The organism is Stenotrophomonas sp. 610A2, assembly GCF_030549615.1.
Classification (GTDB): Bacteria; Pseudomonadota; Gammaproteobacteria; order Xanthomonadales; family Xanthomonadaceae; genus Stenotrophomonas; species Stenotrophomonas pigmentata.
In genome coordinates, this window is record NZ_CP130832.1 from 3,536,164 (window position 1) to 3,592,516 (window position 56,353).

The following is a 56,353-nucleotide window of genomic DNA, read 5'->3' on the forward strand; positions in this document are numbered from 1 at the left end:
CATCGGCCGGGCGCTCGCCATACCAGCGCACCAGGGCATCGAGCGCCCGCAGCACACCACGTGTTCCGCCTGCCGGCGGTACCAAGGCCTGCTGCGCCGAACCGCGCAGCGCGGCGATGCGATCACCGTCGCGCAATGCCGACCATGCTGCCACTGCGCCGGCGCGTGCCGCCTGCACCGACTTGAAGCGTACCCGCGTGCCGAAATACAAGGCAGGTGCGGTATCGGCGATCAACAAGGTGACCCGCTCGCGCTCTGTCTGGAAGGTCTTGGTATGCGTGGCGTCTGTACGTGCAGTGAGCTTCCAGTCGATATGCCGCGCATCATCGCCCGGCACATATTCACGCGACTCGGCGTATTCCATGCCGCGGCCACGCAGCATCGACGCAGCGCGCCCGCTTACCGCGTAATGCCCGCGTCGGGCCTTGCGGCCGCCATTGGCGGCACCGCGCAGCGCGATCAGTTCGGCCAACTGCGGACGGACACCGTCTTCGGCAGGCAATGCCTGCTTGAGCTCGGGGACAGTCATCGTCGATCCGATTGCGGGCGCAACCACGTCGTCATTTCAACGGCGGCGAACGTCATCGCGCACGGCCTCAAGGCAGCGGGACGCATTCAAGCAAGGCAGCGACCAGACGCTCACCGTCCCAACCTTCAGCCGCTGCTTCGTAGCTGGGCAGCACGCGATGGCGCAGTACGTCGGCGGCGACGCCACGCACGTCGTCCGGGGTCACGTAATCGCGGTTGGCCAGCCAGGCGCGGGCGCGGGCGCAGCGCTCCAGCGCGATCGAACCACGCGGGCTTGCACCCCAGGCAATGCGCTTGGCGAGCTTGGCGTCGTAGGCACTGGCATCACGCGATGCCAGCACCAGCGCAACCAGGTAGCGCTCCAGCTGCGGTGCCATATGCAGTTCCAGCACTTCACGCCGCGCCTGCTCGATTTTCTGCAGGGAGATCTTCTCGATTGCCACCTGCTGGGGCCGCATTGCGCGCAAGGCGCGCTCACGGGCCAGGCGCAGAATTTCGGTTTCGGCGCTGGCATCCGGGTAGCCGATGCGCACGTGCATCAGGAAACGGTCCAGCTGCGCCTCCGGCAGCGGGAAGGTGCCTTCCTGCTCGATCGGGTTCTGCGTCGCCATCACCAGGAACACGTCCGGCAAGGGGTAGGTATTGCGACCGACCGTCACCTGCCGCTCACCCATCGCTTCGAGCAGGGCCGACTGTACCTTGGCCGGCGCGCGGTTGATTTCATCGGCCAACAGGATGGGATGGAAGATCGGCCCGGCCTGGAATTCGAACCGGCCTTCCTGCGAGCGCCAGATATCGGTGCCGGTAAGGTCGGCCGGCAACAGGTCCGGGGTGAACTGGATGCGCGCGAAGCTGGCGTCGATGCGCGAGGCCAAGGCCCGGATGGCGGTGGTCTTGGCCAGGCCCGGTGCGCCCTCAACCAGCAGGTGACCATCGGCAAGCAGCGCGGTCAGCAAACGGTCGACCAGCAACGACTGGCCAACGATCTCGCTGGCCAGGGCGTCGCGCAACGCGGTGAATTCCTGATGCAGGCCGCTGTCGCGGACCGGCGCTTCGTCTTGATTAGGCAGCACGGGAGGAAGGTTCATAGGCGCAGTTTGACTGATCTGCGATGAAATGGTTCCAAACGCCGTCCGGCAAACGGAAAAGGGCCGCTAGCGCGGCCCTTTTCCTCAACTACAACAACTGCTTACTGGGCGGCCTTGGCCACGCGCAGGATCTTCGGGGTCACGAACACCAGCAACTCCGCCTTGTCCTTGCTGCGACCGCGCTGCTTGAACAGATTGCCGAGGAACGGAATGTCACCCAGGAACGGAACCTTGGCGACGCTTTCCTTGTCGCTGAACTCATAGACGCCACCAATGACCACGGTCTGGCCGTCGTCCACCAACACTGCAGTATTGATCTCACGGCGGTTGATGATCGGAACCACGCCGAAGTTCTCAACCGGCAGATAGCTGTCAACCTCGTCCTTCTTGACATTCATGTTCAGGAAGACGCGATTGTCCTGGGTGATGGTCGGCGTGACCTTCAGTTCCAGCAGCACTTCCTTGAACTGCACGTTCGGTGTGGCAGCAACACCACCAGTACCGCCGGTGATGGTGACGTAGCCAATTTCCTTACCCTGTTTGATCACACCTTCGCGCTGGTTGGCGGTGACGATGCGGGGATTGGAAATGACTTCACCACGAGCTTCTTCCTGCAGAGCCGAAAGCTCCAGATCAAGGTTGAAATTCGTGCCAAGCAGCGTATAGGCAAGGCTGGGGGCCGGACCCGAAGTGAACGTGCCAGCGGGCAGATTCACGTTGAGACCGCGAGTAGTGCTTCCAGCGCCGTTGGTGGTACTGCCAATGGTGGCGTTATTGTCACCACCGTTGTAGGCGTGCTTGCCGCCGATACCAAACTTGGCACCAAGGTCACGGGCAAACGTGTCGTTTGCGATGACGATGCGTCCCTCAATAAGCACCTGGTCGACCGGGCGATCAATAACCGCGATCAGCTCACGCATCTGCGCGACCTTCTTCGGGATATCACTGATCATCAAGGTGTTGGTGCGCTCATCGGCAACCAGACGACCACGCGGAGACAGGAAGCCGTTCTCGTTCTCGGTCTGACCGCCACCACCTGAACCACCAGAGTTATTCGCGTTACCGACGCCCTTGGCCTCGGTGATTGCCTTGAAGATGGCGTTTGCGCTGTGGTAATTGATCTGCACGTAATCGGTGATCAGATCCGATTTGTTCTCGATCGCGATTCGGGCGTCTTCCTTGTCCTGCTCGAACTTGGCCAGCTCCGGCTGCGGTGCAACCCAGACCACACCACCGTCGCGACGCTTGTCCAGGCCCTTGGCACGCAGCACGATGTCCAGCGCCTGGTCCCACGGCACATTGACCAGACGCAGGGTCACATTGCCCTGCACCGTGTCGGAGGCCACCACGTTGAGGTTGGACTCCTCGGCGATCAACTGCAGTACGGTGCGCACCGGCACGTCCTGGAAGTTGAAGGTCACCGGGCGACCGCTATAACCACGTGCAGCAACGGTGGCAGCTGCCTGCGCCACCGTCTTGGAGGTCACCGCGCCGGTAGCCACATCGGCCTTGCGTGGGGTGATCTCGACCACGTACTCATTGCCGGTCTGGTAGGCCAGCGAATCGAATGCGCCATTGGTGCTGAGCACCAGCTGCGAACCCTGCCCCGAGGGCTTGGCGTCGATGCGCTGCACCGGCGTGGCAAAGTCCACGACGTTGAGCGGACGCTGCAGTTCGGCCGGCAACATGGCATTGCCAACGTCGATCACGACGTTGTTGCCCTGGTTGCGCAAGTCAGGGCTGGCACCCTGTCCGTCGAACTGCATGATCAACCGCCCGGCACCATCATCGCCGCGCTTGAAGTCGATCTTGGTTACGGAAACCGCTGTCACCGCCTGCGAGGTGGCCGCGGCTGCGCCGCCGACACCCGCAACAGGCTGTGCTGCGTAAGAAGAGCCGCACACCGCTGCCAACGCCACTCCCAAGGCGCAGACGCGGACCAGTGCATGGCGCCGGATGGGACGCAGGCTCAGGGCTTTGGTAAAAGTCATCGTGCTATCCCCTAATCAATCAACGATCGTCCAGTGCGAGCGAGGCTGGGCGTTCCAGCCAGCCACCCGCACCGTCCGGCACCAGTTCAATAAGCTCAATCCCGTCTTCGCGCACGCCAGTTACACGGCCATCGCTCTGGCCCATGTACACCCCGGGACGTACACGGTAGGTGACCTTGTCCGGCCCCATCACCAGCGCTACCGCACCAGCGCCGCTGCCAATCGTGCCGACCATGTCCAGACTGTCGAGCGGGAAGCCTTCAAGCGGCTCCTTGCGACGGTTCGGATCGGGCCGCAGCTGGCTGTTGCCGTCGTCGGAGACCCATGCATCGCTGAACGGATCGCGCAGGCCCTGGGCCGAGTATTCGAACGTCTCGAACTGCTGCATGACCGGCAACGGCGGCAGCGGTTCGGCTGGACGTGCGCGCGTATCGGCGGTCCACTTTTCAAGGTTGGGCGCGTCACCAGGCGTACTGGTGATGCCGCGGGCACAACCGCCCAGCATCACCACGCAGACCACGCCCAAAGCCAGGGAAGAAACATTACGCATGATTACTTCCCTCCCTTTTTCTGCGCGTCGGCAGCGGCTTTTTCCTGCTCCGCCAACTCGGTGTCATCCAGGTAGCGATAGGTCTTGACCGTGCCGGACAGTTCCAGTGCACCACCCGCCGTAATCACGCCCTGCCCGCCCTTGGGCTGCAGATTGATGTCGTGCATGGTCAGAATGACCACGCGCGGCAGCGATGCGACGCCGCTTACGAACGCACCAAACTGGTGGTAGCTGCCTACCAGACGCAGCGCAATCGGCTTTTCGGCGTAGAACTCTTTCAATGTCTCATCGCCCGGCTTGAACAATTCATTGTTCAGGCCACTGGACAACGCGGTCTGTGAAACGTCGATGATCAGATCCGGCATCTCGGTCTTGCTGGGCAGCTGCCGCAGCATCTGCTGCAACACCTGCTCCATCTGCGCCAACTGCTGCTTCAAGGGCTCCAGGTTGACCGCGCGCTTCTGTTCTTCCTCGAAACTCTGACGCAGCGTCGCCTCTTTGTTCACCAGCTCTTCCAGCTCCCCTCTCTGGCCACTGATGACCAGCAGGTAACACAAGCCGATGATGAGCAGCGAAAGAAACGCGCAGAACACCATCTTCGCGTTGCGTGGCCAGGCACCGATATTGTTGAAATCCAGGTCTTTGGTATTGAATTTCTTGCTCACGAGCGAGCCTCCTTCTGCGCCGGTGCCGCTGCCGGTGCTGTCTCGCCCTTCGGCGTCCCAGCCCCACTGGCAGGCGCGGCTGGCACTACCGGCGGCGCAGCAGCAGGAGCAACTGGTGCAGCTGCCGCGGCGGGATCAGCAGCAACCGCTGCATCACCGGCTTCGGCCTGGCCGTCGCCCGGCGCTGGCAGTTGAACCTTCAACGTGAACACATACGGCAAGGACTTGATGTCGACCACGGGGCCGCCAGCAGCTTTCGCATCCTGCGCACGTGCCTCGATGATCGTCAGTTCCGGATTCCTCATCCAGCCCGAGGTTTCAAGGTTGCGCATGTAGGCACTGACGCGTGCATTGGACTGGGTGCGGCCTTCCAGGGTCAGCGTGTCGCCTTCCTGCTTGAGTGCCGTCAACACCACGCCATCGGGGATGGTGCGTACCAGCGAATCGAACAGATGCACCATCTGCGAACGCTTGCCCTGCAGTTCCTCGATCACCTTCTTGCGGTCAAGCAGACGCTTCTTCTGCACGTCCAGGCGATCGATTTCCTTGTTCTGCTCCTTGACCTTGGCAATCTCTGCTTCAAGGTAGGCGTTGCGCTCGTTCTGCCCGCTGATCTGCTGGCTGAAGAAGAACCACAGCAAGCCAGACAGCACCACGCCACTGAGCGCGGCAAAGCCGAGCATCCCGTAGAACTCGCGCTGACGCTGTTTGCGGCGCTCCTCGCGCCACGGCAATAGGTTGATCCGTGCCATCAGTCAAACCCCCTCATGGCCAGACCCGTCGCGATCATCAGCGCCGGCGCATCCTGGTTCAGTGCATGAGCCTGGACTTTCGGCCCCAGCGTCATCTGCGCCAAGGGATTGGCCACCGATGTCGCCACGCCCAACTGTTCTTCCACCATGGTCGGCAGACCGATCAGGGCCGCACAGCCGCCGGCCAGGACGATGTGGTCGACGCGGTTGAACTCGCTGCCAGCGTAGAAGAACTGCAACAGGCGGCTGATCTGCTGCACTGTCGCTTCCTTGAACGGTTCCAGCACTTCGACGTCGTAGCTCTCCGGCAAGCCGCCCTGGCGCTTGGCCAGACCTGCCTCCTCGTAGCTCAGGCCGTAGCGGCGCATCACTTCGTCGGTGAGCTGCTTGCCACCGAACACCTGTTCGCGGCTGTACAGGCTACGGCCGCCGCGCAACACATTGAGCGTGGTCATGGTTGCGCCGATGTCGACCAGCGCCACCACGCCATCACTGGGTACAGCCAGCTCGCTGGCGACCAATGCAAAGGCGTTCTCGATTGCGAACGCTTCCACATCCATCACCTTGGCGGTCAGCCCACCCAGCTCCAGCGCGGACTGGCGCAGCTCCACGTTCTCGGAACGCGATGCGGCCAACAGTACCTGCACCATCTCCGGATTGTTCGGCACTGGACCCAGCACTTCGAAATCGAGGTTCACTTCGTCGATTGGGTACGGGATGTAGTTCACCGCCTCCAATTCGACCTGGGCCTCCATGTCGTTCTCGTCCAGATCTGCTGGCATCGGAATCACCTTGGTGATCACCGCAGAGCCTGCAACAGCGGCAGCCGCCCCCTTGGCCTTGCTGCCTGAACGCGCAACAGCCCGACGAATCGCTTCGCCGACTGCTTCGACTTCGACAATGTTTTTCTCCACCACCGCATTCGGCGGAAGAGGTTCCACAGCGTAGTGTTCCACGCGGAAACGGTTACCGCTGCGGGAAAGCTGCAATAGCTTCACCGCAGTCGAACTGATGTCGACGCCAATGATGGGCGTCTGACTCTTTGGGATAAGCCCCACGGATTCTCCCCTGCCGACGGGCACTTGGACGCAAGTCTTGCGTCGGCGCATTAATAACGTTTTTTCAGCAAATGGCAACCATCCGGAATGCGAGACGCGATCTGCATCACGCCGCCCAGCTGTATCTCATTTGCTCTCCCCAGGACGCGGCCCCAGCCGCTCCCCTGCGTAATCTATACTCTGCGGCTACAAAAACCGCAATCGGGACTTCTGGATGCCACGTTTTCGTCGCTGGCTGCGCTGGCTGCTGGCCCTCTTCGTCGCCTTCTCTCTGGTCGGCGCCATCGCCATTGGTTCACTCTATTACGTTGTCTCGTCCAAGCTCCCGGACGTACAGGCGCTGCGCAATGTCGAGTTGCAGGAGCCAATGTATGTCTATGATAACGAAGGGAAATTGATGGCGGTGTTCGGCGAGACCCGCCGTTACCCGGTACAGATGAAGGACGTTCCGGATCGCCTGAAGCAGGCTTTTCTGGCCACCGAAGACGCCCGTTTCTACCAGCACGACGGCATCGACTACAAAGGTATCGCCCGCGCCGTATGGTTGATCGCCCGTAGCGGCTCCAAGGACGGCGTACCCGGCGGATCGACCATCACCCAGCAGGTTGCGCGGCAATTCTTCCTGAGCAGCGAGGTCAGCTACACCCGCAAGTTCGCCGAAATCCTGCTTGCCCGCAAAATCGAAAGCGAGCTGAGCAAGGACGAGATCTTCGAGCTGTACCTCAACAAGAGCTTCTTCGGCAACCGTGCCTACGGCATCGGTGCGGCCGCCGAGTACTACTACGGCAAGAAGCTGGCCGAGCTCGACCTGGACGAAATGGCCTCGCTGGCCGGCATCCCCAAGTTCCCGTCCAGCGGTAATCCGCTGAGCAACCCCGAGCGCGCGCGCCAGCGCCGCGACAACTATGTGCTGCAGCGCATGGCCGACCTCGGCTACGTCACCCAGGCCGAGGCTGACGCCGCCAAGGCGGTGGCCATGCACGCCAGCCCGCACGAGCCGCCGGTGCAGGTCTATGCGCCGTACGTGGCCGAGCTGGTCCGTCAGGAAATGATCGCAAAGTACGGCGGCGACGTGCTCAACAAGGGCTACCACGTCACCACCGCCATCAATGGCCAGCTGCAGGACGCCGCCAACACCGCGGTGCGCGACGGCCTGATCACGTACGACCATCGCCATGGCTGGCACGGCGTCGAGCAGCACTTCGACGTTGCCGCCGATGCCGACAACACCGCACTGGCCCGGCATATCGCCAGCGTCCCGACCCAATCGGGCCTGCAGCCAGCCGTGGTTTCGGCCACCCATGCCGATGGCGGCATCACCGTGGTGCTGGCCGACCGCAGCGAGCTGGTGCTGCCGGTGGCCTCCAGCCGCTGGACCAACCGCAGCCCGGCCAAGCTGGTCACCCGCGGCGACATGATCCGCGTGCGCGCCGGTGCGAAGGAAGGCGAGTGGCTGATCGACCAGATTCCGCGCGGACAGAGCGCACTGGTCTCGGTGGATGCCGAGAGCGGCGCATTGCGCGCTCTGGTCGGTGGCTTCAGCTTTGCTGGCAACAAGTTCAACCGTGCCACCCAGGCCCGCCGCCAGCCCGGCTCCAGCTTCAAGCCCTTCATCTACGCGGCCGCGTTCGACAAGGGCTTCAATCCGGCCTCGATCGTGCTGGATGCGCCGGTGGTGTTCCGCGACCGCCGCGGCAAGACCTGGCAGCCGCAGAACGATGGCGGCGGTTTCCGCGGCCCGATGCGTCTGCGCGAAGCCCTGGTGCAGTCGCGCAACCTGGTCTCGGTGCGCCTGCTGGACAGCATGGGCGTGGATTACGCGCGCAAATACATCAGCGAGTTCGGCTTCCAGGAAGCCGAGTTGCCGCCGAACCTGTCGATGTCGCTCGGCACCGCCTCGCTGACCCCGTTGTCGGTGGCACGCGGCTACGCCGTATTCGCCAATGGCGGCTCGCGCGTGGACACCTGGATCGTCGATGAGATCAAGGACCGCGACGGCAATGTGATCTTCAAGGAAAACCCGGCGATGGCCTGCCGTGGCTGCGGTGGCACCTCCACTGCGGGAGCCGCACCGGTCAGCCAGGTGGTGGACGGTTTCAACTTCGGCGCCGAGGTAGCACCCGCTCCGGTCGCCGCCAAGCCTGCGGAACCCAAGCCTGAGGCCGTTGAACCGGCGAAGCCGGTCAACCCGAACGCCCGCACCGCACCGCGCGCCATCGACGAGCGCACCGCTTACCAGCTGGTATCGATGATGCGCGACGTGGTCCAGCGCGGTACCGGCACGGCAGCCAAAGTGTTGGGCCGCGAAGACGTGGGCGGCAAGACCGGCTCCACCAATGACCACCGCGACGCCTGGTTCTCCGGCTTCGGTGGCCCGTTGGCCACTACTGTCTGGGTGGGCCGCGACGACTTCCGCTCGCTGGGCTACCGCGAATACGGCGGCAAGGCAGCACTGCCGATCTGGATCGACTACATGCGCGTCGCCCTGAAGGATGTGCCGATCGCCAAGAACGACCCGCCTTCGGGCATGGTCCAGGCGACCCTCAACGGCGCCACGGAATGGGTCAAGACCGAAGATCTGGATCGCGTCCAGGACTTCGACTTCGGCCAGCAGGACCACGCTACCGACGACGCTGCATTCGACATCTTCTGATCCATCCAGCAGGCGGCCGGGCGAAAGCCCCGCCGCCTGCCTACAATCGGGCCAGCAACCAACAGGGAAAGCCCGATGCCGTCACCGCCTACGCAATCTCCTTCGCGCAATGCCCGCGAGCGGCAATTGATTGCACAGGAAGCTGCACGCCTGATCGCCGAAAGCGGCATCCATGATCTCGAACACGCCCGCCGCAAGGCCGCCAGCAAGCTCGGCATCAGCAGCGAAGCGCTGTGGCCGAGGTTGAGCGAGATCGAGCAGGCACTACGCGAGCATCAGTTTCTATTCGCTTCCAGCAAGCGCCCCGACGCGCTGCGTGCGCATCGCGAGTCCGCGCTGCAGGCCATGCAGTTCCTGCAAGCCTTCCAGCCACGCCTGGCCGGCGCCGTGCTGAGCGGCCTTGCCACCAGCGACAGCCCGGTCATCCTGCACCTGCATTGCGATGACCCCGATGCGGTGCAGCGCTTTCTGCACGAGCAGCGCATTCCTGCCGAGGCGCGCACCTGGCCGCTGCGCCTGGCCGGGCATACGTCCAGGCAGCATTACCCGGGCTGCGAGTTCGCCGCCGACGGCATCGCCTTCGAGCTGGTAGTCCTGCCCGAGGATGCGCTGCGGCAGCCGCCGGTTTCTGCAGACGACGGCAAGCCCCTCCAGCGCGCGACACTGGCGCAGCTGAAGCAACTACTGGCGCAAGAACAGAGGTAGCGCCGAGCCATGCTCGGCAGAGGCATTCCCGGTAAGGCTTCTGCCGAGCATGGCTCGGCACTACCGGGCATACCTGCTCTTGTGGGAGCTGCGTGAGCCGCGAAGCTGGCAATGCGTGAATAGCCGAAGAGCCAACCCCTCCCCAGCCCTCCCCTTGCCTGCGGCAAAGGGAGGGAGCGTAGTGCCGAGCATGGCTCGACACTACCGGGCACCTATCGGCGCTTGCAGGAGCGGCGTGAGCCGCGAAGCTGGCAGTGCGTGAAAAGCCGCAGAAGCTACCCCTCCCCAACCCTCCCCTTGCCTGCGGCAAAAGGAGGGAGCGTAGTGCCGAGCCATGCTCGGCAGAGGCCTTACCGGTAAAGCCCCTGCCGAGCATGGCTCGGCACTACCGGGCATCCCTGCTCTTGTGGAACCGACACACAAACAAAAACCCCGCCGAAGCGGGGTTTTTGTCGTGATGGAAGCGGCGCATTGCTGCGCCGTTGCCATTACTTGTAGTCGCGCACGTCGTGGCCGGTGTAGACCTGGCGCGGACGGCCAATCTTCATTTCCGGATCAACCTGCTGTTCCAGCCAATGCGATACCCAGCCAGCGGTACGGCCCAGCGCGAACATGACGGTGAACATCTCGGTCGGGATGTTCAGTGCCTTGTAGATGATGCCGCTGTAGAAGTCGACGTTCGGGTACAGCTTGCGGGCAACGAAGTACTCGTCCTGCAGTGCAGCCTGCTCCAGCTTGACGGCAACGTCGAGCAGCGGATCCTGCACGCCGAGCTGACCCAGCACCTGCTTGGTCATCTCACCGATGACCTTGGCGCGTGGATCGAAGTTCTTGTAGACGCGGTGACCGAAGCCCATCAGGCGGAAGCCCGAGGTCTTGTCCTTGGCCTTGACCACAGCGGACTCGACATTGTCGGCCGAACCGATCTCTTCCAGCATCTTCAGCACGGCTTCGTTGGCGCCGCCATGTGCCGGGCCCCACAGCGCGGTGACGCCAGCGGCGACCGATGCATACGGGTTGGCGCCGGTGGAGCCGACCAGACGCACGGTCGAGGTCGAGGCGTTCTGCTCGTGGTCGGCATGCAGGATGAACAGCAGGTCCAGCGCCTTGACCACGTCCTTGTTCAGATCGTACTTGCCATCAGCCGACTCGAAGGTCTGCTTCAGGAAGCGGCTGACATAGTCCAGCGAGGTGTCCGGCTTGTTGGCCGGCAGGCCAGCGCCGTGACGGTAGATCAGCGCCGACAGGGTCGGAACCTTGGCGATCAGACGCACGGCTGCCTGGCGGCGCTGTTCGGCATCTTCCAGGTCCAGCGAAGCGTGGTACTTGGCCGACAACTGCGCGATCGAGGCAGTCAGGATCGCCATCGGATGCGCGTCCTTGGCGAAGCTGCCGATCAAGGTGTTGATGGAATCATCAACGCCGGCTTCAGCGGTCAGTTCGGCTTCGAAAGCCTTCAGCTGGTCGGCGCTCGGACGATCGCCATTGATCAGCAGGTAGGCCACTTCGACGAAGCTGGACTTGGCAGCCAGCTGCTCGATCGGATAGCCGCGGTACAACAGCACGCCATTGTCACCATCGATGTAGGTGATGGCCGACTTGCAGCTGGCGGTGGCGGTATAGCCCGAGTCGTAGGTGAAGAGACCGGTTTCCTTGGTCAGCTTCGAGATATCGACACAGTTATTGCCCAGTACGGGTTTGACGACAGGCAGAACGACCGACTTTTCGCCGGCGTTGAGCGTGACCTGATCAAGATCGGACACAGTGTGCGCTCCTCAAGTGGAAGGCGCCTGTCCTGACGAAAGGGGTGCGGGCAGGCGCGTGAAGGAATTCCGCAGTTTTCCACTGCGGTTCCGACGATTATCGCACAGCAGCATTTGCAGATTGCGAAGACAAAAGTCTTATAGCCGGAGTTTCCGCGCGACACAGCGTCGCACTGGCACAACCGCCCGATTCCGCAAGGGTTCAGCCATACGAAACGCAAGACAAAACAACGGCCGCGCAAGGCGCGGCCGTTGTCAGTGCAGCAACAACAGTTCGATTAGCGCGCGTAGCGCTTCTGGAACTTGTCGATGCGGCCGCTGGTATCGATAACCTTGTGCTTGCCCGTGTAGAACGGGTGCGAAGCCGAGGAAATTTCAACCTTGACGAGCGGATACTCTTCGCCGTCTTCCCACTTGACCGTTTCCTTGGAGGACATGGTCGAACGGGTCAGGAACTTGAAATCAGAGGTCACGTCGTGGAAAACGACGTTGTGGTAATCAGGATGGATATCGGCCTTCATGGGCTCGCACCGTGTGGGCTGGTGGTCAAGACGGCCATTATAAGCACGACTTGCCGTAACAGGCAAGTCGTGCCCACTACCACCCATTCCCCCGGGCCATTACTGGCCCAGCAGCGCCCCGCGCACCTGGGCCTCGAAGCGGGCCTGGTCGTAGCCGATCAGCAGCGCCGTATTGTCGGCCGCGCCGGTCTGGCGGTTCCAGTCGACGATGGTGGCACCTCGGGTACGGGTGCCGGTCAGCTCGATCGACAGCGGGCGCTGTTCAACTACCTTGCCGCCCTCCGGCTGCAGCGCCCAGGCCATCGCCAGCGCATCGGCGGCGTACCAGCGCTCGCCACGGCTGTCTTCCGACCACAGCCGGGTCTGGCGTGAGATCAGCTCGTAGAAACGCGCCTTGTCGGTATCTGCAGCTAGCCACTGTTCGACATCACGGTGCAGCAGGCCGTGGGCGATGGTGGCCTCCCAGTCAGCGACTTCGATGAACGGGAACGAGGTGAAGACGATATGCGCCGATTCCGGATCAAAGGCGATATTGAACTCGGCGGCCGGGGTGATGTTGCCGTGACCCGTGATCGCGCCGCCCATCACCACGAAGCGCTTCACGCGCTGCGGCAGGCTGGGATCCAGCTTCAGCGCGAGCGCGATATTGGTCAGCGGGCCCAGCGCGACCAGCAGCAACTCGCCTGCATACTCGTGCGACAGGCGCAGGATCGCCAACGCGGCGTGCTCGGCTTCCACCTTGCGCGCGGCCAGCGGCAGATCGACGTCGCCGAAGCCATCGCGGCCATGCACATGCGCGGCGTCTTCTGCCGGGTATACCAGCGGATCGGGGGTACCCGCGAACACCGGCACGTCTTCGCGGCCAGCCACTTCGCACAGCTTCAGCGCGTTGCGCACGGTGTATTCGAGGCCGACATTGCCCGCTGCCACTGTCAACGCGACCACATCGTGGCGCTCATCGGCAAAGGCCATCAGCAGTGCCAGCGCATCGTCCACGCCCGGATCAGTATCAATCAGCAACGGTATCTTCTTGCTCATCTTCTGCTTCACTTCTGGTTGGCCATGGAGTCTGTCACGGCCTCCATGACAGTGGAAGCACGCAATCAGGCCGATGCGTAGCGCACTGCGCCACCAATCCAGCGGTTGACGATGCGATCAGCAAGCTCCGGCGCGTCATTGAGCAGGCGTTCGGCCAGATCGTGCACAGTCGGCAGCAGGCCTGCATCACGGGCAAGGTCGGCCACGCGGAAGGCAGCCAGGCCGGTCTGGCGGGTACCCAGCAACTCGCCGGGACCGCGCAGCTCCAGGTCCTTCTCGGCAATCAGGAAGCCATCGGAGGTGAGCCGCATGGTCTCCAGCCGCTCACGCGCCATTGCCGACAGCGGCGCCTGGTACATCAATACGCAGCTCGATGCGGTGGCACCGCGCCCTACCCGCCCACGCAGCTGGTGCAGCTGGGCCAGACCAAGCCGCTCGGCGTTCTCGATGATCATCAACGAGGCATTGGGTACATCGACGCCAACCTCGATCACGGTGGTGGCAACCAGCAGATCGGTCTCGGCCTGCTTGAACGCACGCATCGCCGCCTGCTTCTCGGCGGCCTTCATCCGGCCATGCACCAGCCCGATACGCAACTCAGGCAGCTGCGCCGACAGCGTCTCGAAGGTGGTCTGCGCGGCCTGCGCATCCATGCGTGCATTGCCGGGACCAGCATCTTCTTCACTTTCCTCGATCAGCGTGCAGACCCAGTACACCTGCCTGCCCTGCTGGCAGGCGATGCGGATGCGTTCGACCAGTTCCGGCCGGCGCTCGGCGCTGATGGCGATGGTCTGCACCGGTGTGCGACCAGGTGGCAGTTCGTCGATGGCTGATACGTCCAGGTCCGAATATGCGGCCATCGCCAGGGTGCGCGGAATCGGCGTGGCCGTCATCACCAGCTGATGCGGCACCACCCCGGCAGTTGCGCCCTTGTCACGCAGGGCAAGGCGCTGGTGCACGCCGAAGCGGTGCTGCTCGTCGACGATGGCCAGCGCCAGGTCATTGAAGACCACGCTGTCCTGCATCAGCGCGTGAGTGCCGACCACGACTTGCGCATGACCACTGGCCACCTCTTCCAGCACCTTGGTGCGAGCCTTGCCGGTGACCTTGCCGGCCAGCCAGGCCACGCGCACATCCAGCGGTTCCAGCCAGCTGCGCAGATTGTTCAGGTGCTGCTCGGCCAACAGCTCGGTCGGCGCGGCCAGCGCCACCTGTTTGCCGCGCTCCACCGCCAGCATCGCGGCCAATGCGGCAACCACGGTCTTGCCGGAGCCAACGTCGCCCTGCACCAACCGCAGCATCGGGTGCGCGCGGGCCAGATCCTTGCGGATCTCATCGAATACGCGCTGCTGCGCGCCGGTGAGTTTGAACGGCAAGGATTCGCGCAGCGCTTTGACGAGGCCATCGCGACCGCGCAGCGACGGCGCGCGATGCTGCTGCAGGGCGATGCGCTGGCGACGCAGGCTGAGATGATGGGCGAGCAGCTCTTCCATCGCCAAACGCCGCTGCGCCGGATGCGTACCCGCGCCCAGAGCACCGATGTCAGCATCGGCCGGCGGCCGGTGCATGGTCAGCAAAGCGTCGCGCAGGGAAGGCAGACTCATGCCGGCAAGCAAGGTCGGGGGCAGTAATTCCAGTGCAGCAGCGTCAGGCAAGCGGTCCAGCGCCTGCCCGATCAGCTTGCGCAGGCTGGCCGGGCCGATGCCCTCCACCGCCGGATACACCGGATCCAGCACCGCACCCAGCGCGGCATCTTCGCCGTCGCCGAGCACGTGATAACTGGGATGCACGATCTCCAGCCCATTCTGACCCGCGCGTGGCGTGCCATAGGCGCGCAGGCGCCGGCCTACCGCGAACTGCGAGACCTGCGCGGCGCGGAAGTGGAAGAAGCGCAGCACCAGGGTGGCACTGGAATCATCACTGATTGCCACCCGCAGCACCGGCCGGTAGCGGAAACCGCGTTCGACCGCCTCCACCCTGCCCTCCACCTGCGCGGCCATGCCGGCCTTCAGCGCGCGGATCGGCAGCAGCGTGGTGCGGTCCTCGTAACGCAGCGGCAGGTGCAGCCACAGGTCCTGCAGGCTGGTCAGGCCGCGCGCTTCCAGCTTGGCTGCCACCCGTGGCCCGACCCCGGCCAGGCGGCTCAGTGGTTCGGTGGACAGATCGAGGGTGGCGAGGTCACGGCGTGCAGACATTGCATAAGGATGCCGTCATGCGCAGGAAACAGAAACCCCGGCGTGGTTGGACGCCGGGGTTTCCTACTCCCCAAGTGCTGATTTGCTGCTGCTTTGTCGATTGGCGCCTTGGTGCGGTAGCTGTACGTGGCGCGCAGGCCCTCACCCCCAACCCCTCTCCCGCAAGCGGGAGAGGGGAGCCCTTTGCGCAGGCGACTCTGCTAGAACTTAACGGTCATCTCCAGGCCGTAGGTGCGGGGGTCGGTGATGGTTGCGCCGACTACACCGAGCGGGTCGCGGCCGTAGGTGTTGAGGCCGCGCACGTATTGCTTGTCGAACACGTTGTTGGCGTACACCGCCCAGGTCCAGTGCTGCAGGGGCGAGGTCCAGCCGATGCGCACGTCGGTGCGCTGCTGTGCCTCGCCGATGTCCAGCACCTTGCTGATACCGCAGTCACCCTGCAGTGCCGAGCCGGCGTTGCAACGCACCGCTCCCCGATAGGACTGGCGCAGCGAGAAGCGCAGCTGGCCGTTGCCACCGAGGTCAGCCAGATACACCGCGCCAGCCGAAGCGGTGAAGCGTGGCTCGCCGGTTGCGGCACCGTCCAGATTGACACCTTCAGGTGTCACGTAGTCCTTGTACTTGGAGTCGATCCACTCGGCAGCGGCGTCCAAGGTCAGTCCGTCGGTGACTTTCCAGCGCATGTCGAAGTCCACGCCGGTGGCTTCAAGATCGCTGGTGTCGAACACATAGACCGGGATGTCGACCGGGTTGTTCGGGTCCGGGTCGATCAGCCGGATCGCCTGGCGGTTGTCGTACTGGTAGTGGAAGGCGGACAGGTTGTAGGAGAAGCGATTGAAGCTCTGCTTGATGCCGATCTCCAGGTTCCACACGTCCTCGTTCTCGAATGCCGGGCCGATCTGCAGCGCGTTGAAACCGCCTGCCTTGTAGCCCTTGGCCAGCGAGCCGAACACCATGGTGTCGTCGTTGAGGTGGTAGTCGACGACGAAGCGCGGGCTCCAGTCACTCCAGCTCTTCTTGTCGCGGACCAGCTTGCCCTTGTTGACCATCGCCGGCGGATCAATGAAGGCCATGTCGAAGGTCAGCAGATCGCGGGTGATGGGAATGCCCATGCCGGCCAATGCCTGGAAGAAGCCGAGCGCTTCCAGCGCGCCGAGCTTGGCTTCCAGCCCCGGTGCATTGCGCGGCGTGTTGAGCCAGGTGAAGTCCTTCTCGTCGCGGGTGTAGCGCAGGCCGAAGGTCAGGTTGAGGCGGTCGGTGGCCTTCCAGATCACATCGCCGAACACCGCATAGGACGTCGTGCCCAAGGTGTTGTTGAAGCGTTCGTTCCACTTCTCGCCGACCAGCGAAATCGGAATACCGTTCATCTGCGCCAGCAGCGAGGTGAAACCGAACAGGCTGCCATCAGGCGTTGGCGCGATGCCCATGTTGCGCACGATGTTGTTCACCGCCTCGGTATTGGTATTGACCTCGCTGGTCTGTTGCGCGTCCTCGTCGAAGTAGCTGGCACCGGCAACCCAGTCGAAGCGCTCATTGCTGCCGGAGAACTTGAACTCCTGGTAGAAGGTCTCGTTGCTCTCGGTGTTCTTCGAGTCCACGTACAGGTCGAAGCGGTTGGTGCCATCTTCCTCGGTGTGGTTGGTCGAGTCGTACTTGCGCCAGGAACTGGTGGAGGTGAAGTTGCCCCAGGACAGTGCATGGTCGACGATCAGACTGACACCATCGAAGGTGCGCCATTCGGCGTTGTCAGCATCGCTGTAGGTCTTGATCTTGCGCGGGTCCAGGTAGTCATCCGGATCCACCGGCACGGGCGGCCGCGCCGGATAGGCGGGCAGCGCGACGATGCCGGTGGTGACACGGCCGTTCTGGTCCAGGCTCTCGTGGTCCCAGCTCACATAGGCAGTGGTGTTGTCGCCGAAGCGGGTCTGCCAGGCAGCGCGTGTGGCCCAGACGTTCTCGCCACCCAGATCCTTGCCGGTGGCGCCATCCTGGAACCAACCGTCACTGGTATTGATAAGCGCATTGAAGCGCAGCGCCGAGTTGTCGCCGGTGGGGATGTTCCACATCGCATCGGCGTATTTCTTGCCGTAATTGCCCACCCGCACGGTGGCCCGCGCCTCGGTCTCGGCCTGCGGCCGGCGGGTTATCAGCGAGATCGCGCCGGCGGCGGTATTGCGGCCGAACAAGGTGCCCTGCGGTCCCTTCAGCACCTCGATGCGTTCCACGTCGACGAACGGCAGCAACACACCGCCGCCGCGTCCGCCGTAGACGCCATCGACGAAGATGCCCACCGCCGGATCGGTACCGATGCCGAAGTCATCGGTCTCCACGCCACGCAGTTTGAAAGAAGGTTGGGTTGGCTGCACCGCATCAATCACCAGGCCCGGCACGAAGGCATCGATGTCACCAAGGTTCTCGGCGGCAACGTCGTTGAGCAGGTTCTGGTCGACCACCTGCAAGGCAATCGGCACGTCCTGTATTTCCTGTTGCCGGCTCTGCGCGGTGACGGTGATGCGATCAAGCGTGGTGGCAGCATCCTCCGTCGCCGACTGTGCCATCGCCGGGGCAACTGCCCCCACCACCATCAGCCCGGCCATGGCCCGCTGCAGTCCGACTACCAGATTCCGTTGCTTCACTCGCATCGCGTTCTCTCCCACGCAGTGAGGTGTATGCCGGCGTCAGACCGCCGGCGGGCCCGTATTGCCAGGCTGGCCTTCGCCAGCCGTGTCGCAGTTTGTTTGCAGTGCGTTGATCCAATCCCGGATCAAGGTCACGCCTTCGCTGTGTACAACCGCGCGGCCGACCTCGGGCATCATCACCGCCGGATCATCGCTGTCCATGCGGTAGGCGATGATCGAGGCATCCGCATCCCCCGGCTGGATGTCATAGCGCCGGTTGCCGGTGCCCTTGCCGGCGGCGATCGGCTGCTTGCACATGCCCAGCTTCAGGTGATCCCGGGTGGGTGCGTCCAGCCACAGCCCCGAGGTGATGGCCGGGCCAGTGCGGCTATGGCAGTGACCGCAGTTCACGTCCAGATAGGCGCGTGCACGCGCCTCCAGCGGCGCGGCGGGATCAGTGGCATCGGCCGCGCGTGGCAGCTGTGCCGGTGCAGGCAGGTCTTTCAGGTAGCCGAGCTTGACCAGATGAGCGAGCTGGTTGTCGTGGCCGCTTAGGTAGTCGAAATCGCGATTGAGGTTGCGGGCCTTGGGGCCGATCGGCAGCAGCTTGCGCGAGCGGTTGTCGGTGATATGGCAGCCGCCGCACTGGTTCTGGTCCGGCACCTGGTACGCAAGTGCTTCGCGTGAGCCGTCCGCAGCCACCAGTTCCAGGTCAACACTGGCACCGGTACGCTGCAAGGTCGCTGCGGTCTGCTCTTGATTCCAGACATAGGGCAAGGCCACCCAGCCTTCCTTGCGGTGGACCAGCAGCCGGGTCTCGATCAAGCGGACCTTGGACAAGTCCAGGCTCTCTTCACGCAACGAGGACTGCGAAGGTGGCGTGCGTGCCACCGACTTCCCATCGGCTGCACCGCTCGCCGGCAGCGGATAGTAGAAGGTCTTGCTGAGAATGGTGCCGACCGGGAAGTCGAAGGCATGCTCCGGTTGGTAACCAGCGGCCTGCCCCTTCGGCATCCATACCGTGCGCAGCTTGTGCGCGTAATCACTGAACAGCGGAGTGTTCAGGTCATACGGCACCACGCCGTCATTGAGCGACAGTCTGCCATCGCGGATGCGCAGCACATGCCATTCATCCAGCGTCGCTGGCTGGCCCTGCTCGAAGAAATGCACCGCAGCCGGTTTGCCGCAGGCCACCAGCATCAGCAAGGCGCCGACCAACACAATCGCCCGCACCATCAGATTGCGCATGCCCTGGCCTCAACCGCGCTTCAAATCGATGGCCGGCAAGCGCGGCAGATCGCATTCAAATGGCTTGGCATCCTTGCTCGGGTTCTTGTAACCGCCAGGACCATCGGCATTGACCACACCGCTGACGTTGCGCAGGCAGATCTGTGGGCCAAGCTTGACCCCGTCCACCATCCGCTCCTTGTTGTAGTAGCCATCCCACAGCACGTCAGGGAAGCTGCCGGTCAGGCCATACATCGCCACTTTCAAGGCCTTCAGATCCAACCCGTCGGGCGAATCACCACCGCCGGACAAGGTGTTGTTGTGGATATGGATGCGCTCCGGATATGGATCGAAATTGGGCGAGGCGCTGCTGTCCTTGTAGCCGGTGGAATACACGCTGGAGACGATGATGTTGGTGGTGGCGTTGTCGCGCACCTCGTTGTCGAACACCTCGATGTCATCGTTGGAATTGATGACGATGCCCGAACCGGCCGGCACGCTGGCCACCGGCGTGCCCTTGGCACCGAAGTTCTCGTGGTTGTTGGCGATGACCTTGTTGTTGAACACGCGGATATTGCCGCCCTGCTGCGACAGACCCGGCATGTTGAACACCAGGATGCCGCCGGTATTGCCGGTGGCGACGTTGTCGTACACATCGGCATTGCGGGTGTTCTCGACCTCGATGCCGGCCACGTTCTGCTCGGCACGGCTGTTGCGCACGATCACCCCATCGGACTGGCCAACATAGATGCCGGCATCGGAGGCACCGATGGAAATGGTGTTCTCGATCAGCACGTTCTTGGTCAGCACCGGGTAGATGCCATAGGCGCCGTTCTTGGTGCTGGGGCCACCGCTCCACTGCACCTTTACCCCTCGGATGGTGATGTTCTCCGACTCGCTGATCTTCAGACCATCACCCTTGGAATCCTCGATGGTGAGGTTCTCGATGGTGAAGTTGTCGCCGTTGACCAGCAGCCCTTCGGCGCCGGCCTTCTGCCCCTTGAAGCTGAGCACAGTCTGGTCCATGCCGGCGCCACGGATGGTCACGCCATCGGCTCGCAGGCTCAGGCTGCGCTCGAACTGGTGGCGACCGGCCGGGATATCGATCACGTCACCGGGCTTGGCATCGAGCAGGCGCTCCTGCAGCGTTGCCGCGAAGGCGGCATCAGCGGCCGCCACAACGGGTGCCAGCTCGGCCTGCTTCTGGCAACCGGCCGTCAGCACGGCCAAGCCGGTGGAAACTACCCAGATGATGCTGCGCTGCATGATTCCGACTCCATACGCCGGCCGATGTTGGTCTGCAGTCTCACCTTCAGGCAGTGTTCACGCGAAGGGCAAGAACGGCATACTTGGGGGGGCAAAGCGGACAAGCTGGAGGGGCTTGAATGCATCGCAGGATCAGCGGCGGCGACCGCCTGAGCATCGCCAACGTTCCAACCAACATGCTCTGTGGCCTGTTGTTGCTGGCCGAGCAACGCGGCGTCAGTAGCGATAACTGGTTCAACGGACTGCAGCTGAGCGCGGCGCAGCTCAATGATCCCAGTGCCCGTATTTCCTACCGGCAGGCGATCGAGGTGATACGCCGCGCCCTACCGACCTTTCCCATTGATGGCGTTGGTCTGGCCATGGGTGGCAACCAGAACGGCGGCAACTTCGGCCTGCTTGGGCTGGCGATGAAAACCGCACGCACCTTTGGTGACGCGGTACGGATCGGCCTGGATTACCAGCGCAATCTTGGCCCGCTGATGAGCCTGGCCCTGGAAGACGGCGGCAGCGACAGCCTGGCCATCGTCGCCACCGCGCCGGATGAAGCCAACGACCTGCTGCAGTTCCTCTGCGAGGAAATGTTTTCCAGCATCGTGATGCTGGGCCGCGAGCTGGCTGGCAACGAGTTCAGCCCGCTGCGGCTGGAACTGGGCTACCCGGCACCGGCCTGCATCGACCAGTACCAGGCCTTGTTCCGCTGTGAGCTGCGCTTCAACCAGCCACGCCACGCCCTGATACTGGACCAGCGCTGGATGCAACTGCCGTTTGCCAGCTACAACCCCGTGACCTCGCTGCAGGCCTTGTCGATGTGCCACGCGCAACTGGCAACACTGGCTTCGCGCGGTGAGACCACCGCTGCGGTCGAGCGCCAGTTGCGGCCACGGCTGCGCGATAACCCGCAGATGAGCGAAATCGCGCTGGCCCTGCACCTGAGCGAGCGCACCCTGCGCAGGCAACTAGCCGACGAGGAAACCAGCTTCAGCGAGGTCCACGACCGCGTGCGCACCGAGCGCGCATTGGAACTGCTGCAGGACCCCGAGCTCGCCGTTGCCGCGATCGGCAACCAGCTGGGCTTCAACGACGCGCGCGAGTTCCGCCGCGCCTTCAAGCGCTGGACCGGGCAGACCCCGAGCGGAACCCGTTTGCCGCCAAACTGAAACGCAGATGCCCGGTTTCCCGGGCATCTGCTTCACCACCGAATCCGCGCAGCGGATCAGTCGATGATCATGATCGCGTCGACTTCGAACGCGGCGCCCTTCGGCAGGCCCGACACTTCGATGGTCGAACGGGCCGGGAACGGGGCCTGGAAGTACTCCTGCATGACCGCATTGACCTTGGCGAACTCGCCCAGGTCGGTCAGGTACAGGCCAAGGCGGACCATCTTGTCCAGCGAGCCACCGGCTTCCTCGGCCACGGCCTTGAGGTTGTCGAAGGCGCGACGGGCCTGCGCGGTGACGTCGCCAGCGACGATTTCACCGGTCGCCGGGTCCAGCGGAATCTGGCCAGAGAAATACACGGTGTTGCCGGCACGCACGGCCTGCGAGTACGGGCCGATGGCGGCCGGGGCCTTGGCGGTGTTGATGATCTGGCGGGACATGGACAACTCCAGTCTGGAAAAGGTGGGCCATTGTAGCGTCGCCCGCTTGGCGGGCAGCTGACCGGGCTGGGCTGGCCTTGGTCAAAAAATAACCAGAGATCCGAAAGCTTTACAGCACAAGGCCTGCAAAGGCTTATCCACAACTTGTAGGCATCACAGGGCACAAGCTGTGTGGATAGCCACATGCAGGTAGAGCCGAGCCATGCTCGGCTGGGGCCTTAGCGGCAGATTTGTGGGAGCGGCGTCAGCCGCGAAGCAGGTGATCCATCCAGCTAGCCAGCATGCCTGCTCGATTCATTGCTGCCAGCTTCGCGGCTCACGCCGCTCCTACCAGTGCCTATGCCTTATCGGCAAAGCCCCTGCCGCGCATGGTTCGGCACTACATTCGTGCCATCCACAGGTCGTGGACAAAATATCACCATGTTTTGCAGAGGTCCGCAGCGCAAGGGCTGCGCGGCCTTATCCACAGCTTGTGTATACAGCAGGACACAGTCTGTGTGGATAGCGGAATACAGGTAGAGCCGAGCCATGCTCGGCTGGGGCTCTACCGAAGAACCAGCTGTTGGGTTTGTGGGAGCGGCGTCAGCCGCGAAGCAGATGATCCATCCAGCTGGCCTGCATGCCTGCTCGATTCACTGGCACCAGCTTCGCGGCTGACGCCGCTCCCACAAGTGCGTCTAACCTATCGGTAGAGCCGTTGCCGAGCATGGCTCGGCACTACGCAGCCCGCGCGGTCGGGTTGGGCGTTGGCTCGCCGATCCGGCGCAGCGTATTGCGGTCGGTATGCGCGAACGGCGCGCTGCGGTCCGGGATGACCAGCATCGTTTCCTGTTCGTAGGACCAGCTGCCGTCGTCATTGATGGTGACCTCGATCTCGTAGCTGTCGGTACGGAACGCGTGTTCCAGGAACGGGTTGGAGCTGATGCCATTGGTCATCGAGCCACGCTCGGCGCGCAGGCGGAAGCGCTTCGCATCGGGCGCCGCCTTGCCAACCGCCATCGCGGTCTGCCCGCGCGGGATGGTCAGCGTCTGGATCACCGTGCCGGTCGCCGGCTCCCACAGCCAGTAGCCGACCTGATCGTGGAAGGTCTCCACTTCACCGGGCTTGTGGATGCGGGTGTGATAACGCAGCCCGTAGAACAACTGCGGGCCATTGGGCTGCGCGTCGATCGGCTGCAGTTCGACGTGTTCAATGAAGGCCTGCCGTTCGGGGCCATCCGCCTTGGGATGGACGTCCATGCCGCGCTCGCCGATCCAGATGCCGGCCAGCGGCGCCAGTGGCCCCAGGTTGGCCAGCGTATCGGTATCGGCGGTGGGTTCGGTATAGATGTCTTCCGGGAACGTCGTCATGAGGTACAGCCATGTGGGTATCCCGCCCATGGTACGCAGAACACGCTGCAGGCTCACCTCCACCTGTCCACAAGTGATGGACAAAATATCACCATGTTTTGCAGAGGACCGCAGCACAAGGGCTGCGCGCGGTTATCCACAACTTGTGTAGGTAGCAGGACACAAGCTGTGTGGATAGCGGGATACAGGTAGAGCCGAGCCATGCTCGGCTGGGGCTCTATCGAAAAGCCAGCTGTGGGTTTCGTGGGAGCGGCGTAAGCCGCGAAGCAGATGGTCTTTCAGATTGCGGGCAGCCCGGCTGCTCCAGCACTGCCAGCTTCGCGGCTCACACCGCTCCTACAACAATGTCGGCAAGGCCCCTGCCGAGCATGGCTCGGCACTACGGCGGCTTGCCCACAGCGCGTGGACAAAAAATCACCATGCCTTGCAGAGGGCCGTGGCACAAGGGCTGCACGGCCTTATCCACAGCTTGTGTATGCAGCAGGACACAGTCTGTGTGGATAGCGGAATACAGGTAGCGCCGAGCCATGCTCGGCTGGGGCGCTACTGGTGAACCCGACGTGGTTTTGTAGGAGCGGCGTCAGCCGCGAAGCTCATGATCGAGCGGATTACAGACACATCCGTAATCTCAACGGCGTCAGCTTCGCGGCTGACGCCGCTCCTACAACAACATCGGTAAGGCTTCTGCCGAGCATAGCTCGGCACTGCCCTTATTGGCGGCGGACGGACTGCACTACCTGCAGGCGGCGCAGGCGACGCATTACTTCGGCCAGGTGGTTGCGGTCGCGGACCTGGATGTTGAAGCACAGCACCGCGGCGTTGAAATCGCGGTCCAGGTAGTCCACGCGCTCGATGTTGGAATGGCTGTGGGCGATGGCGGCAGCCAGCTGCGCCAGCACGCCGGTGCCGTTCTCCACCTCGACCACCAACGCGGTGTCGTAGTCGCCGACCACGCTGGTATCCCAGCCAATCGGCACCCAGCGATCCGGCGTCTTGCGCAGTTCGGCCAGGTTCGGGCAATCCAGCCGATGCACGACGATGCCCTTGCCGGCCGTGTGGTAACCCATGATGTCGTCGCCCGGAATCGGCTGACAACAGTTGGCGAAGCTGACCACGCCACGCTCGCTGCCGTTGATCAGGATCTTCTCCTGGGCGCGATGAGTGACGCCACTAGCGCGCAGTTCGGCATACGACATCAGCGCCTGCGCGGCCTGGGTTGGCATCCAGTTGCCCAGCGCGACATCGGCCAGGAAGGCCTCCAGGCGCGGGTAACGGTGCTCGGTGAGGAAAGCGTCCAGGCGCCCCTTGGGCAGCCGCTCGATCGAGCTGTCCATCGCTTCCAGCGCGCGGTCCAGCATGCTGTGACCGAGCTGTACCGCATCCTCGTGCTCCAGCTGCTTGAGCTGGTGACGGATCGCGGTGCGCGCCTTGCTGCTGACCACGAACTCCAGCCACTGCGGCTTGGGCGAGGCCGAGCGCGCGGTGATGATTTCCACCGTCTGCCCGCTGACCAGGCGCGTGCGCAGCGGCACCAGCTTCTTGTCCACGCGCGATGCGACCGCGCGGTTGCCCACATCGGTGTGCACGGCATAGGCGAAATCCAGCGCGGTCGAATTGCGCGGCAGCGCCAGGATCTTGCCCTTGGGCGTGAACAGGTAGACCTCGTCCGGGAACAGGTCAACCTTGACGTTGTCGAGGAACTCCAGCGACGAACCTGCGGTGCGCTGCGAATCGATCAACTCGACGATCCAGGCATGCGCCCTGCTCTGCGCACTGTTGGGGCCGTCGCCACCGAACTTGTAGGTCCAGTGCGCGGCCACACCGCGCTCGGCGATCAGGTCCATTTCCTCGGTGCGGATCTGCACTTCGATCGGGGAGCCGTACGGCCCGAACAGCACCGTGTGCAGCGACTGGTAACCGTTGGCCTTGGGGATGGCGATGAAATCGCGGAAGCGCCCGTCCAGCGGTTTGAACGCGGCATGCACGCCGCCCAGTGCGTGGTAGCAGTTGGGTACGTTGCGCATCACCAGGCGGAAGCCGAACACATCCATGACCTGGTCGAAGCTTTTGTTCTCCTCGCGCATCTTGGTATAGATGCTCCAGGGCGTCTTGATGCGGCTGATCAGGCGATGCTCCAGCCCTTCACGCGCCAGGCGCTGCGACAGCTGTACTTCCACCTGCGCCATCGACTCACGACGCACCACCGGCTGGCTGCGGATGTGTTTCTCGATGATGGCGTGGCGCCACGGGTACAGCGCGCGGAAGCCGAGGTTCTGCAGCTCGGATTTGATCAGGTTCATGCCCAGGCGCTGGGCGATGGGCGCGTAGATATCCAGCGTTTCGGTGGCGATGCGGCGCCGCGCCTCGGCACTCTGTGCACCCAGGGTGCGCATGTTGTGCAGGCGGTCAGCCAGCTTGATCATGATCACGCGCAGGTCGCGCGACATCGCCAGCAACATCTTGCGAAAGCTCTCCGCCGCAGCTTCCTGGCGGTCGCGGAACTTGAGCTTGTCCAGCTTGGTGACGCCCTCGACCAGGTCGGCCACGGCCTGGCCGAACTCGGCGGCCAGCTCCTCGCCGGTGAGCGGTGTGTCCTCGATGGTGTCGTGCAGGATCGCCGCGATCAGGGTTTCAACATCCAGGCCGAGTTCGGCCAGGATGCGCGCCACCGCCACCGGATGGGTGATATACGGTTCGCCGGATTTGCGGGTCTGGCCGGCATGCGCAGCCGCCCCGACCTCCCAGGCACGACGCAGCAGCGGCAGCTGCTCGGTGGGGAGGTAGCTGGCTGCGCGTTCGAGTTGCAGTACGTAATCAGGTACCACCCCGCCCGCGGGCGTGGCTACCTGGGCGGAAGGGCCTGGGTTCATGGCAGAAGACTATGCCAGCAGGCGTTCCACGGCAATTCCTACAACGCAAACAGCCCGCTTTTGGCGGGCTGTTTGCAGACAACATCAATCGATGCCGAAGAGGCAATCAATCGTCGTTCTTGGACATGTCTTCGTCGGCGACCACTTCAGCGGCTGCCCATTCCAGTGCTTCACGCTCGATGCGCTCGCGCTCGGACTTCTCGACTTCCTCGATCAGCTCGTTGTCGATGCGACGGGCAGCGATTTCGCGCAGCGCCAACACCGTCGGCTTGTCCTCGCTCTCGCTGTTGTCGATCGTCGCCTGGACACCATTGGCCAGCTGACGGGCGCGCTTGGACGCCATCATGACCAGCTCAAAACGGTTGTTAACGACTTCCAGGCAATCTTCTACGGTAATGCGGGCCATGCGGGCTCCCGGCGACCTGCAACGGCCGCTCGATCGAATGAGGGAAAGGGGACGGATTGTAGGGGCAGACCGGTCCTGGAATCAAGTCAAGGCCTGAACAGCCCCTTGTGGATCAACCACTTGCTCAGTTTTCAGGGGCCAGCAACGAGGCGATCAGCTCGCCGTGGCGGCGTTGCTGGGGTTCGCAGCGCAGCCGGCTGGCGGCGAAGATCGAGCACATTTCGCCAACGGCGGTATCGAAATCCTCGTTGATGATGACGTAGTCGAACTCGTCGTAATGCAGCATTTCCTCACGCGCGGCGGCCAGGCGCTGGGCCATTACCGCCTCGCTGTCCTGGCCACGCTTGCGCATGCGCTCGTCCAGCGCCTGCCGCGACGGCGGCAGGATGAACACGCTGACCGCGCCCGGCACCTTCTCGCGCACCTGGCGTGCACCCTGCCAGTCGATCTCCAGCAGCACGTCCTTGCCGGCCGCCAGCTGCGGCTCCACCGACTGCCGGGCTGTACCCTTCCAGTCGCCATGCACCAGCGCGTGCTCGAAGAAATCACCGGCGGCGATCATCTGCTCGAACTCGGCAGCCGGGACGAAGTGGTAATGCTTGCCGTTGACCTCGCCCGGGCGCATGGCCCGCGAGGTGAAGGAAATCGACAGCGAGATGTGCGGGTCACGCGCCAGAGTGGCGTTGACGATGCTGCTTTTGCCGGCCCCGGACGGGGCAGCGACGATATAGAGGGTGCCACGCATGCGGTGGGCCAACGTCGGAATGGCCCGGCATTGTACCGGCGTGGGCCGGTCTGTGCAGGATCGGGGGTTGAAGGCCCCCAATTGCCACGGGGGCCGGCTACACCTGTAGAGCCGAGCCATGCTCGGCTGGAGCACCACCTGTAGAGCCGCTGCCGAGCATGGCTCGGCACTACCCTTTACTCGATGTTCTGGACCTGCTCGCGGATCTGGTCGATCAGCACCTTCAGCTCGACGGCGGCGTTGGAGGTGCGTGCGTCCACCGACTTGGAGCCCAGGGTATTGGCTTCGCGGTTGAACTCCTGCAGCAGGAAGTCCAGGCGGCGGCCGACCGGCTCGCGCTGGCGCAGCACGCGGCGGATTTCCGCGATATGGCTGTCCAGGCGGTCCAGCTCCTCATCCACGTCGAGCTTCTGCAGCCACATCACCAACTCCTGCTCCGCCCGGCCCGGATCAACCGGGTGCGGCAGGTCAGCCAGGCGTGCGGCCAGCTTGACCCGCTGCCCCTCGCGGATGGCCGGGATCAGCTCGCGGACTTCACCGGCAATGCGTTCGACCGAATCGACCCGCTCGCTGATTGCCGTGGCCAGCTTGTCGCCTTCGCGCTCGCGCGCCTGCACGAAACTGGTGACGGTCTCTTCCAGCAAGGCCAGTGCTTCGGCATGCAGGGCGGCACTGTCGGTCGCCTCGGCGCGCAGCACGCCGGGGTATTGCAGCAGGTCGGTGAAGCCCACCTGCATCCCGGGGAAGCGGCTGTGCAGGCGCTGCGCCAATTCAGACAGCTGATCCACCAGCACCTCGTTGACGGCCAGCGAGGTGGCGGCTTCCGGTGCCCGCAGGCGCATCACCAGGTCGAGCTTGCCGCGGCTGACCCGGGCAGCAACGCGTTCGCGCAGCTGCGGCTCCAGCGCACGCAGGTCCTCGGGCAGACGCACGCCCACTTCAAGGAACCGGTGGTTCACCGAGCGCAGTTCGCAGCCCAGGGTGCCCCACGCGGTGATGCGTTCGCCGCCGGCATAGGCGGTCATGCTCCGAATCATGTGCTTTCCGATGTGTTTCAAAGGGCGAATGGTACCCTAGCCACCTCTGGACGCTGGTGCATCCACCACCCAGACGCCCGCCAGATCAACTCGCACTAACCGGATTCCCCATGACCTTCTCCCGTCCCAGCGGCCGCCAGGCCGACCAGATGCGCACCGTCACCATCGAGCGTTCCTTCACCCGCCATGCCGAAGGCTCGGTGCTGGTGAGCTTTGGCGACACCCGCGTGCTGTGCACCGCCAGCGTCGAGAACCGGGTTCCCGGCTTCCTGCGCGGCAAGGGCGAAGGCTGGGTCACCGCCGAATACGGCATGCTGCCGCGCTCCACCCACACCCGTTCCGACCGTGAAGCCGCGCGCGGCAAGCAAGGCGGTCGCACCCTGGAAATCCAGCGCCTGATCGGCCGCACCCTGCGCGCCTGCATCGATCGCAACGCATTGGGCGAGCGCACCATCACCCTGGACTGCGACGTACTGCAGGCCGACGGTGGTACCCGCACCGCCGCCATCACCGGCGCTTATGTGGCGCTGGTGGATGCAGTGAACCTGCTGATGAAGCGCGGCGAGATCAAGCGCAACCCGTTGTTCGGTGCAGTGGCCGCCGTCTCGGTCGGCGTCTACAAGGGCCAGCCGGTGCTGGACCTGGATTACCCGGAAGACAGCGACTGCGATACCGACATGAACATCGTCATGAACGACGGTGGTGGCTTCATCGAGCTGCAGGGCACGGCCGAAGGCCACGCTTTCCGCCGCGAGGAACTGGACGCGCTGCTGGTGCTGGCTGAAAAGGGCATCCGCGAGCTGTTCGACGCCCAGCAGGCGGCGTTGGCGCAGGCATGAGCCGGCGCCTTGCCCTGGTCACCCTCGTGGTCGCCGACTACGACGAAGCCATCGCCTGGTACACCGGCAAGCTCGGCTTCCAGCTGTTGGAAGACATCGACCAGGGCCGCAAGCGCTGGGTAGTGGTCGGCCCCACCGATGGCAGCGCCGCCGCGCTGCTGTTGGCGCGTGCCAGCGATGAAGAACAGCGCAGCCGCATCGGCAACCAGACCGGTGGCCGCGTTGGCTTTTTCCTCAACACCGATGATTTCTGGCGCGACCACGCGGCAATGACCGCGCAGGGCGTCGAATTCCTCGAAGCGCCACGCGAAGAACCCTATGCCACGGTCGCGGTGTTCCGCGACCTGTACGGCAACACCTGGGACTTGTTGGAGCCCAAGCAATGAAACTGGTATTGGCCAGCGGCAACGCTGGCAAATTGAAGGAACTGCAGGCCATGTTGGCCGACCTGCCGCTGCAGATCGTGCCGCAGCGCGAACTGGGCGTGGACGATGTGCCGGAAACCGGCCTGACCTTCGTCGAGAACGCGCTGATCAAGGCCCGCCATGCCTGCGCGGTGACCGGCCTGCCAGCGCTGGCCGACGACTCCGGCCTCATCGTCGATGCATTGGACGGTGCGCCCGGCCTTTACAGCGCGCGCTACGCCGGCAGCCCTACCGACGATGCCGCCAACAACACCAAGCTGCTTGATGCGCTGCGCGATGTCCCGGCCGAACGCCGCACCGCGCGCTTCTACGCGGTGATCGTGCTGCTGCGCCATGCCAACGATCCGCAACCGCTGATCTGCGAAGGCAGCTGGGAAGGCCGCATCATCGACGAACTGCGCGGCAGCAATGGCTTCGGCTACAACCCGGTGTTCCTGGATGAAGAACTGGGCCTGACCGCTGCGCAGATGGAACCGGCGCAGAAGAACGGCCGCAGCCACCGCGCCAAGGCGCTGCAGCTGTTGTTGCAGCGCATGTCGCAACTTAGTTTCGATTGACCACGGAGATCAGGGAATGACGCCACGCCGCTATCGGACCCGGATGGGGCTTGTGCTGGCAGTTGCCATCCTCGGTGGCATCACCGGCGCCGTGGTCGGCGGCCTGCTGGCCTATGACGGCAAGTATTCCTGGCTTGCACTTCCGTTATGGACGCTAGGCGGTGTGTTCGCAGTCGAATTGATCGCTGCCCCCATCATGTGGCAGCGCGTTGTAGTGGATGAACAAGCAGGACATCTTCGCTACCACAACATCTCCACCGCGCACCGCTGGCGCCAAGTACCACTGTTCGACGTACTCGAAGTTCGCTACGACAACTTCGCAGACAAGAGCAAAGGCATGGTTTCCGGCCTGTACCTTCACATGCGTAATGGCAGCCGACCGGCACGTCATCGCCTCATGGACAATGAGATGGGCAGCTATCAAGGCCCTTCGCCGATGTTCCGTGATATCGCCGCTACCGTGCTCCGTGCACAGCCGCGCTCGCTGGTTGATTCGATCCTGATCACTCAGCGATAGCGCCCTCCTCCTTGCACTTCCAATCTTCCCTAAGCCGTCCATGCCGCACTCCCACGACCACTGCAACCACCTTCCCGGCGAATCCTGCGCGATCGATCACGGTCACGTTGCCGGCGTGCAGCTGGTACCGCCGCCACTGGCGCTATACGTGCACCTGCCGTGGTGCGTGCGCAAATGCCCTTACTGCGATTTCAACTCGCATGCCGGCAAGGGCGACCTGCCCTTCGACGCCTATATCGATGCGCTGATCCGCGACCTGGACCAGGACCTGCCGCTGGTCTGGGGCCGGGTGGTCAGCAGCGTGTTCTTCGGCGGCGGCACGCCCAGCCTGTTCCCGCCAGAGGCGATCGACCGCTTCCTGCAGGCAGCCAGCGCACGGCTGCGTTTCGCGCCGAACCTGGAGGTCACGCTGGAGACCAATCCCGGCACCGCCGAGCACGGCCGCTTCGACCGCTACCGCGCGGCCGGCGTGAACCGCATCAGCTTCGGCATCCAGACCTTCAATGATGAGGCGCTCAAGCGCCTTGGCCGTATCCACGACAGCAACGAGGCCGAGCGCGCGGTCAAGCTGGCGCAGGACGCCGGCTACAAGAACTTCAACATCGACCTGATGTACGCGCTGCCACAGCAGACGCTGGCACAGGCCGAGCACGATCTTGAGCGCGCCTTCGCACTCGACCCCACCCATATCTCGCACTACCAGCTGACGTTGGAGCCGAATACGGTGTTCTTCGCCCGGCCGCCGCAGGGCATTCCGGACGAAGACAGTGCCTGGGACATCCAGGAGCACTGCCAGGCCCTGCTCGCCGAGCGCGGCTATGGCCAGTACGAGGTCAGCGCCTACGCCCGCGACGGCTGGCAGTGCCAGCACAACCTCAACTACTGGCGCTTTGGCGACTACCTGGGCATCGGCGCCGGTGCCCACGGCAAGATCAGCTCCGGCGCCGAGCAGCACGTGCTGCGCCGCTGGAAGCACAAGCACCCGCAGACCTTCATGGACACCGCCGGCAGCCCGGCCAGCATCGGTGGCGACGACGTGATCAGCCCGGAGCGGCTGCCGTTCGAGTACATGCTCAACCTGCTGCGCCTGCACGAGGGCTTCAGCCTGCGCGATTTTGAATCGCGCACCGGATTGGCACGAAGCGTGCTTCTACCTTCCCTGGCAATGGCGGTTGAACGTGGCTGGCTGACCAGCAGCGGCGATTACTGGACCCCTACCGAGCTTGGCCGCCGTTTCACCAATGACGTGGTGGAACTCTTTTTAGCCTGATGTGCGCTGAAAGTGGCCGTTACGTCACATAAATGATAGAAAACGCCCATTCGGGGGGAAGGAATACGGGATGTCAGGCACAGCACCACGCTCATCCAGCCAAGCCATGGCACGGATTGCCGCCACGCCGGCACCTGCCCGCGTGCGTCACTTGTTGGAAAGTGCTTTCCAAGCCACCGATGAGGTCCTGCGCACGCCGCTGCAGCTGACCGCCATCGAGCTGGAACGCGCCCTGTTCAAGCGCGCGGAAATGGCCCACAACAGCCAGGTCCAGTCCGACATCTACGCCCAGCTACGGGTGCTGCGCGAGCACGCCGAACAGTTCCCTGATTTTTTTCTTGAGGCATTGGCCGCGCAGGTAGCCAGCTTCAAGGATCCGCCCAGGCCCGACCAGGAAGCACACGCGGCAACCTTCAAGTCGATGACGCTGGTGGAAGACACCGACATCGACCGCGACATCCTGTTGCACGAAATGGCGCGGCGCGAAGCGTTCCGCGCCCCCAACCCACTGTTGTTGCTGGGGCAGCGCTTTGCGGTGCTGGCTGCGCAGCCCGCATTTGACTCCGAGCGCCTGCCAGTCGGCCCCTACGCACAATGCCGGGCGCTGCGCGAAGCCGGCGAGCAGATGCAGCTCAACCTCGATGCCCAGTTGGTGCTGTTCCAGGTGTTCGAACGCATGGTCATGACCCGCCATGCCGAACTGGTCGATCGCCTGAACATCCTGCTTGAACGTGAGGGCGTGCTTCCCGGGCTGGTCTATCGCCCACATCTGCCCCGCCCTTCCGCCCCGCGCGGCCCGGGCGCTGTCAGCGGCCAGGCCGATGCCGGTGGGCCGCGCAGCGCGGGCTCGGCACCCTTGACCAGTTGGCAAGGCCAAGCCCCGGCCGCCTCCTGGGCCAGTATTTCCAGCGAACTACAGGCCGGCCCGGCAACCGCAGCCGCAGTGCACGGCGCCGCGCCGATGCAGAGCACCGGCAATGCAGCCGCCATGCCGCCTATGGAAAGCCTGCATAGCCTGCTTGATGCCGCGCGCCACGCTCTTGCGATGAGCGCAGGCAACAGCGGCGCAGGTAGTAATAGTGGCGGCGCGCCAGCAGGTCGTGGCACCGGGGCCGGCGCTGGCGCGATGCCCGACTTCTCCGCCCTGCAGGCGCAGGCACAACACGGCGCTGCCGGTGCCGCACCTTCGGTTGCTGCCGCCGCCAATACCCCGAACGTTCCAGCCGAGCCGGTTTCCACCAAGGTTGCGATGGACGTGCTGGGCAAGCTGCAGGCTGCCGCCTCGTCATCCGGTAGCCGTCATGGCATGGCTGACATCCGCAACGCCCTGATTGCCCAGGTCAAGGCCGAGCACGGCCCCGCCGCGACGCTGTCGGTGCAGGACGGCGACACCATGGACCTGCTCGGCATGCTCTATTCCGAGCTGCAGCGCGAGGTGCGCAGCGAGGGCCCGGCTGCCGATCTGCTGCGACGCCTGCAGGTGCCGTTGGCCCGCGCCGCCATCAGCGACCAGGAGTTCTTCCTGCGCGACCAGCACCCGGCGCGCGAACTGCTCAATGCGGTCGCCGAATCCGGCGCGGTCTGGCTCAGCGACGAAGACAGCGATCCGGTGCTGCTGCTGAAGCTCAAGGACGCCGTCAACAAAGTAGTCAACGACTATCAGGGCGACGAAGCCGTCTTTGTTGAAGCCAACGACATCATCCAGGGCCACTTGCGCGCAGCTGCCCGTCGCGCGGAGATGGCCGAACGCCGGCAGGTGGATGCTGCCCGCGGCAAGGAGCGCCTGGAAGCCGCCAAACAGCTGGCCAATACCAGCATCGATGATCTCTGCCAGAGGGCCGAACCACCCAAATTCGTGCAGACCCTGCTGCACAAGGCATGGGCCGACGTGCTCACCCTCACCTTGCTACGCCACGGCGAGGGTTCGGAGGAATGGCAGCAGCGTGAGCAGGCCACCCGCCGTATCGGTGAGATCACCAGCCTGCCGCCCGGCAGCCCGGCCGATGTCGGTTTCGGCGAGGAAATCGAGCAGTCGCTGCTGCAGGTGGGCTACCACCAGGATGAGGCTGCTGCCATCGCACGCCGGCTGTCCACGCCGGGCGGCGAAGACGACCTCATTTCGCGCACCGAGCTGGCCGCCAAACTCAAGACACGCACCCGCCTCGGCGAGTCCGCCGATCCGGACGAAGAAGAGCGCCGCAAGAAGGTTGAAACGCCCCGAACCGAAGAGGAAGAGGCGCACTACCGCCAGCTGCGCACCTTGCCGTTCGGCACCTGGTTCGAGTTCACCGTCAACCAGCAGGGCGACAACCGGCGCCAGCGTCTGTCCTGGTACAGCCTGATCACCGGCAACGCCCTGTTCGTGAACCAGCGCGGACAGAAGGTGTCGGAGCATTCACTCGACGCGATGTCGCGGTTGATGGCCAAGGGCCAGCTGCGCATCGTCACCGAGGACAAGGGTCGCCTGATCGACCGCGCCTGGCAGGCCACCGTGCGGGCACTGCGCTCGATCGCCGGCCATGCCTCCAACACAGGGGAGTCCGCATGATCACCAATACCCGCCGCGCACCGCGCCTGCAGGTACCGGAGCTGGTGCCGGTGCGTGACCAGATGACCGGTTCCCAGATCGGCCGGCTCGGCAACATATCCGAAACCGGCATGTTGCTGATCACCTCCGTGCCAATGCACGACGACGCCTTGTACCAGCTGCAGTTCCCGATCCCCGATGGCCGTGGCGGTCAACTGCAGATAGACGTCGGCGTGCATTTATTGTGGAGCGAACCGACACACGCGCCAGAGCAGTCGTGGGCCGGATTCCGCTTCCTGACTCTGGACAAGGCCCACCGCGAACGCCTGGTGCAGTGGATAGAAGGCAGCCTCCCTGCAGCCTGAGTGCCGAAAACGGCACAGCAGCAGCGGGCTGATTGCGGCAGAATTGGGGCCTGCATTCCGCATGTCCCAGTGAGCCACCGCGATGAACCAGCAAGATCCAGGCAGCCTCTACGCCCACCACCTTGGCGAAATGATCCGCCGCGCCGACACGGCACTGGCGCGTGGTGGTTTCGATCACCTGGTGGTTCCCAGCGGCACCCAACACTACCAGGTGTTCGACGACCGCGATTACCCGTACGCGGTCAACCCGCAGTTCAAGACCTGGCTGCCGTTGACCAAGCTGCCGTACAGCTGGCTGATCCACACCCCCGGCAAGCGCCCGACGCTGGTGTTCTACCAGCCCTTCGATTACTGGCACGTGGTACCGGGCGCACCGAGCGGCTGGTGGGTGGAGCATTTCGACATCCACATCATCCGCAAGCCGGAAGAAGCCCTGGCCCTGCTGCCGGCCGACCCGAGCCGCTGCGCCATCCTCGGCGAGGCCCAGAGCGCGCTGGGCGGTTTCGCACCGAACAACCCGGCGGCGGTGATCAATTACCTGGAATGGCATCGCGGCTACAAGACGCCGTACGAGATCGCGCTGATGCGCCAGGCGCAGGTACTGGGCGTACGCGGCCACCGCGCTGCCGAAGCCGCGTTCCGTTCCGGTGCCAGCGAGTTCGAGATCCACATGGCGTATTGCAGCGCCGTCGGCCAGGACGCCAACGAACTGCCCTACGGCAACATCATCGGCCTCAACGAACACGCCGCCGTGCTGCACTACACCGACCTGGGCAAGCAGGCACCGCAACCACTGCGCAGCTTCCTGATCGATGCCGGCGCTTCGGCCTACGGTTACGCCAGCGACATCACCCGCACCTACGCAGCGGCCGGCCATAGCGAGTTCCAGTCCTTCATTGATGCGGTGGATGCCGCGCAGCTGAAGATGTGTGCTGCGGTACGTGCTGGCTTTGATTACAAGCAGCTGCACATCGACGCACACCTGTCGCTGATGGGCATCCTCAAGGATTTCGGCGTGATCACGGTGTCGCCGGAAGCTGCCCTGGCAACGGGCGTAAGCGCGGCGTTCTTCCCGCATGGCATCGGCCATCTGATCGGCGCGCAGGTACACGACGTGGCCGGCTTTGCCGCCAGCGAAGACGGCGGCCGCGTCGAGCGCCCGGCCGGCCATCCCTACCTGCGCATGACCCGCGTATTGGAGCCCGGAATGGTAGTCACCATCGAACCGGGCCTGTACTTCATCGACATGTTGCTGGACGAAGTGAAGAAGGCCGGCAATGCCGCCAGCATCAACTGGGACCGGGTGGACTTCTTCCGTCCTTACGGTGGTGTGCGCATTGAAGACGAGGTGCTGTGCACCGACGGCGAAGCGGACAACCTGACCCGTCCGGAATTTGCTGCACAGGCGTGATGCAAGGGCGACATCAGTCGCTATGTGATTGAAACCCGGGCGCGCAATGCGCCCGGGATGAGTGATACCGCGGATGTACCAGCATCCGCTTTCGCGAGAACCTTCGCCCCTCCCCTCAAAAGAAGCACAGCCAATCAAGCTTTGGCTTTGGCTTTGGCTGCTGTTGCTGTTGCTGTTGCTGTTTCCCCTCCCTGACGCGCAGCGTAGGGGAGGGCCAGGGAGGGGTGCCGTTGCTTTGCAGTTGCCGTTGCTCTGAAGATTTTGACCTACCGGGCCCCTTCCGCAGCGACGGAGCTGGCAGACAAGACCCCGTACGGGGCGACGTGCAGGACGCACGTCGTTTTTCGACGATACATGGATGTATCGTCGAAAAATCCTGCCAGCGGAGTGGACCTGGAGCGCGCAGCGCGGAAGGCGCGTAGGCAGGGTGTGCTTTCTTTGGGCCACCTTTCTTTGCACAAGCAAAGAAAGGTGTGCTCGCGCGCCGAAGGCGTGTGAAAGCCCTTGATTTTGATCTTGATTGCAGTTGCTGCTGGAGCAGAAGCCAAAAGCAAGAGCTTTCACTCCCCTTCGGGGAGCGAGTCACTTTTCTTTGCTTGTGCAAAGAAGAAGTAACCAAAAGAAAGCACACCCTGCCTCCGCGCCCACGTCGCTGCGCGACGCGGGTCCACTCCGCCGCCGGGATTTTTCGAGATACATCCATGTCTCGTCGAAAAACGACGTGCGTCCTGCACGTCGCCCCATACGGGGTCTTGTCCGTCGGCTGCGTCGCTGCGGAAGGGGCCCGGTAGATCAAGAGCTTTGGAGCAACGGCAACTGCAACAGCAACGGCAACGGCAACTGCACCCCTCCCATACCCTCCCCTACGCTTTGCGTAAGGGAGGGCAACTGCAGAGGCAAATGCAGAAGAAAATCCAACCTCTATAACCGAACGCCGTGCGCCTCAGCGTTTGGCCATGAAGGCTTCGATCTCGTCGGCACTGCGTTCCAGCGCACCGGTCAGCACACGGTGCCCGTCCTCGGTGATCAACACATCGTCCTCGATGCGGATCCCAATGCCGCGCCAACGCGCCTCCACACTGCGATCGTCCGGCGAGATGTACAGCCCCGGCTCGATCGTGAACACCATACCCGGCTCCAGCAGACGCGACTCGCCGGCTACCCGGTAATCGCCAACGTCGTGCACATCCATGCCCAGCCAATGGCCGGTCTTGTGCCGGTAGAAACGCTGGTAATGACGCTCCAGGATGTTCTCTTCCAGATCGCCCTTCAGCAGCCCAAGACGCAACAAACCCTCGGTCAATACCTCCACCGCTGCAAGATGCCCTTCCTCGTAGGCGATGCCCGGCTGCGCCTGTTCCAGTGCCGCCGCCTGTGCCGCCAGCACCAGATCATGCAGCGCGCGCTGCTCCTCGCTGAAACGGCCATTGACCGGGAAGGTACGGGTGATGTCGCTGGCATAACCGCGATACTCCGCGCCTGCATCGATCAGCACCAGATCGCCATCGCGGCTGCCACCGTTGTTGTCGCGGTAATGCAGCACGCAGGCATTCGCGCCTGCACCGACAATACTGTTGTATGCAGGGCACGCATCGGCCGCGCGGAACTCTCGTTCCAGCTCCGCCTGCAATTCGTACTCATGGATGCCCGCACGTGCAGCACGCATCGCCGCGCGGTGCGCACGCACACTGATGTCCGCCGCCTCCTGCATAAGCACGATTTCGTCGGCACTCTTGTACAGGCGCTGCTCGTGCAGCAGATGCCCAAGCTCCAGGAACTCATGCGGCGGCTGCGCGCCATTGCGCACCTGTGAACGCACCCGGTTCACCCAACCGATCAACTTCAGATCGAAGTCGGCGTCGCGGCCGAAGTGGTAATACACCCGCGAGCGGCCTTCCAGCAGGCCCGGCAGGATTTCATCCAGATCATCGATCGGATAGGCATCGTCCATGCCGTAATGCGAGACCGCGCCGTCCTGGCCTTCACGCGGGCCGTCCCAGGCTTCCCGGTCCGGATCGCGCTCGCGACAGAACAGGATGGCCTCGCCGTGCTTGCGCCCGGGGATCAGCACCAGCACCGCCTCGGGCTCCTGGAAGCCGCTCAGGTACCAGAAGTCCGAATCCTGACGGTACGGAAAGAAAGTGTCGTTGCTGCGCACCCGTTCTGCTGCCGCAGGCAGGACCAGAATGGCGTCATCGCCGGCCGCTTCCATCAATTGCCGGCGGCGGCGGGCGTACTCGGCTGGGGTGATCCCGGACAGACGCTTCATCGCAACCTCAGTTCAGGCTTTGCCGGTGACGCGAGCCCATCACGCAGTCGCCGTGCAACAGCAGTGCCGCAACGCGCACGAACTCTTCGATCTCGGACAGCGCGTCCTCGTCCTCGTCAGCGCTGTCGAACTCGTCGCTGGAGGCCTGTGCCAGACGCGCCAGATCCTGCAGCGCTTCTTCGCCCTCCTCGCTCAGTGCCGGGCGCTTGCCCGAGGCCAGGCCGAAGCCGCCCAGGAAAGCCCGGCACCATTCAAACAAGGCGTCGGTACGCGCCTGCAGTGGCTCCGCGGCATCCACCAGCACCAGCTCGAAGGCGAAGTCGCGGTCTTCCAGCTGCGCGACCGTGGCCTGCCGCAACAGGTCCAGAGTGCTGCCGGGCTCCGGCGCTGGCAGGTTGTCGTCGGCCAGCACCTTGGCCGGCCACGCAGGCACATCGGCGCCGCCGGCGGCCAACCAGCCGCACAGTCCGCCGTGGAGTTCGGCCGGGGAAGCACCCAGGCCCAGCGACTGGCTGGCCTGGAGGATATCGTTGACGGCGGGAAGATCGGTCATGTCACTGGTCTGTAAAGCGGAGAGGAACGCCGGCACCGGCAAGATGACGACGGCCGCACAGTGTAGCAACCGCGCTGCATACTCCTTCTTGACCGGCCCTCATCGCCATGCCTATCGTGCCAACCATGGACTCCTTCGACCCCGCTGGCCAGCTGCTGGCCCTCGCCTCCCGCCTTGAGCTGCTGCTTGAGCGCAACCAGCGGCTGAGCGATGAAAACCGCAGCCTTCGCCAGCAGCAGGAACAGCTGATCAGCGAGCGCTCGCAGCTGCTGACCAAGAACGAACAGGCCCGCTCCCGGGTGGAAGCCATGATCACCCGCCTCAAGTCGCTGGAGCAGCACACGTGAGCAACAACGAACCGGTCAGCGTCCATATCCTGGACCGCGAGTACACCGTTGGCGTGGAACCGGCCGAGCGCGAAAGCCTCACTGCAGCCGCGCGCGTGCTCGATAGCAAGATGCGCGAGATCCGCGGCAGCAACCGGATGGCGGCAGTGGATCGCATCGCGGTGTTGGCGGCGCTTAATCTTGCGCATGAACTGCAGCAGGTCCGCGATGAGCAGCTTGCACAGCAGCAGCGCTTCCAATCGGCCATGAGCGAACTGAACCGGCGCCTGGATCTGGCCATCGACAACGCGCGTTGATCCAGCTGACCAGCTCAGACAGATGAATCCGCAATTCGTGAAATACGGCTGCACGTAGCCGCACAACCTCGTTATACTGGCGGCGCGTTCTCTGCTGTGAACGACGGCGTGTGCAAACATTCGCCTTGTCCCTTAATTACGACCACGGGGGCGCGACGGAGCCGGGTGTGCAAGTCCGCCTTGTAGCGGGAAGCCCGATGGCCCCCCAGCGTTCCCACTTGAACCCCGGGTTCAAGGTCGTTTCGCACGCATCGTCACCGCGGAGAATGCAATATTCCAGAACGGCGCCTAACGGCGCCGTTCTTTTTTTGTCTTTTTTTTCCTTCTCCCTCCGGGAGAAGGTGCCCCGAAGGGGCGGATGAGGGTGAGCGCGAAGCCTCATGCATGTTGATCTCACATCGCTTCACCCGCACCCTCTCCCCAACCCCTCTCCCGACGGGAGAGGGGCTTCAACTCTCTGCCCGCAGATTTTTCCCCGATGACTGCCGATCCCCGCCAACTCCTCCGCCAACAACTGCGCCAGCGCCGCCGCGACATCCCCGCCGCCGAGCGCATCGCCGCGGCCGAAGCCCTGGCCACGAACCTCCTGTCCCTGCCTTTCGCCGGGATCAGCGGCCATGTCGCCGGTTACTGGGCGATGGATGGCGAAATCGCGCTACACCGCTGGCAGATGCAGTTGCCACCGCAGCAGACCTATTGCCTGCCGGTCCTGCACGGCAAACTGCTGCGCTTCGCCCCGTGGCGGCCCGGGCAGGCGCTGGTCAGCAACCGTTATGGCATTCCCGAGCCGGATGTCGACCCTGCGCAGGCGCTGCGGCCGGAGGAAATGGCTCTGGTCGTCGCCCCGCTGGTGGGCTTCGATGCCAGTGGCCGACGGCTGGGCATGGGGGGCGGCTGGTATGATCGCAGCTTCGCATTTCGGCAGCGCCAGGCCGCGCCGCCGTGGCTGGTGGGGGTAGGTTTCTCCGCCCAGCAGCTGCCGTCATTGCCGGTCGAGGACTGGGATGTGGCGGTGGATGCCATCTGTACCGAGCAGGCCACTCTCTACCCGGAACCGTTGAACGCATGACCGCCCGCAAGCGCTACTGGCTGATGAAGTCCGAACCGGACGCCTTTTCCATCGACGACCTGCAGCGCGTAGGCACCGAACCATGGAATGGCGTGCGCAACTACCAGGCGCGCAATTTCATGCGCGATGGCATGAAGGTCGGCGACGGCATCCTGTTCTACCACTCCAATACCAAGGTGCCGGGCATCGTCGGCATCGCCACGGTGGCCAGCGAGGCCTACCCGGACGACACCCAGTTCGACCCGGAATCCGATTACCACGACCCCAAGAGCACGCGCGAGCAACCGCGCTGGATGCTGGTCGACGTGGGTTTCGAGCGCAAACTGGCGCAGGTGATCGCGCTGGACGAGATCAAGCTGCATGCCGAAGAGCTTGGCGAAGGCTTCCCGCTGACCGCCAAGGGCAACCGCCTGTCGGTGTTCCCGGTTACCGCCGCACAGTGGAAGCTGCTGTTGTCGCTGGAAAAGAAAGCCAAATAATTCGCTCTTGCTGTAGGAGCGGCGTAAGCCGCGAAGCTGACAACGTTTCAGATTCCCGGCTTCGCGGCTCACGCCGCTCCTACAAAAGAAATCTTTTTCCAACCTGATTGAGCCCACCATGTCTGAAGCCAAGCGCCTGGCCGCCGAAAAAGCCATCGAGTACGTGCAGAAGGGAATGATCGTCGGTGTCGGCACCGGCTCCACCGTTGCCTACTTCATCGAAGCCCTGGCCCGCATCAAGGACCAGATCGAGGGCGCGGTTTCCAGCTCCGACCAGAGCACAGCCCTTCTGAAAGGCCACGGCATCGAGGTGCTGGACCTGAACCACACAGGCGGCCTGTCGCTGTATGTGGACGGCGCCGACGAATGCGACGGCAACAAGAACCTGATCAAGGGCGGCGGCGCCGCGCTGACCCGCGAGAAGATCATCGCCGAGGCCAGCAAGCAGTTCGTCTGCATCGTCGACCCGAGCAAGCAGGTCAAGGTGCTGGGCAAGTTCCCGCTGCCGGTGGAAGTGATTCCGATGGCACGCAGCCTGGTCGCCCGCGAGATCCTGGCCCTGACCGGCGGTCAGCCGGTATGGCGCGACGGCGTGGTCACCGACAACGGAAATCTGATTCTGGACGTGCACAACCTGTCCATCACCGATCCTGTGAAGCTGGAGCAGCAGCTCAACCAGATTCCCGGCGTAGTCACCGTCGGCCTGTTCGCCCGCCGCCCGGCTGACGTGGTCATCATCGGCGGCGAGCCACCGCAGGTGCTGTAAGCCAAGCCAGCACAGCTCCCGCTTTGGCTTTGGCTTTGGCTTTGGCTTTGGCTTTGGCTTTGGCTTTGGCTTTGGCTGTTGATTTTGGCCTTTGCTGCTGCTTTGGCTTTGGCTGTTGATTTGGCCTTTGCTGCCGCTTTGGCTTTGGCTGTTGATTTGGCCTTTGCTGCTGCTTCGGCTTTGGCAGTTGCTCCAGCCTTGGCTTGTTGCTCTTCCCTTCTCCCGCAAGCGGGAGAAGGTGCCCGAAGGGCGGATGAGGGGAAGCTTTTGACTTCCACCGAACCCGCCCGAAGGCTCCCCTAGGAACCAGGTCCCAACCATGCCCAAATCATTCCTGCGCACCATCCTCGCCCTTTCCCTGCTCGCGCTGGCCGGCTGCGCCAGCGCCGACGGCAAGCACTGGGTGGAACTGGCCGGTACCCGCTACAACGTGGAACTGGCGCAGAACGACGAAACCCGCGCCCGCGGCCTGATGTTCCGCGACCAGATGGACGCCGACCACGGCATGCTGTTCGTCCACGACCGCGAAGAACCGCAGGCGTACTGGATGAAGAACACCAAGATCCCGCTCGACATCCTCTATTTCGACAGCCAGCGCCGCCTGGTCGGCCAGCAGCGCGATGTACCGCCGTGCTCGGCCGGCGACATGTGCCCGCCCTATCCCAGCTTCAACCCGGCCCTGTACGTGTTGGAGCTCAACGCCGGTCAGGCCGCCAAGCTCAAGCTGGAAGACGGTGCCGAGCTGACCTTCGGCCCGGGCATCACGACTGGCAACTGACTGATACGCACATGTTGAACAGCGGCGCCCTTGAACCGGCGCCGCTTTGCCGCCAGTCTTGGGGCATGTCTGAAACACGCATCACCCTGCCGCAGTGGGAAGAACTGGCCGGCTTGCCCGATGAGGCACTGCCGCTGCTGCCGACCGCCTTGCTGATCGCGCGTGACGAATACCCGCAGCTGGACCCTGCCGCCTACGACCGCGTGCTGCAGACCCATGCCGATCACCTGCGGGTGGAAGTGGACGCCATCGGCGAATGGCCGCTCAAGGTTGCCGCCATCAACAACCACCTGTTCAACGAGGTCGGCTACAGCGGCGACAACGACGAGTACTACGACCCGCGCAACAGCTACCTCAACGAGGTGTTCGAGCGACGTCTGGGCAACCCGATCTCGCTGGCGCTGGTGCAGATCGAAGTCTCGCGCAGGCTCGGCCTGCCACTGGAAGGCATTTCCTTCCCCGGCCATTTCCTGGTGCGACTGCCGGTGGAAGACGGCGTGCTGATCATGGACCCCTTCAACGGCGGCCGGCCGCTGGGCGTGGACGAACTGCGTGAACGCGCGCGCAGCAACCTGGGCGGTGAGACCCCGGACGACAATGTGCTGGCGCAGATCCTCGACCCGGCCCCGCACCGCGCCATCCTGATGCGCATGCTGCGCAACCTGCATGGCGTCTACGCCGAACGCGGCGAATGGGACCGTGCCGCCCGCAGTGCCGACCGCATCCTCAAACTCGCCCCCGAACAGGCCGATGCCGTCCGCGACCGAGGCCTGGCCTATGCACAGCTGGAGCATCTGGCCGGCGCCCGCGCCGACCTGGCCCACTATCTGAAGATGGACCCGAACGCTGCCGATGCCGTCAGCATCCGCGAGCGCCTGATCGAGCTGGGCGGCGGCAAGCCGAGGCTGCATTGAGCTTTGCCTTGCCTCTTGTAGGAGCCGCGTAAGCCGCGAAGCCACTGCGGCATCCAAAGCCAGGGATCAACGCAACACCTCTGCAGTAGCGGCTTTGCGCACGGGGCCAAGACGATCCTTCGGCAGGTGAATGTGCTTAGCCGGCTTCGGATACCGTACTGGCTTCGCGGCTGACGCCGCTTCTACAACCGGTTTCGGATGCTGTAATGGCTTCGCGGCTTACGCCGCTCCCACAAACAGCGGAAGCCGCGCGCCGCGGCTCAATCCAGCTCGACCATCTCGAAGTCATCCTTGGTCACGCCGCAGTCCGGGCAGGTCCAGGTGTCGGGCACGTCTTCCCAGCGCGTTCCCGGGGCGATGCCTTCTTCCGGCAAGCCGTCGGCCTCGCTGTAGATGAAGCCACAGACGACACACATCCAGTTGCGCAGGGTGGAGGCCGTAGCGTCGGACATCGGGGATAATCACCGGACAGAGAAGCGGCGTTGATTGTCACATTCCCCGCGCCGTACCGGTAGCCATACATGACACAGCTTGCCGACGCCCGTGGCGTCTACCTGATCACCCCCGACGAAACCGACAGCGCGCGCCTGCTCGAGCGGGTCCGTCCGCTGCTGGCCGGCACCACCTGGCTGCAATACCGCAACAAGGCGGTCGACGCGCCCACCCGCCTCGCCCAGGCCACGGCACTGCAGGCGCTATGCGCCGAGGCCGGGGTGCCGCTGATCATCAATGATGACGTCAGCCTTGCCCTGCAGGTCGGCGCTGCCGGCGTGCATCTGGGTGAAGACGACGGTGACATCGCTGCCGCCCGGGCACTGCTCGGCCCGCAGGCCATCATTGGCGCGTCCTGCTATGACGAGTTCGAGCGCGCCCAGCGCGCGGTTGCTGCTGGTGCCAGCTATGTGGCTTTCGGCGCCTTCTTCCCCAGCCGCAGCAAGGTCACCCCGCGCCGCGCCAACCCGGAGCTGCTGCGACAAAGCGCCGCACTGGGCGTGCCACGGGTAGCGATTGGTGGTTTGACCCCGGACAATAGTCGGCCTGTGGTGGACGCTGGCGCGGATCTGATCGCGGTAATCAGCGGCGTGTTCAGCGAGGCCGATCCGGTGGCGGCGCTTGAGGCTTATCGCAGTTGCTTCGGGTCTGTCTGACCAGCCAAGCCCGCACAATCTCTGCCATCCCTTCTCCCGCCTGCGGGAGAAGGTGCCCCGAAAGGGGCGGATGAGGGGGGCTTTTGACGTTCACTTGCTGGAAGCCTCCCCTCACCCCAACCCCTCTCCCGCAAGCGGGAGAGGGGCTAATGCAAAGCTCAGCTCTTCGTTGTTGTTGATACCTCAAAGGACTCACGCATGAACCACGACCAATCCCACGCCCTGTTCACGCGCGCACAGACGCTGCTGCCCGGTGGCGTCAATTCACCGGTGCGTGCGTTCAAGTCGGTCGGCGGCGAACCGTTCTTCGTGCAGCGCGCCGATGGCGCCTACCTGCATGACGTGGATGGCAATGCCTATATCGACTACGTCGGCTCCTGGGGCCCAATGATCGTCGGCCACAATCACCCGGCCGTGCGCGAGGCCGTGCAGCAGGCCATCGGCAATGGGCTGTCGTTCGGCGCGCCGTGCGCGGCCGAAGTGACCATGGCCGAGACCATCACCCAACTGGTGCCGTCCTGCGAGATGGTGCGCATGGTCAACTCCGGCACCGAGGCCACGCTGTCGGCAATCCGCCTGGCGCGCGGCGCCACCGGTCGCAACAAGATCGTCAAGTTCGAAGGCTGCTACCACGGCCACGGCGACTCCTTCCTGGTCAAGGCCGGCAGCGGCATGCTGACCCTCGGCGTGCCGACCTCGCCGGGCGTACCTGCCGGCCTGAGCGAACTCACCCTGACCCTGCCCTACAACGATTTCGAAGCGGCTACCGCTCTGTTCGAGCAGCAGGGCGCCGATATCGCCGGCCTGATCATCGAGCCGGTGGTCGGCAACGCCAACTGCATCCCGCCGCGCGAGGGCTACCTGCAGCACCTGCGCGCGCTGTGCACGCAGTACGGTGCGCTGCTGATCTTCGACGAAGTGATGACCGGCTTCCGCGTTGCCTTGGGCGGCGCACAGGCGCATTACGGCATCACCCCGGACCTGAGCACCTTCGGCAAGATCATCGGCGGCGGCATGCCGGTGGGCGCCTATGGCGGCCGTCGCGAGCTGATGTCGCAGATCGCACCGGCCGGCCCGATCTACCAGGCCGGCACCTTGAGCGGCAACCCGGTGGCGATGGCTGCGGGCCTGGCGATGCTGCAGCTGGTGCAGGCACCGGGCTTCCACCAGCGCCTGACGGCAGCAACCAACACGCTCTGCGATGGCCTGGAAGCCGCTGCGCGCGACGCTGGCGTGGCCGTGACCACCAATCGCGTCGGCGGCATGTTCGGCCTGTTCTTCAGCAGCGAGAAGGTCGAGACCTATGCGCAGGCCACCGCCTGTGACATCAAGGCCTTCAACGTGTTCTTCCACGCCATGCTGGAACGCGGCGTGTTCCTGGCCCCGTCAGCCTATGAAGCCGGCTTCCTGTCCAGTGCGCATGACGATGCAGTGATCGAAGCCACGCTGGTTGCAGCGCGTGAAGCATTCAAGGTGGTAGCGGCGGGTTGATCCTGCAGCGGATACGGCAAACAAGCCAGTCGGCTTAATGCGGTAACGCTGCTCGTCCTGACGAAGCAGCGTTACCCGCAATGGGAAGCAGATGTCGCATTCGTTTGTGGGAGCGGCGTAAGCCGCGAAGCTGACCCTGTCCCAGGCCTTGGTCCGCGTGCAATTTGACGATGCAGTTCGCTTCGCGGCTTACGCCGCTCCCACAAAAGCCCGCCATGGAACTGCTCTTCCAGCCTGGGTGGGCGCAGCGCACCCAGCGCCCCCGAACGCATCAATCATCCAAAAACCAGCTTGCCCTTCATCATTCCCCAGTGACCCGGGAACGAACAGAAGAAGGTGTAATCGCCACCACGCGTCAACTTGCTGGTCGCAAAGCGCACCTGCGTGGTCTGCCCACCACCGATCACCGGCGTGAACGCGATCACCCGCGCATCGTTCTTCGGAAGATAGCTGTCAGCCAAGGTCGAACGCATGCCGGCCGTGGCAACCTGCTGGAAATCCGGCGTGCGCGTCAGCACCCAGTTATGTCCCATCGCCGTGGCCGGCATCCTGCCGGTGTGCTTCAAGGTCAGGTCCACCTGGGTGCAATCGGCGGCAACCCGGATCTGCAGCACGGAAAACTGCATCCGGTCATTGCTTTCGATGGTGACCGCGCAGGTGCGCGCCAGCGCAGGCGCGGCAGGCAACAGGCCGACAAGAGCCAACAACAGCAGGCTGGAACGCTTCACGGTGAACTCCACGCTATGACAACCAAAGTGTCCTGATTTTAGGCAAACGTGGCCGATTCCACCTGTGACGCGATGTCGCAGGCTGCACACCGAAGCCATGCCAGCGATACTGCAACCCCGTCCTTGCCCTGCCATCAATGCAACGACCGCACGCCCTACTGCTGGATTTCGACGGCCTGCTGGCCGATTACGATCACCGTATCCACCTGCGCCGGCTTGCCGACGCTGCCGTTTGCGCGCCTGAGCAGGTGGATGCCGCATTGCGCACGGACGGACTTGAGTTCGCCCATGCCCGCGGCGAACTGGATGGTGAGCAGTTGCTGCAGGCCTTGAATCAACGCCTGGACAGCACGCTGGGCGCGACGCACTGGCATGCTGCACGCCTCGCTGCGACCAAGCTGCGCAGCGATTGCATCGCGGTGTTGGAGCGCGTGCATGCCGATGTGCAGGTGGTGGTGCTGACCAACAATGGCCTGCTGACGCGGCCGGTGATCGAGCAATTGCTACCGGGCCGCCGCGTGCTGTGCAGCGCAGTGCTGGGCGTACGCAAGCCTGATCCGAAAGCGTACCTGGCAGCCTGTGCTTCGCTTGGCTGTGCGCCTGAGCGAAGCCTGTTCGTCGACCACCTGTTCCGCAATGTGCAGGGTGCGCGCGAAGCCGGCCTGCATGCCGATACTGCGTTTCACGCCCAGTCGCTGCGGCGCCTGTTGAAACGTAATCACTGCCTGGGGTGAAAGGCCGCGCGTTGCGCACGCCATGCCCTCATCCGCCCTGCGGGCACCTTCTCCCGCAGGCGGGAGAAGGGAGAGCTTGTTGTTGCGGGGGCGGGCACTGCACCAGCTAGCCGTAAGCCATGACCATTCCCTTCTCCCGCCTGCGGGAGAAGGTGCCCGTAGGGCGGATGAGGGGAAGCTTTTAAGCCAACAACAACCTGACCTTACTTACGCGAGTCCATATAAGCCGCAATCGCCTCGCGCACGCGCTTCAGGCCTTCCGCTACCTCTTCATCGGTGATGTTCAGCGCCGGCACGAAACGCAGCACGCTGGTGCCGGCCTGCAGGATCAGCACCTGCTTCTCTGCCGCCAGATCCAGCAGCACACCGATGTCAGCGACGTAGTCGGGCTTGAGCACCGCACCCAGCATCAGGCCCATGCCGCGCACCTGCTCGAACACGCCGAACTCTTCGCCAATCGCTTCCAGACCGGCCTTCAACGCGGCCGACTGGCGCACGACATTGGCCTTGATCTCGTCGGAGGACAGCTTGCGCAGCGCCACGCGGGCAACCGCCGCCGCCAGCGGATTGCCGCCGAAGGTGCTGCCGTGCGCGCCAACACCCATGATGTCGGCGACCTTGGGGCCGGCCAGCATCGCGCCGATCGGGAAACCGCCACCCAGCGCCTTGGCCAGGGTGACGATGTCCGGGGTCACACCCCAGTTCCAATGCGCGAACAACTCACCGGTACGGCCCATGCCGACCTGGATCTCATCCAGCACCATCAGCGCATCGTGCTGGTCGCACAACTCGCGGGCGCGGCGCATGAACTCGGCACTGGCCGGCATCACGCCACCCTCGCCCTGCACCGGCTCGAACATCACCGCTGCAACATCGCCACCAGCCATCGCCTCCTCAAGCTGGGCGACGTCGTTGAAATCGACATAACGGAAGCCACCGGGCAGCGGCTCGTAGCCTTCCTGGTACTTGGGCTGGGCGGTAGCGGTGACCGTGGCCAGGGTGCGGCCATGGAAGCTGCCACGGAAGGTCACGATGAAACGCTTCTCCGGGCCACGGCCCTGCGCGCTGGCCCACTTGCGTACCAGCTTGATCGCCACTTCGTTGGCTTCGGCGCCGGAATTGCACAGGAACACGCGCTTGGCGAAGCGCGACGCGTCCACCAGTTCCTGCGCCAGGTGCAGCGGCGGCTCGCTGTAGAACATGTTGCTGGTATGCCACAGCTTGTCGGCCTGCTGGAACAGGGCGGCCTTCAGGTCCGGGTTGTTGTGGCCCAGGCTGCACACCGCGATGCCAGCGGCCAGGTCGATGAATTCGCGGCCCTGCGTATCCCACAGTCGCGCGCCCTGGCCTCGCTCCAGCACCAGCTGGCGCGGGCGGTAGACCGGCAGGTAGTAATTGGACAGGGACAACAGCGGCTCGACGACAGCGGTCATGGCGTTCCAGATCAGTGGGTGTGAATGCTCCATTGTCCTCCATTCCATGGGCCTGCGGCACAATGGGCGCATGCGACTGTTCTCCACCCCCCAATTGAACCCGGCCAGCGAAACCGGCTGGCGCCGCCGCTGGTTCGACATCATCCACCGCACCGATACCCCGCCCTCGCGCCGCTTCGACCTGCTGCTGGTCTGGGCCATCCTCGCCAGCGTCTTGGTGGTGATGTTCGACAGCGTGCAACACATCCACACTGCCTGGGCCAGCTGGTTCTATGTGGTCGAGTGGGGTTTCACCTTGCTGTTCACCGCCGAGTACCTGCTGCGCCTGTTGGTGGTACGGCGGCCATTGCGGTATGCGTTCAGCATCTGGGGCATCATCGACCTGCTGGCAATCCTGCCCTCCTATATCTCCTTCTTCATCCCCGGCGCGCAGAGCCTGCTGGTAGTCCGCGTGCTGCGCCTGCTGCGGGTATTCCGCATCCTCAAGCTGACCCGCTACATCGAGGAAAGCGGCGTGCTGATGGGCGCGCTATGGCGCAGCCGCCGCAAGATCCTGTTGTTCCTGTCGATGGTGGTGACCATCGCCATCATCGCCGGCGCCTTGATGTATGTGATCGAAGGCCCGCAGTACGGTTTCAGCAACATCCCCGCCAGCATGTACTGGGCGGTGGTGACGATGGCCACCGTGGGCTTTGGCGACATCGTCCCGCACACCACCCTGGGCCGCTTCATCACCTCGGTATTGATCCTGATCGGCTATAGCATCCTGGCCGTGCCTACCGGCATCTACACCGCCGAGCTGGCCGGCAACATGCTGCGCGAAAGCCGCCGCGACAACCGTGGCTGCACGGTCTGCGGGCATGAAGGGCATGAGTTCAAGGCCAAGTACTGCAACCGCTGCGGACATGAGCTGCCGGAGCATCTGGAGCATTGATCCATCATGCCGGGGTTGGTAGTGCCGAGCCATGCTCGGCAGGGGCCTTATCGGGAATGCTTCTGCCGAGCATGGCTCGGCACTACGGGTGAGGCTTTACCGGTAGAGCCCCTGCCGAGCATGGCTCGGCACTACCGGGCGCCTTGCGCCTTCGGCGCAAGGAAGGCGATCAGAGGAACAGATCCGGCATCAGCGGGCGCGACGGGTCCATCGCGTAACCCGAGAGATCGGTGATGCCGGCTTCCGCCAGCACCTCGTCATCCAGCAGGAACTGCCCGCTGAAGCCTGCCGCGGTCCGGGTCAGCACCGCATGGGCGGCATCGGCCATGATCTCCGGCTTGCGGCAGCCGGCCACATCCACGCCCGGAATCATGTTGATCGCATCAGTGGCGATCACCGTGCGCGGCCACAAGGCATTGACCGCAACGCCCTGACGACCAAACTCGGCGGCCAGGCCGAGGGTGACGAAACTCATGCCCATCTTGGCCAGGGTGTAGCCGGTATGCGGGCCCCACCACTTCGGATCGAGGCTGGGCGGCGGTGCCAGGGTCAGGATGTGCGGATTCGGCGCCTGCAACAGGTGCGGCAGGCAGGCCTGCGCACACAGGAAGCTGCCACGTGAATTGACCTGTTGCATCAGGTCGAAGCGCTTCATCGGCGTATCCAAGGTGCCACGCAGCCAGATCGCCGAGGCGTTGTTGACCAGGATGTCGATGCCACCAAAGGTATCCACGGTTGCAGCAACCGCCGCATTGACCTGGTCTTCTTCACGGATGTCGCACTTCAGCGCCAGACCCTGGCCGCCGGCGGCGTTGACCGCCTCGGCAGCGGTATGGATGGTGCCCGGCAGCTTGGGATTGGCGACCGCCGACTTGGCGGCGATGGCGACGTTGGCACCGTCGCGCGCAGCGCGCAGGGCGATGGCCAGGCCGATACCACGCGAGGCGCCGGTGATGAAAAGGGTCTTGCCTTGCAAGCTGCTCATGCGGACTCCGGAACCGGTAAGAAAGCAAACGGCATTATGCAGATACCAGCACCCGCGCACAGTCCTGAGGTTTGCCCCGGGTTCGACATTCGCGGTTCATATGCCTTGCCGATACTGGTCTCCTATCGTGCAAGGACTCCCGATGAAAACACTCCAATACGCCGCCCCGCTGCTACTGGTGCTCGGCCTTGCGGCCTGCCAGAAGGAACATCCGGCCGCCGACGTGCCGCCGCCGGCCAAGGATGTCACCGCCCAGACAACCGGACTTGGCGAGGCTGCCGCCCGCATCGGACCCAACGCGGTATGGACCGGCTCGGTTGAGGCCTGCCGCACCGACACCGCCGCCGACAACTGCCTGCTGCAGGTGATGCGTAGCGGCGGTGCATCGCCCGCCGCGCTGACGGCCGCCAGCACCTTGTCCGCGCAGGGCAAGCCTGGCCATGTCACTGCATGGCAGAACGTTGAAGGCATTGGTGTTGCTACGCTGGAATTCCCCTTCCGCGCCAATACCAACCAGGGCACTTGGTTGGTGGACGCCAATGGCCAGGCCATCGACGTGGATGAGGAAGTGTTTGATGACACAACGCGCGGCTCGGACGCCTACAAGGCGTTCAACGCCAAGCACCCGGACTCCGGCCCGTTTGCTCCGGCACTTGCCGCCGGTACGCAGGCCCTGCCCGATGGCGGCGTGCGCCTGCGCTACACCACGCCGCTGCGCAGCTGCCACGCCTGCGCCGACGATGGCCATGTAACGCTGGGCTACGACTTCGATGCGCAGCGGCGCTTTGTCGGCAAGCAGCTGCTGGAGCTACGCTGAATCGCGTCCGCACGCTGCCATGCGCCGCGCATAGCGCTCCAGCAGGTGCGGCACGATGATCCGGTGCAAGGGCGCCACCGGCAGCATGTACAAGCGCCCAAATGGGCGGTGCAGGTGAACCACGGTGCTCACCTGCAGCTCGCAGCTGTCGCCGGCCCCCAGCTCCACTGACAGCTCCACGCGCAGATGGCGATCACTGTCGCCCAGCACGATGCCGTCGGCAGCCAGCGTTCGCACGCTGAATATTCCCAACCGGTCGCCGACCGCCAGCGTTGCCGGAGCATGCGCGGGCACGCTGCGAATCGCACCGAGGTGTTTCATCCCGAGCAGGCGCATTCCGGCATTGCGCAGACGCATCAGGCCATCGAACCATCCCGGCACCTGCCGGGCGATGTCCAGATAGGCCTGTGCGGCGCTTTCCGGCCGCTGTGCCAGGCGAATCCTCGCGGCATGTGCGAAATGACTCCCCGGCAGCTGTGGGTACAACAGCGCACCCGCTGCGATATCCACCTCACGCGCCCGCACATCAAGGTTCAAGGCTTCGGCCCCTGTCCTTCGTTGTCTTCCCAATGCAGGATGCGGCGGGTAACGAAGCGATAGACCGGCTTTCCGGTGGCGAACCACAACTCACGCACCCACGAGTGCCGCTTGAGCACGCGCAGCTCCACCGGGGTAAGTGATTGCCGGCAATACATCCGCTTGTGCTTGAGCAGGTGGCGCAGGTCTTCGCGCGCCAGCAACCGCATCCAGCGCGAACGCGGATTCCCGCACACCGCCAGCTGGAAATCGATCAGCGCCGGCGAACCGTCCTCGCGCACGAGCCAGTTCGCTTCCTTGGCCAGATCGTTATGGGCGATGCCGTACCGGTGCACGCGCTGCAGCAGCCGCCGCGCAGCACGGAAATAGGCCAGATCCCCATGCGGCGGGCGTTGGTACATGGCTGCGCCTTCCATATAGCTGCGGTCCAGCCAATGCCCATCCCAGGCCAACAGGCGCGGCGTTGCCTCCATGCCGCCGAGTTTGGCCAGCGCGCGCGCTTCACGCCGCGCCAACCACCAGGCCGGCAGACGCAGCCACAGCGGCGTGGCCCCCAGATCGCGGCGCACGAAGCGTCCCGAGGGGCCGTCCACCAACAGGATTCGTCCAAAGCTGTCAGCTTTCAGCGCGACGGCAGTAGCGGGTGAAGATTCAGTCATCACGACATTCTAGACGCCAGCACGCTATTCATTGACCGGCATCGCAAGTGAACAAAACCGCCGCAATCCACTGAACCTCTGCCGTTGCCATCGGTCTGACTCGGGCTTCCCTTTATAATCCGCTGATGAATTCTTCCTGGATCGACGCCACGCTCGCGTGGATCGCCGCCCATCCTGTCCTTGCTGGCCTGGCGATCTTCGCCATCGCCTTCTGCGATGCGGTGATCATTCTCGGCGCCATCGTGCCCGCCCTGCCGCTGATGATCGCAGTGGGTGTACTGATAGGCATGGGCGAGCTGTCCGGCCCTTACGCGGTGATATGTGCCACCTTGGGCGCCTTCGCCGGCGACGGTTTGAGCTATTGGGTGGGCCGCCGCTGGGGCGACCGCCTGCGTGGCGTATGGCCGTTCAGCCGCTACCCGCAGCTGCTGGACCGTGGCGAAGTGATGTTCCGCCGCAATGCCTTCAAGAGCATCCTGATCGCCCGCTACGTTGGTGCGATCCGGCCGTTTGTTCCGGCCATCGCCGGCATGGCCAACATGCGCTTTGCCAGCTACCTCAAGGCCAGCGGCCTGGCCTGCCTGTCCTGGGCAGTGCTGTTCCTGCTGCCCGGCTGGGCGCTGGGCCAGGCCTATGACGCCGTCGCCGCGGTGGCCGGACGCCTGTTCCTGGTGGTGGCGCTGCTCGGCGCGATGCTGGGCCTGGTCTGGGCCATCGTGCTGTACAGCTACCGCTGGTCGGCGGCACGCATGGACGGCTGGCTGGCCCGCCTGCTGGCATGGTCGCACCGCCACCCGCACTTCATCGGCCACTCGTTGAGCGACCTGTTCGACCCCAAACGCCGTGAATCGGTGCCCTTGGCGATGCTGGCGCTGATGCTGCTGGTGCTGGGCTGGGGCTGGTTCGCGCTGCTGATGGTGGTGGTTGGCCATGGCGAGCCGCTGGCACTGGACCTGGCCGTGCACCGCTTGATGCTGGCCCTGCGTAACCCGCTGGCCGACTACCCGATGGCCGCCCTCGCCTCGCTGGGCGATTGGCAGGTGCTGCTGCCGGCGATCGCTGCGGGCATGGGTTACCTGGCCTGGCGTCGGCGCTGGATGGCGGTGTTCCACTGGTTGGCGGCGCTGGCGTTCGGCCTGGCCCTGACCAAGCTGCTGGGTGCCACCGTCGATGTGGTGCGGCCGCCAGCCGCCAGCAGCGGCTTTGGCTTCCCGTCGGTGGCGGTCACCATGGCCACCATCACCTTTGGCTTCTTTGCGGTGCTGATCGGCCGCGAACTGCCGGGGCGCACCCGCGTCTGGCCGTACCTGCTGTCCGGCGCGGTAGTCACCGTGATTGGCTTTGCCCGCATCTACCTGGGTGCGCACTGGGTCAGTGATGTGGTCGGCGGCATGTTGTTCGGCGTGTTCTGGCTGCTGGTGCTGGGCATTGCCTACCGCCGTCGCTTCAACCGTTCGTTCTGGGTCAAGCCGGTCGCCTGGCTGTTCTACGGCGTGTTCCTGATCGCCGGGCTCTGGTATGCGCCGCGTAACGTACCGGCCAAGCTGGCCAAGTTCGAGCCAGCGGCCGCCGCGACTACGCTGATGGATGCCTCGCACTGGTGGCAACAAGGCTGGAGCGAGCTGCCGGCGCGCCGCAATGATTTCGATGACGACCAGCGCTGGCCGCTGGACGTACAGGTCGCCGGTCCCTTGCCGGCCCTGCAGCAGCAGCTGGAGGGCAACGGCTGGACCCTGCAACCGCAGGCCGGTTGGCAGCAGGCACTGATGATGCTGGACATGAAGGCCACGCCGCAGCAGGTGCCAGTGCTGCCGGCCACGCTGGACACAAATGTCGAAGCACTGTTGATGCTGCATCCCGGCGAACGCCCGGATGAAGTCTATGCACTGCGCCTGTGGCCATCCTCGGCACGCCTGCAGCCGGAGCAGACACCGGTGTGGTTGGGCAGCGCGCAGACGCTACGCTACCAGCGGCATTTGAAGCTGTTCGGCATGTGGCGGCCGTTGCGTGGTGTTGATCCTGCGCTGGACGCACTCAAGCAGTCGCTTGATGGGGTTCAGACGCAGCAGCAGGTGCAGCCGGAGACGGGCTTGCCGCTGTTGATGATCCGCGCTGAGCCGAAGCTTTGAGGGCGTAAGAGCTTACCCCTCCCCAGCCCTCCCCTTGGCTACGCCAAAGGGAGGGAGCGTAGTGCCGAGCATGGCTCGGCAAAGGCATTGGCCGCGTAGTGCCGAGCCATGCTCGGCAAGGGCATTACCGGGAAGGCCTCTGCCGAGCATGGCTCGGCACTACCAAGATCCGGCTACTGGATTACAGATCTTCCTCGATCGGCACATCCATCTCCGGGATCCATTCCAACAATCGGTCCAGGCGCCGCCGCGGGTCGTTTTCCTGCAGCAGCTGCAAACGTTGGGTTTCACTCAGCGGCAACAGTTCCGCCAGGCGCCAGCCCACCCATGACGCGTGATCCAGCTGTGCCGGGCCAGCCGCGGCGTACTCGCCACCTATCTGCTCGATGATGTGCTCCAGCAAGGTCCCGAGCAGGCCGTGTTCCGGCTGCAGCTCGTCATCACTGTCGCGCTCGCACCACTGCACGTCCGCCGTCACCAAGCCGTTGTCACGTACATGGCTTGCCGTTACGTGGAAACGCCGTGCACCGCGCAGGCGCAGAACCAATACGCCATCGGGACCGACATCGAAATCCTCAACCGTGGCCTCGACACCCCAGGCAGCAGGCGTTGCCGGTGCGCCGACCTCCTCACCATGCAGGATCAGGCAGACACCGAAACTACCGCCGGTGCGCCCGCATTCGCGGACCAGGTCCAGATAGCGCGGCTCGAACACGCGCAGGTTCAACATCGCACCCGGCAGCAGCGCCGCAT

Annotated in this window: 53 protein-coding genes and 1 other RNA gene (2 of these 54 running past the window's edge); 25 read left to right on the forward strand and 29 right to left on the reverse strand. The window is 64.1% G+C overall.

Annotated features, from left to right (window positions below; all coding sequences use genetic code 11):
* From Q5Z11_RS15775 to Q5Z11_RS15805, 7 genes are all read right to left on the reverse strand, one after another.
* Positions 1 to 529: the 5' portion of a DUF58 domain-containing protein gene (locus Q5Z11_RS15775; RefSeq protein WP_303747266.1), read on the reverse strand. It extends 395 nt beyond the left edge of the window; the window shows 529 of its 924 coding nt (coding positions 1-529); the start codon lies at positions 527 to 529; its stop codon lies off the left edge, out of view.
* A gap of 67 nt (positions 530 to 596) precedes the next feature.
* Entirely contained in the window at positions 597 to 1,616 is a 1,020-nt protein-coding gene (locus Q5Z11_RS15780) for an AAA family ATPase (protein WP_303747267.1), read from the reverse strand.
* A gap of 101 nt (positions 1,617 to 1,717) precedes the next feature.
* Positions 1,718 to 3,607, reverse strand: a complete 1,890-nt coding sequence (locus Q5Z11_RS15785) for a type IV pilus secretin PilQ (protein ID WP_303747268.1) — start codon at positions 3,605 to 3,607, stop codon at positions 1,718 to 1,720.
* 19 nt (positions 3,608 to 3,626) lie between these two features.
* Positions 3,627 to 4,157, reverse strand: coding sequence for a pilus assembly protein PilP (locus tag Q5Z11_RS15790; protein WP_303747269.1), 531 nt, complete (start codon positions 4,155 to 4,157; stop codon positions 3,627 to 3,629).
* Between the two features lie 2 nt (positions 4,158 to 4,159).
* Positions 4,160 to 4,822 (reverse strand): type IV pilus inner membrane component PilO, encoded by a 663-nt coding sequence (pilO, locus tag Q5Z11_RS15795; RefSeq protein WP_303747270.1) that lies wholly within the window; start codon positions 4,820 to 4,822, stop codon positions 4,160 to 4,162.
* A complete protein-coding gene (locus Q5Z11_RS15800; RefSeq protein WP_303747271.1) occupies positions 4,819 to 5,574 on the reverse strand; it encodes a PilN domain-containing protein in 756 nt (251 codons plus the stop codon). The genes pilO and Q5Z11_RS15800 overlap by 4 nt, the downstream gene beginning before the upstream one ends.
* Complete coding sequence (locus tag Q5Z11_RS15805) at positions 5,574 to 6,632, reverse strand: pilus assembly protein PilM (RefSeq protein WP_345783893.1); 1,059 nt, start codon at positions 6,630 to 6,632, stop codon at positions 5,574 to 5,576. Before Q5Z11_RS15805 ends, Q5Z11_RS15800 begins: the two co-directional genes overlap by 1 nt.
* A 214-nt stretch (positions 6,633 to 6,846) precedes the next feature.
* On the opposite strand from Q5Z11_RS15805, the gene Q5Z11_RS15810 reads away from it, so the two are divergent.
* Together Q5Z11_RS15810 and Q5Z11_RS15815 are read left to right on the forward strand one after the other, a co-directional pair.
* Positions 6,847 to 9,285: a penicillin-binding protein 1A gene (locus Q5Z11_RS15810; protein WP_303747273.1), complete on the forward strand. Its 2,439-nt coding sequence runs from the start codon at positions 6,847 to 6,849 to the stop codon at positions 9,283 to 9,285.
* Between the two features lie 75 nt (positions 9,286 to 9,360).
* On the forward strand, positions 9,361 to 9,990 hold the full coding sequence (locus Q5Z11_RS15815; protein ID WP_303747274.1) for a hypothetical protein: 630 nt from the start codon (positions 9,361 to 9,363) through the stop codon (positions 9,988 to 9,990).
* Between the two features lie 488 nt (positions 9,991 to 10,478).
* Here Q5Z11_RS15815 and Q5Z11_RS15820 read toward each other — a convergent pair whose 3' ends face one another.
* The 7 genes from Q5Z11_RS15820 to Q5Z11_RS15850 all read right to left on the reverse strand — a co-directional run bounded on the left by Q5Z11_RS15820 (position 10,479) and on the right by Q5Z11_RS15850 (position 20,618).
* Positions 10,479 to 11,753, reverse strand: a complete 1,275-nt coding sequence (locus Q5Z11_RS15820; RefSeq protein WP_303747275.1) for a citrate synthase — start codon at positions 11,751 to 11,753, stop codon at positions 10,479 to 10,481.
* A gap of 278 nt (positions 11,754 to 12,031) precedes the next feature.
* On the reverse strand, positions 12,032 to 12,274 hold the full coding sequence (locus Q5Z11_RS15825) for a type B 50S ribosomal protein L31 (protein ID WP_054657059.1): 243 nt from the start codon (positions 12,272 to 12,274) through the stop codon (positions 12,032 to 12,034).
* 99 nt (positions 12,275 to 12,373) lie between these two features.
* Positions 12,374 to 13,312 carry a nucleoside hydrolase gene (locus Q5Z11_RS15830; RefSeq protein WP_303747276.1) on the reverse strand — a complete coding sequence of 313 codons (939 nt, stop codon included), beginning with the start codon at positions 13,310 to 13,312 and terminating at the stop codon, positions 12,374 to 12,376.
* Between the two features lie 65 nt (positions 13,313 to 13,377).
* Entirely contained in the window at positions 13,378 to 15,507 is a 2,130-nt protein-coding gene (gene recG, locus Q5Z11_RS15835; protein WP_303747277.1) for an ATP-dependent DNA helicase RecG, read from the reverse strand.
* A gap of 200 nt (positions 15,508 to 15,707) precedes the next feature.
* On the reverse strand, positions 15,708 to 18,104 hold the full coding sequence (locus Q5Z11_RS15840) for a TonB-dependent receptor (RefSeq protein WP_303747278.1): 2,397 nt from the start codon (positions 18,102 to 18,104) through the stop codon (positions 15,708 to 15,710).
* A gap of 81 nt (positions 18,105 to 18,185) precedes the next feature.
* Positions 18,186 to 19,373 carry an SO2930 family diheme c-type cytochrome gene (locus tag Q5Z11_RS15845; RefSeq protein ID WP_303747279.1) on the reverse strand — a complete coding sequence of 396 codons (1,188 nt, stop codon included), beginning with the start codon at positions 19,371 to 19,373 and terminating at the stop codon, positions 18,186 to 18,188.
* 9 nt (positions 19,374 to 19,382) lie between these two features.
* On the reverse strand, positions 19,383 to 20,618 hold the full coding sequence (locus Q5Z11_RS15850) for a parallel beta-helix domain-containing protein (RefSeq protein ID WP_303747280.1): 1,236 nt from the start codon (positions 20,616 to 20,618) through the stop codon (positions 19,383 to 19,385).
* 119 nt (positions 20,619 to 20,737) lie between these two features.
* Between Q5Z11_RS15850 and Q5Z11_RS15855 the strand changes: the two genes are divergently transcribed.
* Entirely contained in the window at positions 20,738 to 21,775 is a 1,038-nt protein-coding gene (locus Q5Z11_RS15855; RefSeq protein WP_303747281.1) for an AraC family transcriptional regulator, read from the forward strand.
* 56 nt (positions 21,776 to 21,831) lie between these two features.
* Here the strand turns inward: Q5Z11_RS15855 and Q5Z11_RS15860 are convergent, their stop codons facing one another.
* The 6 genes from Q5Z11_RS15860 to Q5Z11_RS15885 all read right to left on the reverse strand — a co-directional run bounded on the left by Q5Z11_RS15860 (position 21,832) and on the right by Q5Z11_RS15885 (position 28,623).
* Positions 21,832 to 22,215, reverse strand: a complete 384-nt coding sequence (locus Q5Z11_RS15860; RefSeq protein ID WP_303747282.1) for a RidA family protein — start codon at positions 22,213 to 22,215, stop codon at positions 21,832 to 21,834.
* A gap of 717 nt (positions 22,216 to 22,932) precedes the next feature.
* Complete coding sequence (locus Q5Z11_RS15865) at positions 22,933 to 23,565, reverse strand: FABP family protein (protein ID WP_303747283.1); 633 nt, start codon at positions 23,563 to 23,565, stop codon at positions 22,933 to 22,935.
* 710 nt (positions 23,566 to 24,275) lie between these two features.
* Positions 24,276 to 26,435 (reverse strand): RelA/SpoT family protein, encoded by a 2,160-nt coding sequence (locus Q5Z11_RS15870; RefSeq protein WP_303747284.1) that lies wholly within the window; start codon positions 26,433 to 26,435, stop codon positions 24,276 to 24,278.
* 106 nt (positions 26,436 to 26,541) lie between these two features.
* Complete coding sequence (gene rpoZ, locus Q5Z11_RS15875; RefSeq protein ID WP_282271463.1) at positions 26,542 to 26,841, reverse strand: DNA-directed RNA polymerase subunit omega; 300 nt, start codon at positions 26,839 to 26,841, stop codon at positions 26,542 to 26,544.
* Positions 26,842 to 26,965: 124 nt separating this feature from the next.
* Positions 26,966 to 27,586 (reverse strand): guanylate kinase, encoded by a 621-nt coding sequence (gene gmk, locus Q5Z11_RS15880; protein WP_296250265.1) that lies wholly within the window; start codon positions 27,584 to 27,586, stop codon positions 26,966 to 26,968.
* Positions 27,587 to 27,762: 176 nt separating this feature from the next.
* Positions 27,763 to 28,623, reverse strand: coding sequence for a YicC/YloC family endoribonuclease (locus tag Q5Z11_RS15885; RefSeq protein WP_282271467.1), 861 nt, complete (start codon positions 28,621 to 28,623; stop codon positions 27,763 to 27,765).
* 110 nt (positions 28,624 to 28,733) lie between these two features.
* Between Q5Z11_RS15885 and rph the strand changes: the two genes are divergently transcribed.
* The 8 genes from rph to pepQ all read left to right on the forward strand — a co-directional run bounded on the left by rph (position 28,734) and on the right by pepQ (position 36,534).
* Entirely contained in the window at positions 28,734 to 29,462 is a 729-nt protein-coding gene (rph, locus tag Q5Z11_RS15890; RefSeq protein ID WP_282271468.1) for a ribonuclease PH, read from the forward strand.
* Positions 29,459 to 29,848, forward strand: coding sequence for a VOC family protein (locus tag Q5Z11_RS15895; RefSeq protein ID WP_303747285.1), 390 nt, complete (start codon positions 29,459 to 29,461; stop codon positions 29,846 to 29,848). The genes rph and Q5Z11_RS15895 overlap by 4 nt, the downstream gene beginning before the upstream one ends.
* Positions 29,845 to 30,444, forward strand: coding sequence for an RdgB/HAM1 family non-canonical purine NTP pyrophosphatase (gene rdgB / locus Q5Z11_RS15900; RefSeq protein ID WP_303747286.1), 600 nt, complete (start codon positions 29,845 to 29,847; stop codon positions 30,442 to 30,444). Before Q5Z11_RS15895 ends, rdgB begins: the two co-directional genes overlap by 4 nt.
* Before the next feature lie 16 nt (positions 30,445 to 30,460).
* Complete coding sequence (locus Q5Z11_RS15905; protein WP_303747287.1) at positions 30,461 to 30,961, forward strand: hypothetical protein; 501 nt, start codon at positions 30,461 to 30,463, stop codon at positions 30,959 to 30,961.
* A gap of 40 nt (positions 30,962 to 31,001) precedes the next feature.
* Positions 31,002 to 32,231 carry a radical SAM family heme chaperone HemW gene (hemW, locus tag Q5Z11_RS15910; RefSeq protein ID WP_303747288.1) on the forward strand — a complete coding sequence of 410 codons (1,230 nt, stop codon included), beginning with the start codon at positions 31,002 to 31,004 and terminating at the stop codon, positions 32,229 to 32,231.
* Between the two features lie 70 nt (positions 32,232 to 32,301).
* Entirely contained in the window at positions 32,302 to 34,779 is a 2,478-nt protein-coding gene (locus Q5Z11_RS15915) for a DUF1631 domain-containing protein (RefSeq protein ID WP_303747289.1), read from the forward strand.
* Positions 34,776 to 35,123, forward strand: a complete 348-nt coding sequence (locus Q5Z11_RS15920; protein WP_303747290.1) for a PilZ domain-containing protein — start codon at positions 34,776 to 34,778, stop codon at positions 35,121 to 35,123. The genes Q5Z11_RS15915 and Q5Z11_RS15920 overlap by 4 nt, the downstream gene beginning before the upstream one ends.
* Before the next feature lie 82 nt (positions 35,124 to 35,205).
* On the forward strand, positions 35,206 to 36,534 hold the full coding sequence (gene pepQ / locus Q5Z11_RS15925) for a Xaa-Pro dipeptidase (protein WP_303747291.1): 1,329 nt from the start codon (positions 35,206 to 35,208) through the stop codon (positions 36,532 to 36,534).
* A gap of 943 nt (positions 36,535 to 37,477) precedes the next feature.
* On the opposite strand, the gene pepP is transcribed toward pepQ, so the two are convergent.
* Both pepP and Q5Z11_RS15935 read right to left on the reverse strand, forming a co-directional pair.
* Positions 37,478 to 38,803, reverse strand: a complete 1,326-nt coding sequence (pepP, locus tag Q5Z11_RS15930; protein ID WP_303747292.1) for a Xaa-Pro aminopeptidase — start codon at positions 38,801 to 38,803, stop codon at positions 37,478 to 37,480.
* A gap of 7 nt (positions 38,804 to 38,810) precedes the next feature.
* The gene (locus Q5Z11_RS15935) at positions 38,811 to 39,356 is read right to left on the reverse strand and encodes a YecA/YgfB family protein (protein WP_303747293.1); all 546 of its coding nucleotides are present in this window, start codon (positions 39,354 to 39,356) and stop codon (positions 38,811 to 38,813) included.
* 125 nt (positions 39,357 to 39,481) lie between these two features.
* On the opposite strand from Q5Z11_RS15935, the gene Q5Z11_RS15940 reads away from it, so the two are divergent.
* From Q5Z11_RS15940 to Q5Z11_RS15975, 8 genes are all read left to right on the forward strand, one after another.
* A complete protein-coding gene (locus tag Q5Z11_RS15940) occupies positions 39,482 to 39,703 on the forward strand; it encodes a TIGR02449 family protein (RefSeq protein WP_282273125.1) in 222 nt (73 codons plus the stop codon).
* Complete coding sequence (locus Q5Z11_RS15945; RefSeq protein WP_303747294.1) at positions 39,700 to 39,999, forward strand: cell division protein ZapA; 300 nt, start codon at positions 39,700 to 39,702, stop codon at positions 39,997 to 39,999. The genes Q5Z11_RS15940 and Q5Z11_RS15945 overlap by 4 nt, the downstream gene beginning before the upstream one ends.
* A gap of 85 nt (positions 40,000 to 40,084) precedes the next feature.
* Positions 40,085 to 40,269: non-coding RNA, 6S RNA (gene ssrS, locus Q5Z11_RS15950), on the forward strand.
* 208 nt (positions 40,270 to 40,477) lie between these two features.
* Entirely contained in the window at positions 40,478 to 41,068 is a 591-nt protein-coding gene (locus tag Q5Z11_RS15955; protein WP_303747295.1) for a 5-formyltetrahydrofolate cyclo-ligase, read from the forward strand.
* Positions 41,065 to 41,547 carry an EVE domain-containing protein gene (locus Q5Z11_RS15960; RefSeq protein ID WP_303747296.1) on the forward strand — a complete coding sequence of 161 codons (483 nt, stop codon included), beginning with the start codon at positions 41,065 to 41,067 and terminating at the stop codon, positions 41,545 to 41,547. The genes Q5Z11_RS15955 and Q5Z11_RS15960 overlap by 4 nt, the downstream gene beginning before the upstream one ends.
* A 118-nt stretch (positions 41,548 to 41,665) precedes the next feature.
* On the forward strand, positions 41,666 to 42,313 hold the full coding sequence (gene rpiA, locus Q5Z11_RS15965; protein ID WP_282273207.1) for a ribose-5-phosphate isomerase RpiA: 648 nt from the start codon (positions 41,666 to 41,668) through the stop codon (positions 42,311 to 42,313).
* A gap of 319 nt (positions 42,314 to 42,632) precedes the next feature.
* Positions 42,633 to 43,091, forward strand: coding sequence for a DUF192 domain-containing protein (locus tag Q5Z11_RS15970; RefSeq protein ID WP_303747297.1), 459 nt, complete (start codon positions 42,633 to 42,635; stop codon positions 43,089 to 43,091).
* A gap of 65 nt (positions 43,092 to 43,156) precedes the next feature.
* Entirely contained in the window at positions 43,157 to 44,005 is an 849-nt protein-coding gene (locus Q5Z11_RS15975) for a SirB1 family protein (RefSeq protein WP_303747298.1), read from the forward strand.
* 260 nt (positions 44,006 to 44,265) lie between these two features.
* Here Q5Z11_RS15975 and Q5Z11_RS15980 read toward each other — a convergent pair whose 3' ends face one another.
* Positions 44,266 to 44,457, reverse strand: coding sequence for a rubredoxin (locus tag Q5Z11_RS15980; protein ID WP_303747299.1), 192 nt, complete (start codon positions 44,455 to 44,457; stop codon positions 44,266 to 44,268).
* A gap of 69 nt (positions 44,458 to 44,526) precedes the next feature.
* Here Q5Z11_RS15980 and thiE point away from each other — a divergent pair, with 69 nt between their 5' ends.
* Positions 44,527 to 45,153, forward strand: a complete 627-nt coding sequence (thiE, locus tag Q5Z11_RS15985; protein ID WP_303747300.1) for a thiamine phosphate synthase — start codon at positions 44,527 to 44,529, stop codon at positions 45,151 to 45,153.
* Positions 45,154 to 45,351: 198 nt separating this feature from the next.
* Complete coding sequence (gene hemL / locus Q5Z11_RS15990; protein ID WP_303747301.1) at positions 45,352 to 46,644, forward strand: glutamate-1-semialdehyde 2,1-aminomutase; 1,293 nt, start codon at positions 45,352 to 45,354, stop codon at positions 46,642 to 46,644.
* Positions 46,645 to 46,919: 275 nt separating this feature from the next.
* Here hemL and azu read toward each other — a convergent pair whose 3' ends face one another.
* Complete coding sequence (gene azu / locus Q5Z11_RS15995; RefSeq protein ID WP_405051705.1) at positions 46,920 to 47,357, reverse strand: azurin; 438 nt, start codon at positions 47,355 to 47,357, stop codon at positions 46,920 to 46,922.
* A gap of 152 nt (positions 47,358 to 47,509) precedes the next feature.
* On the opposite strand from azu, the gene Q5Z11_RS16000 reads away from it, so the two are divergent.
* A complete protein-coding gene (locus Q5Z11_RS16000) occupies positions 47,510 to 48,106 on the forward strand; it encodes an HAD-IA family hydrolase (protein ID WP_303747303.1) in 597 nt (198 codons plus the stop codon).
* 203 nt (positions 48,107 to 48,309) lie between these two features.
* Here Q5Z11_RS16000 and Q5Z11_RS16005 read toward each other — a convergent pair whose 3' ends face one another.
* The gene (locus tag Q5Z11_RS16005) at positions 48,310 to 49,539 is read right to left on the reverse strand and encodes an acetylornithine transaminase (protein WP_303750070.1); all 1,230 of its coding nucleotides are present in this window, start codon (positions 49,537 to 49,539) and stop codon (positions 48,310 to 48,312) included.
* Between the two features lie 70 nt (positions 49,540 to 49,609).
* Here Q5Z11_RS16005 and Q5Z11_RS16010 point away from each other — a divergent pair, with 70 nt between their 5' ends.
* Entirely contained in the window at positions 49,610 to 50,473 is an 864-nt protein-coding gene (locus tag Q5Z11_RS16010) for an ion transporter (RefSeq protein ID WP_303747304.1), read from the forward strand.
* Positions 50,474 to 50,642: 169 nt separating this feature from the next.
* Here the strand turns inward: Q5Z11_RS16010 and Q5Z11_RS16015 are convergent, their stop codons facing one another.
* A complete protein-coding gene (locus Q5Z11_RS16015) occupies positions 50,643 to 51,458 on the reverse strand; it encodes an SDR family oxidoreductase (protein WP_303747305.1) in 816 nt (271 codons plus the stop codon).
* A gap of 142 nt (positions 51,459 to 51,600) precedes the next feature.
* On the opposite strand from Q5Z11_RS16015, the gene Q5Z11_RS16020 reads away from it, so the two are divergent.
* The gene (locus Q5Z11_RS16020; RefSeq protein WP_303747306.1) at positions 51,601 to 52,275 is read left to right on the forward strand and encodes a hypothetical protein; all 675 of its coding nucleotides are present in this window, start codon (positions 51,601 to 51,603) and stop codon (positions 52,273 to 52,275) included.
* On the opposite strand, the gene Q5Z11_RS16025 is transcribed toward Q5Z11_RS16020, so the two are convergent.
* Both Q5Z11_RS16025 and Q5Z11_RS16030 read right to left on the reverse strand, forming a co-directional pair.
* Positions 52,267 to 52,812 (reverse strand): DUF2867 domain-containing protein, encoded by a 546-nt coding sequence (locus Q5Z11_RS16025; protein ID WP_303747307.1) that lies wholly within the window; start codon positions 52,810 to 52,812, stop codon positions 52,267 to 52,269. The genes Q5Z11_RS16020 and Q5Z11_RS16025 overlap by 9 nt on opposite strands.
* The gene (locus Q5Z11_RS16030) at positions 52,809 to 53,471 is read right to left on the reverse strand and encodes a phosphotransferase (protein WP_303747308.1); all 663 of its coding nucleotides are present in this window, start codon (positions 53,469 to 53,471) and stop codon (positions 52,809 to 52,811) included. Before Q5Z11_RS16030 ends, Q5Z11_RS16025 begins: the two co-directional genes overlap by 4 nt.
* Positions 53,472 to 53,596: 125 nt before the next feature.
* On the opposite strand from Q5Z11_RS16030, the gene Q5Z11_RS16035 reads away from it, so the two are divergent.
* A complete protein-coding gene (locus Q5Z11_RS16035; protein ID WP_303747309.1) occupies positions 53,597 to 55,600 on the forward strand; it encodes a bifunctional DedA family/phosphatase PAP2 family protein in 2,004 nt (667 codons plus the stop codon).
* Positions 55,601 to 55,781: 181 nt separating this feature from the next.
* On the opposite strand, the gene Q5Z11_RS16040 is transcribed toward Q5Z11_RS16035, so the two are convergent.
* Positions 55,782 to 56,353, reverse strand: the 3' portion of a protein-coding gene (locus tag Q5Z11_RS16040; protein ID WP_303747310.1) for an LON peptidase substrate-binding domain-containing protein. Its footprint extends 37 nt past the window's final position; only the last 572 of its 609 coding nucleotides appear in the window; the start codon falls outside the window, past its right edge — the gene reads right to left on this strand; it ends in the stop codon at positions 55,782 to 55,784.

Bases quoted from the DNA above. Each gene is read 5' to 3' on its own strand.
- gmk (WP_296250265.1), bottom strand. From the start codon at position 27,586: ATGCGTGGCACCCTCTATATCGTCGCTGCCCCGTCCGGGGCCGGCAAA.
- rph (WP_282271468.1), top strand. From the start codon at position 28,734: ATGACCTTCTCCCGTCCCAGCGGCCGCCAGGCCGACCAGATGCGCACC.
- Q5Z11_RS15850 (WP_303747280.1), bottom strand. From the start codon at position 20,618: ATGCAGCGCAGCATCATCTGGGTAGTTTCCACCGGCTTGGCCGTGCTG.
- Q5Z11_RS15870 (WP_303747284.1), bottom strand. From the start codon at position 26,435: ATGAACCCAGGCCCTTCCGCCCAGGTAGCCACGCCCGCGGGCGGGGTG.
- Q5Z11_RS15830 (WP_303747276.1), bottom strand. From the start codon at position 13,312: ATGAGCAAGAAGATACCGTTGCTGATTGATACTGATCCGGGCGTGGAC.
- Q5Z11_RS16015 (WP_303747305.1), bottom strand. From the start codon at position 51,458: ATGAGCAGCTTGCAAGGCAAGACCCTTTTCATCACCGGCGCCTCGCGT.
- Q5Z11_RS15920 (WP_303747290.1), top strand. From the start codon at position 34,776: ATGATCACCAATACCCGCCGCGCACCGCGCCTGCAGGTACCGGAGCTG.
- Q5Z11_RS15885 (WP_282271467.1), bottom strand. From the start codon at position 28,623: ATGATTCGGAGCATGACCGCCTATGCCGGCGGCGAACGCATCACCGCG.
- Q5Z11_RS15825 (WP_054657059.1), bottom strand. From the start codon at position 12,274: ATGAAGGCCGATATCCATCCTGATTACCACAACGTCGTTTTCCACGAC.
- Q5Z11_RS15940 (WP_282273125.1), top strand. From the start codon at position 39,482: ATGGACTCCTTCGACCCCGCTGGCCAGCTGCTGGCCCTCGCCTCCCGC.
- Q5Z11_RS16020 (WP_303747306.1), top strand. From the start codon at position 51,601: ATGAAAACACTCCAATACGCCGCCCCGCTGCTACTGGTGCTCGGCCTT.
- Q5Z11_RS15815 (WP_303747274.1), top strand. From the start codon at position 9,361: ATGCCGTCACCGCCTACGCAATCTCCTTCGCGCAATGCCCGCGAGCGG.
- Q5Z11_RS15865 (WP_303747283.1), bottom strand. From the start codon at position 23,565: ATGACGACGTTCCCGGAAGACATCTATACCGAACCCACCGCCGATACC.
- Q5Z11_RS16030 (WP_303747308.1), bottom strand. From the start codon at position 53,471: ATGACTGAATCTTCACCCGCTACTGCCGTCGCGCTGAAAGCTGACAGC.
- Q5Z11_RS15790 (WP_303747269.1), bottom strand. From the start codon at position 4,157: ATGCGTAATGTTTCTTCCCTGGCTTTGGGCGTGGTCTGCGTGGTGATG.
- pepP (WP_303747292.1), bottom strand. From the start codon at position 38,803: ATGAAGCGTCTGTCCGGGATCACCCCAGCCGAGTACGCCCGCCGCCGC.
- Q5Z11_RS16000 (WP_303747303.1), top strand. From the start codon at position 47,510: ATGCAACGACCGCACGCCCTACTGCTGGATTTCGACGGCCTGCTGGCC.
- Q5Z11_RS15970 (WP_303747297.1), top strand. From the start codon at position 42,633: ATGCCCAAATCATTCCTGCGCACCATCCTCGCCCTTTCCCTGCTCGCG.
- Q5Z11_RS15860 (WP_303747282.1), bottom strand. From the start codon at position 22,215: ATGTCCCGCCAGATCATCAACACCGCCAAGGCCCCGGCCGCCATCGGC.
- Q5Z11_RS15960 (WP_303747296.1), top strand. From the start codon at position 41,065: ATGACCGCCCGCAAGCGCTACTGGCTGATGAAGTCCGAACCGGACGCC.
- Q5Z11_RS16035 (WP_303747309.1), top strand. From the start codon at position 53,597: ATGAATTCTTCCTGGATCGACGCCACGCTCGCGTGGATCGCCGCCCAT.
- Q5Z11_RS16005 (WP_303750070.1), bottom strand. From the start codon at position 49,539: ATGACCGCTGTCGTCGAGCCGCTGTTGTCCCTGTCCAATTACTACCTG.
- Q5Z11_RS15975 (WP_303747298.1), top strand. From the start codon at position 43,157: ATGTCTGAAACACGCATCACCCTGCCGCAGTGGGAAGAACTGGCCGGC.
- rpoZ (WP_282271463.1), bottom strand. From the start codon at position 26,841: ATGGCCCGCATTACCGTAGAAGATTGCCTGGAAGTCGTTAACAACCGT.
- Q5Z11_RS15935 (WP_303747293.1), bottom strand. From the start codon at position 39,356: ATGACCGATCTTCCCGCCGTCAACGATATCCTCCAGGCCAGCCAGTCG.
- Q5Z11_RS15895 (WP_303747285.1), top strand. From the start codon at position 29,459: ATGAGCCGGCGCCTTGCCCTGGTCACCCTCGTGGTCGCCGACTACGAC.
- Q5Z11_RS15785 (WP_303747268.1), bottom strand. From the start codon at position 3,607: ATGACTTTTACCAAAGCCCTGAGCCTGCGTCCCATCCGGCGCCATGCA.
- Q5Z11_RS15810 (WP_303747273.1), top strand. From the start codon at position 6,847: ATGCCACGTTTTCGTCGCTGGCTGCGCTGGCTGCTGGCCCTCTTCGTC.
- Q5Z11_RS15800 (WP_303747271.1), bottom strand. From the start codon at position 5,574: ATGGCACGGATCAACCTATTGCCGTGGCGCGAGGAGCGCCGCAAACAG.
- Q5Z11_RS16010 (WP_303747304.1), top strand. From the start codon at position 49,610: ATGCGACTGTTCTCCACCCCCCAATTGAACCCGGCCAGCGAAACCGGC.
- Q5Z11_RS15840 (WP_303747278.1), bottom strand. From the start codon at position 18,104: ATGGCCGGGCTGATGGTGGTGGGGGCAGTTGCCCCGGCGATGGCACAG.
- Q5Z11_RS15955 (WP_303747295.1), top strand. From the start codon at position 40,478: ATGACTGCCGATCCCCGCCAACTCCTCCGCCAACAACTGCGCCAGCGC.
- Q5Z11_RS15780 (WP_303747267.1), bottom strand. From the start codon at position 1,616: ATGAACCTTCCTCCCGTGCTGCCTAATCAAGACGAAGCGCCGGTCCGC.
- hemW (WP_303747288.1), top strand. From the start codon at position 31,002: ATGCCGCACTCCCACGACCACTGCAACCACCTTCCCGGCGAATCCTGC.
- Q5Z11_RS15915 (WP_303747289.1), top strand. From the start codon at position 32,302: ATGTCAGGCACAGCACCACGCTCATCCAGCCAAGCCATGGCACGGATT.
- thiE (WP_303747300.1), top strand. From the start codon at position 44,527: ATGACACAGCTTGCCGACGCCCGTGGCGTCTACCTGATCACCCCCGAC.
- pepQ (WP_303747291.1), top strand. From the start codon at position 35,206: ATGAACCAGCAAGATCCAGGCAGCCTCTACGCCCACCACCTTGGCGAA.
- Q5Z11_RS15845 (WP_303747279.1), bottom strand. From the start codon at position 19,373: ATGCGCAATCTGATGGTGCGGGCGATTGTGTTGGTCGGCGCCTTGCTG.
- Q5Z11_RS15855 (WP_303747281.1), top strand. From the start codon at position 20,738: ATGCATCGCAGGATCAGCGGCGGCGACCGCCTGAGCATCGCCAACGTT.
- rdgB (WP_303747286.1), top strand. From the start codon at position 29,845: ATGAAACTGGTATTGGCCAGCGGCAACGCTGGCAAATTGAAGGAACTG.
- Q5Z11_RS15980 (WP_303747299.1), bottom strand. From the start codon at position 44,457: ATGTCCGACGCTACGGCCTCCACCCTGCGCAACTGGATGTGTGTCGTC.
- hemL (WP_303747301.1), top strand. From the start codon at position 45,352: ATGAACCACGACCAATCCCACGCCCTGTTCACGCGCGCACAGACGCTG.
- rpiA (WP_282273207.1), top strand. From the start codon at position 41,666: ATGTCTGAAGCCAAGCGCCTGGCCGCCGAAAAAGCCATCGAGTACGTG.
- recG (WP_303747277.1), bottom strand. From the start codon at position 15,507: ATGTCTGCACGCCGTGACCTCGCCACCCTCGATCTGTCCACCGAACCA.
- Q5Z11_RS15905 (WP_303747287.1), top strand. From the start codon at position 30,461: ATGACGCCACGCCGCTATCGGACCCGGATGGGGCTTGTGCTGGCAGTT.